Source organism: Ruegeria sp. CDSA033 (assembly GCF_059612305.1).
The window spans coordinates 111,103-168,773 of record NZ_JBXWQI010000001.1; the positions used below are offsets into that span (position 1 = coordinate 111,103).

The 57,671-nt window shown below is 56.1% G+C and carries 50 protein-coding genes and 3 pseudogenes (2 of these 53 only partly in view); 28 read left to right on the forward strand and 25 right to left on the reverse strand.

Translation table 11 applies throughout. From position 1 onward, the window contains the following. From AC2FLA_RS00605 to AC2FLA_RS00640, 8 genes are all read right to left on the reverse strand, one after another. Positions 1 to 718 carry the 5' portion of an FAD-binding and (Fe-S)-binding domain-containing protein gene (locus tag AC2FLA_RS00605; RefSeq protein WP_496719704.1) on the reverse strand. The gene continues 2,183 nt to the left of window position 1, outside the view, so 718 of the gene's 2,901 nt are visible here — the first part of the coding sequence; the start codon lies at positions 716 to 718; the stop codon falls past the left edge of the window. Positions 719 to 775: 57 nt separating this feature from the next. Then, on the reverse strand, positions 776 to 2,287 hold the full coding sequence (locus AC2FLA_RS00610) for a tripartite tricarboxylate transporter permease (protein ID WP_496719706.1): 1,512 nt from the start codon (positions 2,285 to 2,287) through the stop codon (positions 776 to 778). A 10-nt stretch (positions 2,288 to 2,297) separates the two neighbouring features. Beyond that, the gene (locus AC2FLA_RS00615; RefSeq protein WP_496719708.1) at positions 2,298 to 2,819 is read right to left on the reverse strand and encodes a tripartite tricarboxylate transporter TctB family protein; all 522 of its coding nucleotides are present in this window, start codon (positions 2,817 to 2,819) and stop codon (positions 2,298 to 2,300) included. Further along, positions 2,816 to 3,772 (reverse strand): tripartite tricarboxylate transporter substrate binding protein, encoded by a 957-nt coding sequence (locus AC2FLA_RS00620; RefSeq protein WP_496719710.1) that lies wholly within the window; start codon positions 3,770 to 3,772, stop codon positions 2,816 to 2,818. The genes AC2FLA_RS00615 and AC2FLA_RS00620 overlap by 4 nt, the downstream gene beginning before the upstream one ends. 134 nt (positions 3,773 to 3,906) lie before the next feature. Then, a complete protein-coding gene (gene pcaF, locus AC2FLA_RS00625) occupies positions 3,907 to 5,112 on the reverse strand; it encodes a 3-oxoadipyl-CoA thiolase (protein WP_496719711.1) in 1,206 nt (401 codons plus the stop codon). Beyond that, complete coding sequence (locus AC2FLA_RS00630; protein WP_496719713.1) at positions 5,112 to 6,284, reverse strand: CaiB/BaiF CoA transferase family protein; 1,173 nt, start codon at positions 6,282 to 6,284, stop codon at positions 5,112 to 5,114. The genes pcaF and AC2FLA_RS00630 overlap by 1 nt, the downstream gene beginning before the upstream one ends. Then, positions 6,281 to 7,498 (reverse strand): acyl-CoA dehydrogenase family protein, encoded by a 1,218-nt coding sequence (locus AC2FLA_RS00635; protein WP_496719715.1) that lies wholly within the window; start codon positions 7,496 to 7,498, stop codon positions 6,281 to 6,283. The genes AC2FLA_RS00630 and AC2FLA_RS00635 overlap by 4 nt, the downstream gene beginning before the upstream one ends. A gap of 2 nt (positions 7,499 to 7,500) precedes the next feature. Next, entirely contained in the window at positions 7,501 to 9,039 is a 1,539-nt protein-coding gene (locus AC2FLA_RS00640) for a class I adenylate-forming enzyme family protein (protein ID WP_496719717.1), read from the reverse strand. 276 nt (positions 9,040 to 9,315) lie between these two features. Here AC2FLA_RS00640 and AC2FLA_RS00645 point away from each other — a divergent pair, with 276 nt between their 5' ends. The 3 genes and pseudogenes from AC2FLA_RS00645 to AC2FLA_RS00655 all read left to right on the forward strand — a co-directional run. Continuing rightward, positions 9,316 to 11,286 carry a 3-hydroxyacyl-CoA dehydrogenase NAD-binding domain-containing protein gene (locus tag AC2FLA_RS00645; RefSeq protein ID WP_496719718.1) on the forward strand — a complete coding sequence of 657 codons (1,971 nt, stop codon included), beginning with the start codon at positions 9,316 to 9,318 and terminating at the stop codon, positions 11,284 to 11,286. 243 nt (positions 11,287 to 11,529) lie between these two features. Beyond that, positions 11,530 to 11,643 (forward strand): annotated as a pseudogene (locus AC2FLA_RS00650) (IS6 family transposase); the annotation flags it as partial. A 47-nt stretch (positions 11,644 to 11,690) separates the two neighbouring features. Beyond that, a pseudogene (locus tag AC2FLA_RS00655) lies at positions 11,691 to 11,789 on the forward strand (IS5/IS1182 family transposase); the annotation flags it as partial. Between the two features lie 73 nt (positions 11,790 to 11,862). Here AC2FLA_RS00655 and AC2FLA_RS00660 read toward each other — a convergent pair. The 9 genes from AC2FLA_RS00660 to AC2FLA_RS00700 all read right to left on the reverse strand — a co-directional run bounded on the left by AC2FLA_RS00660 (position 11,863) and on the right by AC2FLA_RS00700 (position 21,466). After that, positions 11,863 to 12,978 carry a Gfo/Idh/MocA family protein gene (locus AC2FLA_RS00660; protein ID WP_496719720.1) on the reverse strand — a complete coding sequence of 372 codons (1,116 nt, stop codon included), beginning with the start codon at positions 12,976 to 12,978 and terminating at the stop codon, positions 11,863 to 11,865. Further along, entirely contained in the window at positions 12,975 to 14,051 is a 1,077-nt protein-coding gene (locus AC2FLA_RS00665; protein WP_496719721.1) for a Gfo/Idh/MocA family protein, read from the reverse strand. The genes AC2FLA_RS00660 and AC2FLA_RS00665 overlap by 4 nt, the downstream gene beginning before the upstream one ends. 12 nt (positions 14,052 to 14,063) lie before the next feature. Further along, entirely contained in the window at positions 14,064 to 15,071 is a 1,008-nt protein-coding gene (locus AC2FLA_RS00670; RefSeq protein ID WP_199528455.1) for an ABC transporter permease, read from the reverse strand. Continuing rightward, positions 15,068 to 15,955: an ABC transporter permease gene (locus AC2FLA_RS00675; protein WP_496719722.1), complete on the reverse strand. Its 888-nt coding sequence runs from the start codon at positions 15,953 to 15,955 to the stop codon at positions 15,068 to 15,070. The genes AC2FLA_RS00670 and AC2FLA_RS00675 overlap by 4 nt, the downstream gene beginning before the upstream one ends. A gap of 50 nt (positions 15,956 to 16,005) precedes the next feature. Then, entirely contained in the window at positions 16,006 to 17,490 is a 1,485-nt protein-coding gene (locus AC2FLA_RS00680; RefSeq protein ID WP_496719724.1) for a sugar ABC transporter ATP-binding protein, read from the reverse strand. Positions 17,491 to 17,563: 73 nt separating this feature from the next. Further along, the gene (locus AC2FLA_RS00685; protein ID WP_496719726.1) at positions 17,564 to 18,601 is read right to left on the reverse strand and encodes an ABC transporter substrate-binding protein; all 1,038 of its coding nucleotides are present in this window, start codon (positions 18,599 to 18,601) and stop codon (positions 17,564 to 17,566) included. A 44-nt stretch (positions 18,602 to 18,645) separates the two neighbouring features. Then, positions 18,646 to 19,560: a sugar phosphate isomerase/epimerase family protein gene (locus AC2FLA_RS00690; RefSeq protein WP_496719728.1), complete on the reverse strand. Its 915-nt coding sequence runs from the start codon at positions 19,558 to 19,560 to the stop codon at positions 18,646 to 18,648. A gap of 10 nt (positions 19,561 to 19,570) precedes the next feature. Continuing rightward, entirely contained in the window at positions 19,571 to 20,725 is a 1,155-nt protein-coding gene (locus AC2FLA_RS00695; RefSeq protein ID WP_496719730.1) for a Gfo/Idh/MocA family protein, read from the reverse strand. Positions 20,726 to 20,737: 12 nt separating this feature from the next. Then, entirely contained in the window at positions 20,738 to 21,466 is a 729-nt protein-coding gene (locus tag AC2FLA_RS00700) for an SDR family NAD(P)-dependent oxidoreductase (protein ID WP_496719732.1), read from the reverse strand. A gap of 177 nt (positions 21,467 to 21,643) precedes the next feature. Between AC2FLA_RS00700 and AC2FLA_RS00705 the strand changes: the two genes are divergently transcribed. The 20 genes and pseudogenes from AC2FLA_RS00705 to AC2FLA_RS00800 all read left to right on the forward strand — a co-directional run bounded on the left by AC2FLA_RS00705 (position 21,644) and on the right by AC2FLA_RS00800 (position 43,315). Beyond that, positions 21,644 to 22,672 carry a LacI family DNA-binding transcriptional regulator gene (locus AC2FLA_RS00705; protein WP_496719733.1) on the forward strand — a complete coding sequence of 343 codons (1,029 nt, stop codon included), beginning with the start codon at positions 21,644 to 21,646 and terminating at the stop codon, positions 22,670 to 22,672. A gap of 76 nt (positions 22,673 to 22,748) precedes the next feature. Next, positions 22,749 to 23,909, forward strand: coding sequence for a fatty acid desaturase family protein (locus AC2FLA_RS00710; RefSeq protein WP_496719735.1), 1,161 nt, complete (start codon positions 22,749 to 22,751; stop codon positions 23,907 to 23,909). After that, entirely contained in the window at positions 23,909 to 24,220 is a 312-nt protein-coding gene (locus AC2FLA_RS00715) for a MocE family 2Fe-2S type ferredoxin (protein ID WP_496719737.1), read from the forward strand. Before AC2FLA_RS00710 ends, AC2FLA_RS00715 begins: the two co-directional genes overlap by 1 nt. A gap of 22 nt (positions 24,221 to 24,242) precedes the next feature. After that, on the forward strand, positions 24,243 to 25,292 hold the full coding sequence (locus AC2FLA_RS00720; protein ID WP_496719739.1) for a hypothetical protein: 1,050 nt from the start codon (positions 24,243 to 24,245) through the stop codon (positions 25,290 to 25,292). 109 nt (positions 25,293 to 25,401) lie between these two features. Then, positions 25,402 to 25,943: pseudogene (locus AC2FLA_RS00725) on the forward strand (DDE-type integrase/transposase/recombinase). Between the two features lie 615 nt (positions 25,944 to 26,558). Further along, the gene (locus tag AC2FLA_RS00730) at positions 26,559 to 27,905 is read left to right on the forward strand and encodes a substrate-binding protein (protein WP_058274871.1); all 1,347 of its coding nucleotides are present in this window, start codon (positions 26,559 to 26,561) and stop codon (positions 27,903 to 27,905) included. A gap of 113 nt (positions 27,906 to 28,018) precedes the next feature. Beyond that, on the forward strand, positions 28,019 to 29,050 hold the full coding sequence (locus tag AC2FLA_RS00735; protein WP_496719741.1) for a branched-chain amino acid ABC transporter permease: 1,032 nt from the start codon (positions 28,019 to 28,021) through the stop codon (positions 29,048 to 29,050). Positions 29,051 to 29,053: 3 nt separating this feature from the next. Continuing rightward, positions 29,054 to 30,259: a branched-chain amino acid ABC transporter permease gene (locus AC2FLA_RS00740; RefSeq protein WP_496694899.1), complete on the forward strand. Its 1,206-nt coding sequence runs from the start codon at positions 29,054 to 29,056 to the stop codon at positions 30,257 to 30,259. A 10-nt stretch (positions 30,260 to 30,269) separates the two neighbouring features. Then, positions 30,270 to 31,025, forward strand: coding sequence for an ABC transporter ATP-binding protein (locus AC2FLA_RS00745; RefSeq protein ID WP_058277369.1), 756 nt, complete (start codon positions 30,270 to 30,272; stop codon positions 31,023 to 31,025). 9 nt (positions 31,026 to 31,034) lie between these two features. Then, positions 31,035 to 31,790, forward strand: coding sequence for an ABC transporter ATP-binding protein (locus AC2FLA_RS00750; RefSeq protein ID WP_496719743.1), 756 nt, complete (start codon positions 31,035 to 31,037; stop codon positions 31,788 to 31,790). Positions 31,791 to 31,899: 109 nt separating this feature from the next. After that, complete coding sequence (locus tag AC2FLA_RS00755; RefSeq protein WP_496719745.1) at positions 31,900 to 32,208, forward strand: Dabb family protein; 309 nt, start codon at positions 31,900 to 31,902, stop codon at positions 32,206 to 32,208. A 413-nt stretch (positions 32,209 to 32,621) separates the two neighbouring features. Next, on the forward strand, positions 32,622 to 34,631 hold the full coding sequence (locus tag AC2FLA_RS00760) for a hypothetical protein (RefSeq protein ID WP_496719747.1): 2,010 nt from the start codon (positions 32,622 to 32,624) through the stop codon (positions 34,629 to 34,631). Positions 34,632 to 34,707: 76 nt separating this feature from the next. Continuing rightward, a complete protein-coding gene (locus AC2FLA_RS00765) occupies positions 34,708 to 35,028 on the forward strand; it encodes a hypothetical protein (protein ID WP_496719748.1) in 321 nt (106 codons plus the stop codon). Between the two features lie 5 nt (positions 35,029 to 35,033). Beyond that, positions 35,034 to 36,116: a glycosyltransferase gene (locus tag AC2FLA_RS00770; RefSeq protein ID WP_496719750.1), complete on the forward strand. Its 1,083-nt coding sequence runs from the start codon at positions 35,034 to 35,036 to the stop codon at positions 36,114 to 36,116. Then, positions 36,113 to 38,179, forward strand: coding sequence for a glycosyltransferase (locus AC2FLA_RS00775; protein WP_496719752.1), 2,067 nt, complete (start codon positions 36,113 to 36,115; stop codon positions 38,177 to 38,179). The genes AC2FLA_RS00770 and AC2FLA_RS00775 overlap by 4 nt, the downstream gene beginning before the upstream one ends. Beyond that, a complete protein-coding gene (locus AC2FLA_RS00780) occupies positions 38,176 to 38,610 on the forward strand; it encodes a hypothetical protein (protein ID WP_058277356.1) in 435 nt (144 codons plus the stop codon). Before AC2FLA_RS00775 ends, AC2FLA_RS00780 begins: the two co-directional genes overlap by 4 nt. Positions 38,611 to 38,641: 31 nt before the next feature. Next, a complete protein-coding gene (locus tag AC2FLA_RS00785; protein WP_496719754.1) occupies positions 38,642 to 39,112 on the forward strand; it encodes a putative molybdenum carrier protein in 471 nt (156 codons plus the stop codon). A gap of 96 nt (positions 39,113 to 39,208) precedes the next feature. Continuing rightward, complete coding sequence (locus AC2FLA_RS00790; protein ID WP_496719756.1) at positions 39,209 to 39,886, forward strand: response regulator; 678 nt, start codon at positions 39,209 to 39,211, stop codon at positions 39,884 to 39,886. Between the two features lie 51 nt (positions 39,887 to 39,937). After that, entirely contained in the window at positions 39,938 to 41,107 is a 1,170-nt protein-coding gene (locus tag AC2FLA_RS00795; RefSeq protein ID WP_496719758.1) for an FIST N-terminal domain-containing protein, read from the forward strand. 3 nt (positions 41,108 to 41,110) lie between these two features. Continuing rightward, positions 41,111 to 43,315: a PAS-domain containing protein gene (locus AC2FLA_RS00800; RefSeq protein ID WP_496719759.1), complete on the forward strand. Its 2,205-nt coding sequence runs from the start codon at positions 41,111 to 41,113 to the stop codon at positions 43,313 to 43,315. Between the two features lie 4 nt (positions 43,316 to 43,319). On the opposite strand, the gene AC2FLA_RS00805 is transcribed toward AC2FLA_RS00800, so the two are convergent. Genes AC2FLA_RS00805 through AC2FLA_RS00820 form a run of 4 tightly spaced genes read right to left on the reverse strand, consistent with a single transcriptional unit; the run spans position 43,320 to position 47,285 of the window. Further along, positions 43,320 to 44,099, reverse strand: a complete 780-nt coding sequence (locus AC2FLA_RS00805; protein ID WP_496719761.1) for an SDR family NAD(P)-dependent oxidoreductase — start codon at positions 44,097 to 44,099, stop codon at positions 43,320 to 43,322. Then, complete coding sequence (locus AC2FLA_RS00810) at positions 44,096 to 45,034, reverse strand: SDR family oxidoreductase (RefSeq protein WP_496719763.1); 939 nt, start codon at positions 45,032 to 45,034, stop codon at positions 44,096 to 44,098. The genes AC2FLA_RS00805 and AC2FLA_RS00810 overlap by 4 nt, the downstream gene beginning before the upstream one ends. Continuing rightward, positions 45,019 to 45,933: a bile acid:sodium symporter family protein gene (locus tag AC2FLA_RS00815; protein WP_472723438.1), complete on the reverse strand. Its 915-nt coding sequence runs from the start codon at positions 45,931 to 45,933 to the stop codon at positions 45,019 to 45,021. Before AC2FLA_RS00815 ends, AC2FLA_RS00810 begins: the two co-directional genes overlap by 16 nt. After that, on the reverse strand, positions 45,930 to 47,285 hold the full coding sequence (locus tag AC2FLA_RS00820) for a flavin-containing monooxygenase (RefSeq protein WP_496719765.1): 1,356 nt from the start codon (positions 47,283 to 47,285) through the stop codon (positions 45,930 to 45,932). The genes AC2FLA_RS00815 and AC2FLA_RS00820 overlap by 4 nt, the downstream gene beginning before the upstream one ends. 68 nt (positions 47,286 to 47,353) lie before the next feature. Here AC2FLA_RS00820 and AC2FLA_RS00825 point away from each other — a divergent pair, with 68 nt between their 5' ends. The 3 genes from AC2FLA_RS00825 to AC2FLA_RS00835 all read left to right on the forward strand — a co-directional run bounded on the left by AC2FLA_RS00825 (position 47,354) and on the right by AC2FLA_RS00835 (position 50,212). Next, positions 47,354 to 48,022, forward strand: a complete 669-nt coding sequence (locus AC2FLA_RS00825; protein WP_496719767.1) for a TetR/AcrR family transcriptional regulator — start codon at positions 47,354 to 47,356, stop codon at positions 48,020 to 48,022. Positions 48,023 to 48,152: 130 nt separating this feature from the next. Then, a complete protein-coding gene (locus AC2FLA_RS00830; RefSeq protein ID WP_058277346.1) occupies positions 48,153 to 49,433 on the forward strand; it encodes a hypothetical protein in 1,281 nt (426 codons plus the stop codon). Next, positions 49,430 to 50,212, forward strand: coding sequence for a COG3904 family protein (locus AC2FLA_RS00835; RefSeq protein WP_496719769.1), 783 nt, complete (start codon positions 49,430 to 49,432; stop codon positions 50,210 to 50,212). The genes AC2FLA_RS00830 and AC2FLA_RS00835 overlap by 4 nt, the downstream gene beginning before the upstream one ends. Before the next feature lie 31 nt (positions 50,213 to 50,243). Here AC2FLA_RS00835 and AC2FLA_RS00840 read toward each other — a convergent pair whose 3' ends face one another. Further along, complete coding sequence (locus AC2FLA_RS00840; RefSeq protein WP_496719771.1) at positions 50,244 to 51,668, reverse strand: serine hydrolase domain-containing protein; 1,425 nt, start codon at positions 51,666 to 51,668, stop codon at positions 50,244 to 50,246. A 168-nt stretch (positions 51,669 to 51,836) separates the two neighbouring features. Here AC2FLA_RS00840 and AC2FLA_RS00845 point away from each other — a divergent pair, with 168 nt between their 5' ends. Beyond that, complete coding sequence (locus AC2FLA_RS00845; RefSeq protein ID WP_496719773.1) at positions 51,837 to 52,091, forward strand: hypothetical protein; 255 nt, start codon at positions 51,837 to 51,839, stop codon at positions 52,089 to 52,091. A 12-nt stretch (positions 52,092 to 52,103) separates the two neighbouring features. Here the strand turns inward: AC2FLA_RS00845 and AC2FLA_RS00850 are convergent, their stop codons facing one another. The 3 genes from AC2FLA_RS00850 to AC2FLA_RS00860 all read right to left on the reverse strand — a co-directional run bounded on the left by AC2FLA_RS00850 (position 52,104) and on the right by AC2FLA_RS00860 (position 55,931). Further along, entirely contained in the window at positions 52,104 to 53,105 is a 1,002-nt protein-coding gene (locus AC2FLA_RS00850) for a HupE/UreJ family protein (protein WP_496719775.1), read from the reverse strand. After that, complete coding sequence (locus tag AC2FLA_RS00855) at positions 53,102 to 53,932, reverse strand: peptidyl-prolyl cis-trans isomerase (RefSeq protein WP_496719777.1); 831 nt, start codon at positions 53,930 to 53,932, stop codon at positions 53,102 to 53,104. Before AC2FLA_RS00855 ends, AC2FLA_RS00850 begins: the two co-directional genes overlap by 4 nt. 76 nt (positions 53,933 to 54,008) lie before the next feature. Then, positions 54,009 to 55,931: a DUF3604 domain-containing protein gene (locus AC2FLA_RS00860; protein ID WP_496719779.1), complete on the reverse strand. Its 1,923-nt coding sequence runs from the start codon at positions 55,929 to 55,931 to the stop codon at positions 54,009 to 54,011. A gap of 549 nt (positions 55,932 to 56,480) precedes the next feature. Here AC2FLA_RS00860 and AC2FLA_RS00865 point away from each other — a divergent pair. Next, a protein-coding gene (locus tag AC2FLA_RS00865; protein ID WP_496719781.1) for an MATE family efflux transporter crosses the window boundary here: on the forward strand, positions 56,481 to 57,671 show its 5' portion. Its footprint extends 213 nt past the window's final position; 1,191 of the gene's 1,404 nt are visible here — the first part of the coding sequence; the start codon lies at positions 56,481 to 56,483; its stop codon lies beyond the right edge, outside the window.

Here is a 57,671-nt window from a genome sequence, read left to right on the forward strand (position 1 = left end):
TGAAATCCAGACCACCCGACGCCGCCCGCGCTTGATCCAGGTTATAGCCGGTCAGGCCCCGGTTCAGGATTGGAAAACGTCGGGCAATCTCGGCGGCCTTGGTGTCCAACTCGTCGCGCAACGCCTGGCCCATCTGGCGAAGCTCTGTGTCCGAGGTGCCGTGACTGGTGACAGAGGCAGGCCGTCCGTTGGCTAAAACCAGATCCGCTGCGATGACGTGGTCCGACATGCGACCGTAGATCCGGCTGCCCTTGCCACTGGCATCGGTGGCAAACATGCCGCCCACCGTCGCTCGCGACGAAGTCGACACCGTCGGCGCAAAGAAAAGTCCATGAGGTTTGAGGTAGGTGTTGAGCTGATCCAGTACGACACCGGGTTGCACACTGACAGTTCCGGCCTGCACGTCCAATGCCAGTATGTCCCGCATATGGCGTGACATATCCACGATCACACCCACGTTCAGCGATTGCCCGTTGGTACCGGTACCGCCCCCGCGTGCAGTCAGGGTGATGCCATGGTCTTGGGCCAGATAGGCAAGCGTTGCGACGTCTTCGGTGGTTTTGGGAAACAAGACCGCGTCTGGTGCCACGTGATAAATGCTGTTGTCCGTGGCCGCGACGAGACGCGCGCCCAGATCAGTCTCAATATCACCGGCAAACCCATTTGCGCGCAATGCGTTCAAGAAGCGGGGCAAGGAAGGCGTGGGTTGATCCAGCATAGATGTAACGTCCTGCTATCGGGTCCGGGTGCAGGGCTTGCGCCCGGACCTTTGGTGTCAGGATTGTGGCGCAGGCGCCTGTTTTGGTGTTCGCATCCGCGCAATGATACGAATGCCGATGGCAACCAGCGGAACAGCAAAGAAGACCAAAGCAACTGGACGGTGCAGGAAGATGCCAAAGCCATCGTCCGTCAGCAGCACCGATTGGCGCAGCGCCTGTTCGGCACCGGGGGCCAGAACAAAGGCGATGATCGTCGCCGCAGGGCTGAAGTTCAGCGTCCGCATGAAGTAACCAATCAGACCAAAGAGGCAGGCCACCATCACGTCGAACATCGACGAGCGTGCCGTATAAGCCGAGATCAGCGCTACCGCCAGAATGGTCGGATAGATCAAGCGCTGTGGCACCTTGTCGATAATACGACCGATCAAAGGACCACCAAACCAGCCGATGAGACCATATAGCGCGATCCCGATCAGGCCGGCTGCAAACAATCCATAAACGATGTCACCCGACGTCTCAAAGATTTTGGGTCCAACTTGGATGCCGTGGATCAGGAACACGCCCATCAGCATCGCAGCGATGGTCGAGCCCGGAACACCAAGCGCCAGAAGCGGGATCATCGACGGACCAGAGACTGCGTTGTTGGCCGCCTCGGGTGCGGCGACGCCCTCGATCGCGCCTTTGCCCCATTCATCCTTGTTAGGTGCCTTTGCCTTGGACGAGCCATAGGCAACGAAACAGGCAACCGCAGAGCCGACACCGGGGATCAACCCCACCATCGAACCGATGGCCGAACCACGCCAGATGAACGGCAAGCAGCGTTTGATCTCGGCCCAGCTCAGTCGGTCGTCGTCGGGGTTCTTCGCTTTGATCTCGTCATGATATTCCTGACCTTGGCGGGCCGGGAACACTTGCGAGAACACCTCGGAGATCACGAATAGACCGATAAGCAGCGGCACCAGCGAGAAGCCGTTATACAGCTCGGCCATTCCAAAATCGAACCGAGGCTCGGATGTAATCGGGTCCAGGCCGATCATCGCCAGCGTCGCGCCAAAGAGCGTCGATGCGATGCCCTTGAGCACGGAATCCGAAATGACCGAACCGATGATCAGGAAGGCGCAGACATAGATCGCAAAGTAATCCGGCGGACCTAGTTCGCGGGTCAGCTGTGCGATGGTCAATGCGCCGAAAATGAGGATAAACTCACCCACAAAGTCACCAATGACCGACGCCACAGTTGCGGTTTTTAGCGCCTTGCCCGCCTGACCTTTCCTGGTCAGGGCGTGCCCGTCGATCACCGTTGCAGCCGCTGCAGTTGTCCCGGGCGTATTAAACAGGATCGCGGATATCGATCCTCCAAAGCGTCCGGCCTTACCGATGACATATAAGAACGCCAGTGCTGACAGCGGGTCGATGTAATACGTGATGGGCACTAGCATTGCGATCGCGGCCGAGGCCGTCAGGCCCGGAACCGCACCCACGATGACGCCCAGAACCGCACCCAATACGACGAACATCATCGTCTCGGGCGTGGTGAAGATGGTATAGAAACCGTTCAAAAGTTCCATGTCATGCGCCTCACTTCAGCCCGATCAGAGTCAGGGGGTTCAGGATGGTTGCCGAGGGTTCGAACACGGTCATCAGCTTGAAGAACAACAGATAGAGCGCGACGGTTGTACAGGCTGGTAGAAGGAACAGCGCCGGACCCCGCACGCCGAAAACCATGGCCGCAATCAGCAGCAGCACAAAGCAGGCCACGACATAGCCGAAGGCACCGAACATCCAGACAAAGAGCAGCCCCAGCAAAAAGAGCGGCACCGCATCCGCGAAGAAGCGTTTCGCCTCAAAGCTCGACTTGTCTGCAGGAGCAACTTGCTCACGCAGACCAAAGACGATCATGACCGCACCGATCAACCCCAAAACAACACAGATGGCTTGCGGAAAAAACCGGGGCCCGATGCCTTCTTCATCAACGAAATCCAGCGAGATGTTGAAGGATTTCCAGAAAAAGAAAGCGGCGAGCGCGATCAGGGCCAATCCGGCAAAGATGTTGTGGCGCGCAGTTTTGCGCGCCACGTCAGTTTGAACACCCTCGGTCATTCCAGGGTTTCCAGCAGTTTGCCCCACTCGACCTTCGAGTTTTCGATGGCCGCTGCGGTGTCAGGACCGCTCACACTCGATGTGGGCAGGCCAGCTTTGGACAGGGTATCGACATAAGACGCTTCCTGCGTGATCGCGACCATGGCGTCGGACAGTTGAGCGACGACTTCATCAGAAGTTCGTGCAGGTGCCATGACAATCATCGGGGTCGAAACCGGAATGAAGTTCACGCCCAGCTCTTTGGCTGAAGGTGCATCCGGGGCGGCGGGGTGACGATCGTTCGACAGTACAGCCAGCAGGCGCACGTCGTCTTCGAAACCACGGCCCAGGTGTGCACCCATGACACCGAAATCAACGTCGGCGCTGGTCAGCGCCGCACGCACGCCCGAGCCACCTTTGAAAGGCACGTCCTTGGCCTTGACGTCGTTGGGGTTCAGAACACCCAGACCCGCCATGTGCCAAACGTTGCCGCGACCGGTGTGACCCCAACGCAGTTTGGTGTCCGAGGATTTGGCCGCAGCAATCAATTCGTCCAGCGATTGGATCGGGGATGAGGCGGGAACAAAGATACCTGCGGTCAGTTCACCGATGGTGCCAACCATCTTGAAGTCTTTGTCGGCAACAACTTGCGGTTTGATCAGGTTTTTCAAAACCATGGAACCGGCCGAAGCCAGATACAGGGTGTAGCCGGTGGGCGGCTGGTCTGCCACGAAACGGCCACCAACCAGGCCACCACCGCCGGGCTTGTTGACGACAACAACCGGCTGACCGCCCAGATGCGCATCAGCTGCCGCTGCCAGAGCACGCGCATATGTGTCTGTGCCACCGCCAGCCTTAAACCCGACGATCAGGTCGATGGGGCGCTCGGGGAAGTCTGCGGCTTGTGCCATTGATGCGGCAACCGCCAGAACGGTGCCGGTGAGGGCTGTTTTGATTTTTGCAAGTGTGAACACGTTTGTTTCCTCCCAAACATTTCTTCCGACCTTATGAGGTCATTAGATTCTGCATTGCATTGAGCTTAGTCAGGGCTTGACGATCACTGAAATACTATAAGCGTATCTCAGTCATCACCTTTTCAGATACCCGGTTAAACACGCTCCAATAGCAGGGAAATCCCTTGACCGACGCCAATGCACATCGTGCACAACGCCAGAGAAGACCCGCTCCGACAGAGCTGATTTGTGGCCGTTAGAGCCAAACGCGCTCCCGACATGCCCAAGGGGTGACCAAGGGCGATGGCGCCGCCATTTGGATTCACATATGTCGCGTCATCGGGCAGCCCAAAGGCGCGGGTGACAGCCAGCGCCTGAGCGGCAAAGGCCTCGTTCAGCTCGATCACGTCGATCTGGTCGATGCTCATGCCAACTCGGCTCAGCAGCTTTTGCGTAGAAGGTGCAGGACCATAGCCCATGATGCGTGGCGCGACACCTGCCGCAGCACCTGCCACAATCCGTGCCCGTGGTGTCAGACCGTGCCGTTTGGCGGCGGCCTCGCTGGCGATGATCAAGGCGGCCGCCCCGTCGTTTACACCGGATGCGTTGCCGGCCGTCACCGATCCGCCTTCGCGGAACGGGGGACGCAACTTTGCCAACCCTTCTGCGGTGGTTTCGGCACGCGGGTGTTCGTCTGTGTCGATGACCTTGGGATCCCCTTTGCGCTGTGGGATAGTGACAGGTGTGATCTCTTCAGCAAAGATCCCTGCTGCTTGCGCAGCCGCTGTCCGCTGTTGCGAGCGCAAGGCGAATGCGTCCTGATCAGCGCGACTGATCCCGAAATCTTCGGCCACGTTTTCGGCAGTCTCAGGCATCGAATCGACGCCATACTGGGCCTTCATCAACTTGTTGACGAACCGCCAGCCGATGGTCGTATCATGCACCTCGCTGGAACGACTAAAGGCACCGGTGGCCTTGGGCATCACGAACGGCGCGCGGCTCATGCTTTCAACACCGCCTGCAATGATCAAATCGGCATCGCCCGATTTGATCGCGCGCGCGCCATAGGCCACAGCGTCCAGCCCCGAACCACACAAGCGGTTCAACGTGGTGCCCGAAACGTTTTCCGGCAGCCCTGCCAACAGTGACGACATACGCGCCACATTGCGGTTGTCCTCGCCTGCCTGGTTGGCGCAGCCATATAGCACATCGTCCACAGCGGCCCAATCGACGGTCGGGTTGCGCTCCATCAGCGCCTTCAATGGCACTGCACCCAAATCGTCGGCCCGAACAGAGGACAACCCGCCACCATAGCGCCCGATCGGTGTGCGGATGGCGTCGCAAATGAAAGCTTCGGTCATCAGATCACCCCCGCGTCGCGCATTGCCTGTATGGTGGCTTGGTCATGGCCTAGCCCACGCAAGATCTCATCGGTATCCTGCCCCTTCTGGGGCGGAGCTGAACGGAATTCGTTCAGACCAGCCGAGAACTTGGTTGGGTATCCAGCCTGAAATGTCTTGTCTTCGCCTTCGCCCAACTCGCCAAACATGCCGCGTTCGATCAGGTGGGGGTCCTCGAACAGACGCATATCCTCATAGACCACGGCCCATGGCAGATCAGTGGAACCAAAGAGCGCCTCCCACTCGGCCAGCGTTTTCGAGGCAAACATGTCCGACATCAACCCATGCACCGCCTGCTTTTGCAGGTTGCGCAGTTTGTTGGTCTTGTAATCCTCGCGCCGCAGATCGGAGAATTCGTCGCCCATCATGTCCGCCAGCACCAGCCAGAACTTGTTCTCAAACAGGCCAATGGCGATGTGCTTGCCATCCTTGGTTTCAAAGATGTCATTGTCGGGCATCACAAAGGACATCCGATCCGGGTCGCCGTCGCACAGATCATGCGCAATGCGCACCAGCGGCGAGGACCAGTTGACCATCGCATCTGTGATCGAGACATCCAGATACTGCCCCTTGCCGCTCATCTTGGCCGAGCCCATGGCAACAGCGAGTGACAGTGCGCCGTACATAGCGCCAGCATAATCTGACAGGCGCACCTTGGGGCGCGCGAGCTTGTCATTGACTTGAGACGGCACTGCAAAATAGCCCGACAGTGCCAGGAAATCGATGTCGTGACCTGCGCGTTGACGATAGGGACCGGTCTGACCAAAGCCCGAGAGTGAACAATAGACGATGGCCGGGTTCTGCACTTTTACCGCGTCATACCCGAAGCCCAGTCGGTCCAATACGCCGGGGCGAAAGCTTTCGATGACGGCATCTGCGCTTTCCAAGAGCTTGGTCAGTATCGCCTTGCCCTCGTCTGATTTCAGATCCAGCGTGAGCGACTTCTTGTTGCGGTTCAAGCGGGCAAACATGTCTTTGCCTAGGAAGCGTCCGGGGTCGCCGTGTTTGGGTTCCTCGATCTTGATGACCTCGGCGCCCAGATCGGCAAGCGTCTGAGTTGCAAAAGGTCCGGGCAGCAAACGCGATAAGTCTATGATGCGCATGCCATTTAGAAACGACCACTCATTCGTCATTGTGCGGCCTCCGGGTTGGCGGTTTTCCATTCTTTCTGGATGCCTTTTCCGATCGTGTTGCGTTGAATCTCCGAACTGCCGGTGAGCACACGGAACATACGCAGGCGGCGGAACACCCATTCGACTGGATGGTTCTTTGTCATGCCGGTTGCCCCATGGATCTGGATCGCTTTGTCAGCAACCTGAAAGGCATTTTCGGCCACGAAAACTTTGCACATCGACGCCTCGGTCCGGATGTTTTCCCCCCGGTCGGCCTTGGCGGCGGCTGCGTGGATCATCGAATGAGCAGCAAAGTTGGCGGTCTTCATGTCGGCCATCATGTGCTGGATCGCCTGAAAATTGGCGATAGGCTGTTTGAACTGCACCCGACGATTGGCATAATCCACTGCCTGTTCCAACGCGAATTGGGCGTGGCCCAGCATGGTCGGGCATTGCAGCAGGCGGTTGATGTTGATCCTCTCCATCCCCAATTTGAAACCACCGCCCAGATGCCCCAGAATATTGCGTGCAGGCACGCGGACGTTCTCTAAGATGATGTCGTTGTCGATGTGTTGACCCGACATGGGTAGGTAATGTCCTTCGATCCGGTATCCGGGCGACTTTGCATCTACCAGGAATGCCGTCACGCCGTTGGTTCCAGCCTCTGGATCCGTCACGCACATGACGATGGCAAAATCCGCCGTGCGCGAGGCGGTGATGAATCGTTTGTGGCCGTTGATGATGTAGTCATCTCCGTCCTTGACCGCGCAGGTCTGAATACGCGCAGCATCGGATCCGGCATTCGGTTCGCTCAGCGCAAAACACCCTGCTCGTTCGCCGCGGGCTGCCGGGTAAAAGAACTCTTCGTTCTGCCTTTCTGTCGCTTGTGTGATGATATACCCGATCCTCATCGGGCCACCGTTTTCACCCAATACGCAGCCATAAAGCGCCGCATTCGACCGGGTGGCGTCCTCTTTCAGAGTACACAGCTGATCGATGGACAGGCCTAAGCCGCCAAACTCTTCGGGCAGGTTGCAACCATAGATGCCCAATTCGCGCGAGCGTTTCCACCATTCTTCGAGCTGAGCACGTTCGAACCGAGTTTCATGGGTCAGCCCGTTCTCTTTTTCGAACGGGAGCATTTCATTGTAGAGCAAGTCGTTGACCTTTGTGCGAAGCTCGGCAAATTTGCCCGCTTCCAGGCCAGCTGTTGCGCGGTTCAATCCCTGATTCATGATTACACCTTCCGATCCGAACCGGTCCAGTATCCATCACGCACTTGACGGCGCAGGATCTTTCCGGCGTCATTTTTAGGGAGCTCGACAACAACATCGACCGAATGCGGTTTCTTGAACTTGCCCAGCTTGTCCACGCAATGCGTTATCAGGGCATCGGCATCGATCTCGACACCATCGCGTGCCACAACAACGGCCTTGACTGCCTCGCCGAGGTCAGCGTCAGGAACGCCAACAACGCAAACTTCGTAAACCTCGGGGTGTTCGAACAGGGCATTTTCAACTTCGTTGGGGTATACATTGAACCCGCCGGTGACGATCATGTCCTTCTTGCGGTCGATGATAAAGATGTAGCCGGTGTCGTCGATATAGGCGATGTCGCCAGTGTGATAGCGCCCGTCCTTCAGAACCGGTGCAGTCAGCTCGGGCGCGTTGTAGTAGCCTTGCATGACATCCTCGCCCTTAACCACCAACTCACCGGCTTCGCCCACGGGCAATTCGTTGCCTTCGTCATCGATCACCGCGACCTCAGTCTCAAAGAGGGCACGACCGCAGGAGCTAAACAGTTCGGGCCGCCCGTTCAGGGCCAACTCGTGGTCAGCTTCGGTCAGCAGCGTAACCGAAGAGCACACCTCACCCGCGCCGTAACCTTGGTTTAGGATCGGGCCAAAGAACTCGACCGCTTCTTGCAAACGCGCCGGGGAAATGGGGGCCGCACCGTACCGAAGCAACTTAAGTGAGGAGAGGTCATAGTCGCCTCGGTTTGGTGCGGCCAGAATGCGGTTGATCATAGTCGGGACCAGATAGGTCTGCGTAACCTTTTCGGCCTGAAGCGTCGAAAGATACGTGTCTACGTCGAACCGCGACAGGATGACGTTGGTGTGGCCCTGTGACAGCAAGGGCATGATCGCCATTCCGGATACATGGGTAATGGGTCCCACGTGCAAATACGTTTCATGTTGATCAGGATACAGCCGAGAACGGAAAGTGATCTTGCGCAGGATTGCTCGGCGATTGCGCAGGGAATGCATCGCAGCCTTTAGCACACCTGAAGATCCGGAGGTATAATGGTGCACCATGATGTCATCTGGCGAGACATCCGCGCAAACGGTCTCGGTCTTAGCCTGAGCTAGAGCATCCTCATAACTACCGCCGTCGCCCATCACCAACAGCTGCAAGTTTTCGTTTTCATTGAATGCCTGCCGCGCCGCTGCCAAATGCGCCTCGTCTGTCAGCAGAATTTTGACTTCACTGTCCTTGCAGACGTGAACAACTTCGTCTGCTGACAGGCGTGCATTGATAGGCACGCGGGTAAAGCCACCTTTGAGCAGAGCCACCTCGGCCTCGACGATTTCGGACCGGTTCCAAGCCAGAACCGCAACACGGTCACCCTTGGTCAATCCCGCATCCGACAACGCGTTCGCAAGCCGGTTGGTACGCTCCTCCAGTGTCGCATAGGACAGTGATACGCGTTCGTCCTTTACGGCAATCCGGTCGGCCCAGAACAGGGCGGCGCGTGTTACAAGATTTCCCAGGTTCATGTTCAATTCCTCGAATTATCCGATCCAGGCCTCGAAATGTGGAGGCACAGCAAGATTGAAAGGAAAGGTAGAGGGCTAGCTGTAGACAAGAAAATACTATTTATAGCTGTCTGAGATAATAAAAACCTATTGCATGATGGTGCCGAGACAATGATTATGGCTCTGCAATATTATAGCATTTTATTATGGCGGTGATCACACCATAATATTTTCCACGATATCGGCGCTTCAGCTAAACATACAAGGCAAACCAAAGGCTGATCGAAGGGGAAAGTCATGAATGCGGTTACTTTGACGCGCAAAGATCAGGTTGGCATCGTCCGGGTCGACGCCCCCCCGGTGAACGCCATTTCCCAGACAGTGCGGCAGGGTTTGTGGGAGGCATTTGGCGAGATCGCAAACGACCCGCAGATTGCTGTTGCGGTGCTAATATGTTCCGGCCGAACCTTCATGGCAGGGGCAGACGTAAGGGAGTTCGGCAAACCGCCGATGCCGCCCCATCTTAACGATCTGGTGTCCTTCATCGAAAGCTGCCCTAAGCCTGTTGTTGCTGCAATTCACGGTCAGGCGCTTGGTGGTGGACTGGAACTTGCGTTGGCCTGTTCCCACCGGATCGCGACCGCGAATGCGCGCTTTGGGTTGCCCGAAGTAACGCTTGGAATCGTGCCCGGTGCGGGTGGCACGCAGCGGTTACCGCGATTGGTAGGCGTGGAACAAGCGCTTAATCTGGCGGTGGAAGGTCGGCCTGTCTCTGCCAAAGTAGCCGTTGAAATTGGCCTGATTGACAAGATGGCAGACGATCTTGAACCGGCAGCGATCACCTATGCAACTGCGCTTATCGGGGTCGATACAGCCCCTCTCAAGCTCAACTTGCCGATTTCGGCTGACAGCTTTGATCCTGCCCTGTTCGATCAATGGCGGGCCATGTGTGCCAAACGCAAGCGTGGCTTCAATGCGCCCTTGGCGGTTATCGACGCACTTGAGGCTGCCACCGGGCCGGATTTTCAGGCTGGTCTCGACAAAGAGCGCAACTTGTTTCTAACCCTGCGCCAAAGCACGCAATCAGGTGCATTGCGACATATCTTTTTCGCCGAACGCGAAACCTACAAAGTGGAGGGGCTGGATCTGTCGCAAGCAGGCGAGATTGGCAGCGTTGCGGTAATCGGGGCGGGAACCATGGGCGCAGGGATTGCGCAGGTCTTTGCCACCCAAGGCATTGCCGTCACTCTGATCGAAATCTCGGACGAGGCGGCACAGGCCGGGGTCGATCGAATCCGGAGCAATCTGGAACAAGGGGTCACGCGCGGCAAAATGAGCGCAGCCCGCGCCGAAACCATTTTGACGCTGATTTCACCCACAACCGATTATGACGATATGGCTTTGACCGATCTTGTGATTGAAGCGGCAGTTGAAGACATTGTCATAAAAAAGAAAATCTTTAAACGGCTGGATAAGATCTGTCGCCCAGGTGCTATTTTGGCGACGAATACTTCGTATCTTGATATCGACGAGATCGCACAAGCGACCAATCGCCCCGAGCGCGTTGCTGGCCTTCATTTCTTCAGCCCTGCCCATATCATGAAGCTGGTCGAGATCATTCGCACCGATCAGACTCACCCGGCGGTAACGGCGACTCTGGCAGCTACAATGAAAAAGCTGGGAAAAACGGGTGTGATTGCCGGAGTCTGCCACGGGTTCATTGGTAACCGGATGTACCAAGCCTATCAGCGCGAGGCTGGGTTGTTGATGCTGGAATGTGGATCACCTGAACCGGTTGACGCCGCGCTGCGCCAGTACGGAATGGCGATGGGGCCGTTTCAAGTGCTGGATTTGTCGGGCATCGATATTGGCTATTTGATGCGCAAATCGCTGCCTGTCGGAGCAGTACATCCTCGCGCATTTCAGGTCCATGACCGGCTTGTCGAAATGGGGCGCAAAGGTCGCAAAGCCAAGGCTGGCTTTTACGAATACAACGAGGGGGATCCTTCAATTGACGGGGTTGTTCTGGATTTGATCCGAGAGGTGGCCGAGGATGCAGGAATAACTTCGCGCGACCTAAACGCTGACGAAATCGCGCATCGATGTATCAAGGCGCTACAGCAAGAGGGTGACGAAATCTTGAAAGAAGGCATCGCGGCTAAGCCCGGTGACATCGACGTGGTTTTCGTCAACGGCTATGGGTTCCCGCGACACCAGGGTGGTCCGATGTATCACAAGAACTCAGCCACCGACCAAATTCTGGTCTAAATTCGGCGGTTGTTGGGACGGGATGCGTCCCAAACGGGACTGTTGCGTTAACAGGCGTGTTTCGAAATTGTGGGATGCGATTTGAACCTTAGGTGGGCACCAAGAAAAGTTGTTTCATGAATTCGATTTCACCTCTGACGCCGGTCTTGTCAGATTAAATTTGCTTGAGCGGGGCAGGGCGGTTCCGTAGCGTTTGGGAATGACCAAACCTGCCTCCTTCTAGTACATCAAAACCAGTCCGAGATCAGCCGCTTGGCAGTGGTGCTGTACGTTCGGTTCCCACCATCGCTTCGAAACGTGGAAGATCTGTTGCATGAGCGAGGCATCGAAATGGGCCATGATACAGTCAGTTATTGGTAGAACCGTTTGGGCCCGGTGTTTGCGTCCGAGATCAGGCGGTAAGCCGGCATCGGGTCGAGAACTTGTTTGCCCGGCTGAAGGACTGGTGTCGTATCGCAACCCACTATGACCGATGTGATGAACTGTTCCTTTCGGCAACCTGAATCGCCGCGACCGTCATCTTTTGGTTAGGAATCGTAATGCTAGACAGTATCGCCTATGTTAATGAAGGCCGATTTAGATGTCGGCAGCCCTAATGCTTCCTATCTCGATCTCCCTTTTGCGTTTAGACGAAGCAACCGCGGCGAAAGCAATGGCCAAAGATTTTAGGTTGGTTCTTGCAGATGTTGAGGGCTCTCTGTCGTCTTCAATTGAACAAAGAAGCTCCCCCATGGCGCCACGAAACCCGTCGTTGAACCATTGTCCTTCGAGTGCAGGCCGCGCAATGCCATGCGCAGTCTCAAGTGTCACAGATTGCGTCGACAGATCGGGCCCAACTGAAGTCAGGCTGCCGGTCGTACCTGCAACGTATGTTGTGTCGCGAGGGCCATGTGGAGCTCCACCGTCAAAAATCAGGCTTGCTTGGCCTTGGTCCAAACGAACCAGCGCCTGCGACATCAGAGGCACTTTGTTGGCCTGGCCGCGTGCAGATGTAGCGGTTGCAAAAACGCTTTCCGCCCTATCTCCGACAAGAGATGCAAGAAAGTCGAACCAATGCACGCCGAAATCGTAAAGTATCAGATGTTCGACCTCGTCAAACGGGGTACCTGCAGTCCAGCTGTGATCCCAGTGAATTGAGATATGGGCCGACAGAACATCACCGATCAATCCGGCTGAAACCGCCTCACGCATCCAGGACAGGTGCGGGGCCCAACGACCGTTCTGGTTTACCGCTAGTTTAACGCCTTGATCATCTGCCAGCTTCACAAGGTCATTACCCAGATCGAGGTCGGTAACAAAAGGCTTCTGGCTGAGCACGTGTTTGCCCGCTTGCAAGGCAGCTTTGATAATTGGCACACGATGTTCGGGGTGCAGCGTGACATCGACAACGTCGATCTCGCTATCGGCAAGAAGCGTCTCCCAGTCATCTTCGATGCGGGCAGACGGGCAGTATACAGAAGCTTTTTCTTCAGCCTTCGCGCGTGTACGGTTCCAGATTGCGGCGACGTCCCAGCCTGCTGTTCGGTAGGCATCAAGATGGCTTGCAGAAATCCCACCCGTACCAATAACCCCTATCCGGGGTCTATAGCGTCGAGGCATTGGTGGAAGATACTGCAGATCCGGCGCATCGATTTCGTGCAGATGCGCAGATTTTAGTGCGTATTGGTCCGTATTGGCACTGTCTGCGGTCATGCGAGTAACCGAAGTGTTCGTTTTTCATATGCCGAGCGGAGCGCCGTATCGACGATCCGTTGCGCTGTCAGGCAAAGTGCTGGATCCAGTGGCCCTTTGACCGGGATTCCTTTGGATATGCAGTCAAGGACGTACTCAATCGCATTTCGTTCACCAATCGGTAGTGGGGTCACTGGTATCTCGTGCCGTTCGGGTTTTGCGCGTGTCTGAACCGTTATGTGATCGGCGTAATCGGGCGATGAAATGGTGCCATCTGTGCCCACAAAGACAAATCCGCAAGTTGGTTGAGGCTGCGTTGTCCACGGGTCGGTGAAGGTGCCCCAACGAGTTTCCATTTTTGAGAGCCCGGTTTCATAACGGCATACGGCAATGGCATGTTGGTCGACTTCGATTCCCGGTGTTTCATCGACTGTGCATGTTACCTCGATCGGCTCCTGGCCCTCCATATACCAGGTTCCAAGCGTCGCGCCGTAGCCAAGGTAATCTAACAGTGACCCACCGCCCGATGCCCGCTTATACCACCATGAGTTCGGTTTCTGACGCTCAACTTCGTTCGGGGTGACTTCGACCTTGTCGGCCAGATGGTACAGGGGCCCGCGATTCCCGTCATAGAAATGCACTTCGCGCAGGTCGCCGATCATCCCGTCATCAATCAATCGTTTGGCCGTCACATGGCTTTCGACCCATCGTAATGGCCAGTTGATGATCAACTGCTTGTCGGTCCTATCCATCGCAGCCATCATGCGGCGCGCATCTTCTGAAGATGCGGCAAAGGGCTTTTCGACAAAAACATGCAGGTCGTAATAGGCCAGACGTTCGGTATATTCCGCATGCTGAGCCGTTGCCACGCAAAGTAGTGCCATGTCGTAGGGCCCCGCAGCCATGCACACGTCGAAATCGGTAAAGATCCGATCTTCGGGAATGCCGAATGCCGTTGCAGCTGCTTGCATCTTGTCCCGATCCGGATCGAATATCCCAGCGATTTCGGCGTCGGGATGATCGTGAACCATCCTAAGCAAATCACCCATATGCATGTGATCGAAACTGATGCCGACGATCCGGAATTTTGCCATTGGAAACCTCCCTTAGCGCGTGCCGGTAATCCTGACGTAGAGCGCGGTAACTGCGAGGATGATCAGCCCAAACAGGGCCGTACGTGCACCTTCCGGCATCTGCATCAAGGTTAGCATAGTATCCAGCACACGCAGAATAAGCGCGCCCACAATCGCACCTGCGAAACTGCCACGACCTCCGAAGATTGATGTGCCGCCAATCACCGCTGCGGCGACTGAGGGTAACAACAATGGGTTGGCAAGGCTCAACGAGGTCTGGCGGATCATGCCGAGATAGAGCAAGCCAGCCAGCGCGGCGATCAAACTTGAAAGAACGTAGAGCCCCAGATAGACCTGCCAGGCTCGGACCCCGGACAGCTTAGCGGCCTGCTCGTTGGAACCTAGGGCGAACAGCAGCCGACCAAATCCTGTATAGCGCATGAGCCACAGGATAAAGAGAGCAAACGGGATGAATACAAAAAGGCCGTTCGGCATTCCAGCGGTGCGGCCGGTTCCGAGCCAGGCAAGGAAGGCGGGAATTTCGGTGCCAGCATTGATAACGAGCCGTTGATAGACCTGCAGACATCCGGTGGCGATTAACCCTGTTCCTAGCGTCATGATCAATGGATGGACCCGGACCAATCCCACGCCGATGCCATTTACAACGCCCACAACTAGGCCAGCTGACAGTGCGATCAATACTGCAGGTGTCACGCCCCAAATAGCACTAAGTGTTGCGCAAACGAAGGCTGACACGGTGGCAACTACCCCGACCGAGAGATCTATTCCTGCGGTTAGCATTGTTAGAACCTGACAAGCCGCAAGCATCGCCAACGGAATTGCAAACTTGATCAGGTTGCCAACCCAGAAAGTAGAGATCAGTCCATCCCGACCCGCTCGGACCGGGGTTACGATACCTGGCCGCAATATTTCGAGCACAGCGATCATCAGGACAAGGAAGACCAATAGCGGGATGATCGGGTTGTCTCGCAGATAACGGCCAAAGCGGACCATCGGCAGATCTGTGGTGTCCATGCTCATCGGCGGGCTCCCTTCAATGAAGCCGCCGTGCCCAGCATAACGACGAGAACCATAATTGTGCCTTCGATAATCGTGGTCACGTTTGGATCGACGGCAAGCAATGTCAGGATCGTTCGAATGATCCGCAAAATGAACACCGCGATGATCGGCCCAAGCAGACCGCCCTTGCCACCGCCCAGCACGACACCGCCCAGAACCACGGCCGCGACCGAGGCCATAAGATATGGCCCCGGAACCGGCTCTCCAATCCCGGTTAGCGCAGCGAGGCTTAACCCGCCCATGGCACAAAACAGCCCGCATAGTGCATAGGCCGCTATCTTTGTTCTTCCCACTGAAACGCCAGAGCGGAAGGCGGCAAGCTCGTCTGATCCGGTGGCGTAAATCGAGAGCCCGAGTTTGGAGCGCCGGATTGGCAACCAGACAACAGCGATGCCAAAGGCAATAATGAGCAGTGCTTTGGGCAGTCCGTTGAACAGAAAGTGACCGCGTATTGCCTGTTCCAGCCAATCTGCAGTCGCGCCGCCCGGAGTCTCAAGGATCAACAGCGCGACGCCTTCCCAGACAAACAACATGGCGAGTGTCACAACGATGTCGGGTACGCGCGTTACAACGATCAAAAGACCATTGATCAACCCCATCAAAAACCCGACCCCCAACACGATAAACAAGGCCGGTACACCGGCCATGCGCTCCATCAGAACGGCTGCAGTCACAGCACAGACCGCCATCATAGACGCAACAGACAGGTCGATACCGCCGACGATTACGACGATGGCCATACCGGCGGTTGCGAAAGCAAAGGGCAGGGCAGCGCGGGCAATACTCTCCAGTCCTGACGCACCGAAAGTTGGCTGTATCAATTTTGTGATAGTCAAAAGGACCATGAGAAGAACCGCTAACCCCATGACCCATGCGTGTTTTCGGATGGCCACGCTCACGCCGCACCGTCCGTTTCGGTCAGGCCATAGGCCGCGCGCATCAGTGTTTGTTCATCCGCGTCAGCGGCATCAATCACGTCAACCACGCGACCGTTGAAGATGACGACCGCGCGGTCACAGGCAAGTGGGATTTCTTCCAACTCGGACGTGTAGAACAGAACCGCCGCTCCTTGATCTGCCAACTCACTGACAAGTGGGTAAATCTGGCGTTTTGTACGCACGTCGATGCCACGGGTCGGATCGAATAGAAGCAGGGTTTCGACACCTGTCGCCAGCCAGCGACCAATGGTGACTTTCTGTTGGTTGCCACCTGAAAGCCTTTGCACCTCGCCCTGCGCGCGTGTGTCGATCTGCAGCTTCTCGACCGCATAAGCGACCCGATCGCGCTCATGCCGCAATTTTATTGGCCCCCAGTTCTTGAGCCGGGTTGAAAATGGCAGAGCGATGTTTTCTTTAACTGACCTTTGCGCCAGCAGAGCGTCTGAACGATCGCCCGGAACGAAGGTTATCCCGACTGCAATGGCGTCGGCGGGGTGGGCGAAGTTTACGGGCTTTCCATCAACTTGCATCGATCCTGAAGATGGGCGATCAAAGCCCGCCAGAACCTCAAACAGTTCATCTTGCCCCTGACCCTCAAGTGCGACCACGCCTAGGACCTCGCCGGGGAATAAGTCGAACGAAACATCCGAAAAACTGGGCTCAAAAGCCAGTGACTTAATGCTCAGGCGCGGTGTCTTAGCCTGTGGTTGATTTGCTCGAAGGATCTGACGTGTTCCAATGTCAATCTTCTGACCCAGCATCAATTCGACCACGCGTTCTTCTACGCCGGGTTCAATGTCGAGATCTCCGACAGACATGCCATCCCGCAACACAGTGGCCCGATCGCACAGTTCCGAAATCTCGGTGAAACGGTGAGAAACATAGATCACACCCATCCCGTCATTTGCTTTGCGCCTTACGGTCTTCAATACGCGTTCAACCAGATCCGTCGGCAGCGCTGCGGTCATTTCGTCCAGCAACAGGACATCAGGTTCAACGGCCAAAGCGCGTGCCAGATCGAGGATGCGCAGCGTAGCAAGTGGCAGGTCGCCAATCATTGCCGATAGTTTCAGGCCTTCGATGCCAAGTTCTGTAACCCAGTTTTGAAACTGATCGACAGGTGTGTCTGTCAGCCGAAGATTGTCGGATACGTCGAGATCAGGAATGAGTGAGGGTTCTTGATAAACCGGCACCAAACCGGAACGGCGCGCCTCGGCGGGGCTTCCGACAAACGCTTGTTTGCCTCTGATCAATACCTGTCCAGCGTCGGGTTTAAGGGCACCGGTAATGATCTTGACGAAAGTGGACTTGCCAGCACCATTTGCGCCCATCAAGGCGACGATCTCGCCTTCGGCAACCGTGAGGTGCGCATTGGTCAACGCCCGTACGGCGCCAAAACTTTTGGCCACGTCAGACGCGTCGAGAAGTGGTATGCTGCTCATGGAAGTCCTTGAATGCCGAGTAGGTTGGATTTGCCTTCCGCCCAGCTATAGGCGGAAGGCCAGTCAATTCGGATCAACCTTCGCCGGGTCCCTTACAGTCGATGATTTGTTCCATCGTGTAGTCGGTCCAGCCGGGAACGGTCACTGATACTGGCCACTCTGGGTCAAGGTTAGGATTCTGAGCCGCTGTGATCGTTTCACGGCCTGCGTCAGTTGCATTCTCCCAAAGCACAGGGTCGACAAGAACGGTTTTGTTCTCAGGTGCGTTGCCGTTCAGAATGTCAACAGCCAGAGCAATGCCTGCGCCGCCAACTGAGCCAGGATTTGTCACTGCCGCGCCGTTCAATCCCTCAACTTCGGTCAGATATTGAACAAATCCCGCGTTGTCTGCGCCGACGATCGGAACCAGGGGAGCGCCGGATTCAGTGAACGCGTCGACGATTACATTGTCGATACCGCTGGTCCAGACACCGTCAAACGGGATTCCGGTGGCCAGGTAATCGAAGATCTGTTGCTTGCCCTGATCCTGCTGCCAGCCGGTGAAAACCTCGTGCACCACATTGATATCGGGGTGTTCAGCTAATGCTCGTTTGAAGCCGTTGTCTCGATCTGTATCGGCTGAGACGCCAGCAATGCCTCGCATGTAGACAACGTCACCTTTGCCACCGAGCTGTTCAAATAACCATTTGGCACCGAGGTAGGCGTATTCTTCTTGATTGTTCGAAAGAATGTAGGCGCCTTCAGCCGAAACGCCGGCATCCACGGCAACAACGACGATATCTTGCGCCATTGCTTTTTCCAGTGCCGAATTCAAAGCATCCGGGTTGGCGGGGTTCAGGACAATTGCGTCAACGCCCGCTTCGATGAGGTTGTTGATGTCTTCCAGTTGCCCGGCTGAATCCGTATTACGGTGTGCAACGATCAGGTTTGTGACATCGCCTTCAACTAGGGCCTGCGCTCGCATGGCGCAGATCATCTGCTCGCGCCAGCCGTTACCTTGAACGGTATTGGACACTCCGATTGTGTATTGCTTGTGCCCGTCAGCCATCGCCACAGTTGAAAGAGACGCTGAAACTGCAAGAGCAGCAACACCATAAAGTAGGTTTTTCATTTTATTTTCCTCCCAGATTTAGTCATTTCAATTTAATAATTTCTTCACTTGATGAATGGTGACAGGACATCCCGGGCCAGCAGAAAACCCCGCTTGACCTTTTCGTCAGTCCCTTCAAACAACCTGTCTTCATGTTCGATAATGATCGGACCGTCGTAACCGGCGCGGTACAGGCCGGAAAAGAAACCGGACCAATCCACATCGCCCAGCCCGCAAAGTCGCGGGATTTGCCATCCCATACCGGTTGACATCACCCCGTTCTCATAAAGCCCGTCCTGGTCAACCATCACGTCCTTGGCATGGACATGGGCCATGTATAGGCCAAATTCTTTGATGAACCGTTTTTGATCGATGAACTGCCAGATCAGATGTGAAGGATCGAAGTTCATGCCAACCGCATCGCCCCATTCCTCGAATATCCGCCGCCAGATTCTTGGCGAGTAAGCAATGTTGTGACCTCCGGGCCATTCGTCATAGCTGAAGATCATCGGGCAGTTCTCAAAGCACAGACGTACTCCGGAGTTTTGAGCATGCTTCACGATCGGGTCGAAAATTTCGATGGCACGCTCCCAGTTCGCGTCGAGATGCAAAGTGCGATCTCCGCCGACGAATGTGTTGACAACTTTGATGCCCATTACGCCAGCGGCTGTGACTACCTTGTTAAGATGCCCAATGACTTCAGCCCGGTGCTCTGCATCGGCGTGGAGCGGGTTGGGATAGTACCCCAGACCCGAAATCTCGATACCCTGATCGCCGAGCTGCCCGACAATTTCAGTGCCCTGGTCCGCAGAAAGGCCATCTACGTTGATGTGGCTGGTTCCCGCATAGCGCCGTTGTTCGCCACCTGACGATGGCCAGCAGGCGACCTCCATCGCCGAAAACCCATTGGAACCGGCCCAGGCCGCCACCTCAGTCAATTGAGAGTTTTCGAATGGTGCAGTCAGTAAGCCCAGTTTCATGTCATCGCCCTCAAATCTCGCTCAAATCGACCCAGCGGCTCTCACTCGCCGATTTCACGACGGCATCGCAGAACTGCATCTCGTAATGGCCGTCCTCAAATGTGGCCCATGTGCTGCCTTGTTGCCGCCCGCCTGCGATGACGTCGGCATAGACCGCCCGGAAAAAGTTGAAGAATGAATCTGCGAACCCTTCAACATGCCCGGGCGGCAAGGTGGCGGCTGCGATCCCCGGACCGTTCATCAAGGTGAAGTCACGCATCAGGGTCTGGTTGGGCGCGTCACGATGCCCAATGAACAGATGATCAGGAGTTTCACTGTCCCAAGCCGCACTGGCATTTGCTCCGGCGATGTCCCATTGCAACGAGTTCTTTCGACCCATGTTCACCTGCGATGTGCTCATCACGGCCCGCGCTCCGTTCTCATATCGGATAAGGATCATGGCAGCATCGTCGGTATCGATGTGCACAGTCTTGGTTTCGCCGGTTCCGCTGGTAAATGTCTCAACCGGGCCAAGAGGTTTCTGGCGTTCCGGAAGGAAGGTTGTCAGCTCTGCAAAGACGGAGGTCGCCTTCAACCCTGTGACGAAGCTGGTCAGATCAACCCAGTGCGTTCCGATGTCACCAACCGATCGCAGCGCGCCGCCCATTTCGCTTTCCAACCGCCAATTCCAGTCTGTGGATTTGGCCAGCCAGTCCTGATGGTAGTGCCCGGTAACAAAACGGATATCACCCAGATCCCCGGCCATGACCATGCCATGGGCTTGTTGGTTCAGCGGATAAAAGCGAATGTTGTAACAAACCGCTGCAATCTTGCCAGAAGCCTTGGCAAGGTCGACCATCTCGGCGCTTTCGACGGACGTCATGGCAAGTGGTTTCTCGCAGATGACGTGTTTGCCCGCAGCCAGGATTGATTTCACTTGCGGATAGTGTGCGTGGTTAGGGGTCGTTACGTGCACTACATCGATGTTTTCATCCGTCAACAGATCCTCCAGAGAGTCATAGGCGCGGGCCACGCTCATTGCCCGCGCCCGTTCCCGTCCGCGCTCTGGCGATGACCCAAGAACACCTCTTACGTCCACGCCCAGACGCCGAAGCGCCTGAACGTGCACTGTTCCTATGAAGCCGGTCCCGATCACTGCGGCGCGAATTTCCGCGAAGTCACTCATTGTGTGCTCCTGTCAAACAACCGAATACCCTCCGTCCACGACCAGGCATGTGCCAGTCACAAAAGCCGCGGCATCGGATGCGAGAAACATGGCTGTTCCGGCAATATCTTCTGGGTGACCCCAGCGAGCCAAGGGTGTGCGTGCTTCAACAGCTGTTGTGAAGCTGGCGTCTTTTCGGGCTTTCGCGGATTGCTCGGTCACGATGAACCCCGGCGCGATCGCGTTCACCCGAATACCGTCTTTGGCCCACGCAATCGCCAGTGATTTTGTAAGTTGTTCCACGCCAGCTTTTGACGCGCCATAGGCTGGGTTGAGTGGTGAACCAAAGCGCGCATACATGGACGCCACATTTATGACGCGCCCTTTCGCGACAGAAAGGGCAGGGTGCAGCGCTTCGGCGCAGCGAAAAGACCCTGTTAGATTTACGTCCAACACGTGGGAGAAGAATTCGGGCGCCATTTCCTTGCCACGCTGTGTGACCGCAGCGCAATTGACTAAAACGTCAATATGGTCGCGTGTGCTTGCGAAATTGTAGACTTCGTCGGTGTCGGTTACATCCAGTTGAATGTAGTCAAACCGGGCGGCGTCCTCTTCGGCGCATTGCGGTTCCACACCGGTAATCTCCACTGTGGCACCCGAGTCCTGGAATTCTCTTGCAATAGCGGCACCAATTCCGGCTCGGCTGGCACCGATCACCAGAACCTTTGCTCCGGCAAAGTCGAATGTGACCTTCGAAACCATCAAAGAACCCGGCTTTTGTTGCGTTTGAATTCGGATGCCATCAGTTTCCCTCGTTTGGCGAAATCGCTACTGTAATCGATTACATTTTGGGAAAAACCCACTTTCCAAATGGTGTAATCGATTACATAATCGGCATCACATGAGATTCGAGTCAAGCCAGAAATCGACTGCCAAGCAATGAGCAAGATACCCAAGCCCGCCACGATACAGGACGTCGCACGCGCCGCGCTGGTGTCGACAGCCACCGTCAGTCGTGTTCTGTCCAATCCCGATCTGGTGTCAAAATCGACGCGGGTCGCTGTCTTGGAAGCCATTCGCGAGACGGGATATCGTGTTAATCAAGCTGCCCGAAACCTGCGGATGAAAAGGGCGGGGGCGGTACTGATCCTGGTTCCCAACCTCGGCAAACCTTTCTATTCGGGCATACTTGCCGGTATTAGCGAAGGGTTTGCGGGTTCGGACTATGCAGTTCTGATCGCCGATACCGAAAGTAATCCGCTCCAGGAAGAAACTCTTGCTGGGTACTTTCGAGACGGCCGGATAGATGGCGCAATCTCTTTGGATGGTGGCATTCCTTCGTCCGCGCTTCAGCAATGCGTCACATACGGCGCGGGCGACCGCATAGTATTTTTGTGTGAGTGGGTGGAAGGCGAGGCCTTTCCGGTGATTTCCAGCGACAACGCCGAAGGTGCGCGGTTGGCGATCAGGCACCTGCATGGTTTGGGCCACAAGAAAATCGCGCATGTTACCGGTCCTGACGGGAATGTTCTGACGACCGCTCGGCGTGAGGGTGTGGTCGAAGAACGGACACGCTTGGGGCTTCCAGCGCGGCCCGAGTGGATTATCAGGGGAGACTTCTCGCTGGAATCCGGACATGAGGCCGCCAGAAGAATACTTGCGATGGATGAGCGCCCAACGGCAGTTTTCTGCGCTGCGGATATGGTTGCTTTTGGATTGATTTCCGGGCTGGTCGCGGGCGGGTTGAAGGTACCCGGTGACATTTCGGTTGTTGGTTTCGACGACATCGAAATGTCGGGGTCGTACGTTCCCGCGCTGACAACAATCCGACAGGACCGGCACCAACTGGGGCGCCGTGCGGCAGAGGTATTGCTGGGCCAGTTGGCGAACACTGGCAAATCACTCCCAATGAAATCAGCGCTTCCCGTAGAGCTTGTAACACGGGCGAGCTCTGCGCCGCCCAATTAGCGCAGTCAAAATCTAGGCGCCTTTGCTATAGTCTAGCCAGAAGCGGGACGCGCTGTGAGCGATGGAGAAAGGGGAAATGAGTAAGTCAACCACACCCATTGGCTCTGAACTCACTGTTCGGGATTATTCCCTGACTGGTGTGAATACGCGTCAAGCGATAGAAAACGGTCTGTCGGCCGCAGAGTGGTACCACAGCGAGGTTCCTCGTAAGGAACTGAAATCGCTTATGAAACGCAGGGATGCGCCGGCCATTCGTGACACAGTAATTTGGATCGCTCTGCACTTTGTTTTTGCGGCTGGTGGGCTGTACTTTTGGGGCAGCTGGCTTTGCGTGCCTTTCTGGTTTGCATACGGCGTCGTGTATGGTTCTGCCTGCGACAGCCGTTGGCACGAATGCGGACACGGAACGGCGTTTCGAACCCGCTGGATGAACGACGTCGTGTACCACATCGCGTCCTTCCAGATCATGCGAAACCCGGTCAACTGGCGCTGGAGCCACGCGCGGCATCACACCGATACACTCATTGTTGGCCGCGATCCGGAAATAGCGTGGATGCACCCGATCAGCCTCGTACTGAAGGCGCTTGCGTTTGTGGGGATTGTTGAAACGTGGACTTCGCTCAAAGTTCTGATGCGAAATGCGATGGGAAACTTGTCGCAAGAAGAGTGGGATTACATTCCGGAAAGCCAATGGCCCAAGGCGGTCTTTTGGGCGCGGGTTCACATTGCAATCTACGCCGCTGTTTTGGTGGTTTCACTTGTATTGCTTGTCTCTGGGGCCGGATGGAAATCTCTGATCCCAATACTCTTGATCGGAGGTCCTCGGGTCTATGGGTGCTGGCATTTTGTAATGACGGGGTTGCTGCAGCATGGAGGGCTTGCGGAGAACGTTCTTGATCACCGGTTGAATTCCCGCACACTTTACATGAACCCGATAAGCCGTTGGGTTTACTGGAACATGAACTACCATATTGAGCATCATATGTTCCCGATGGTTCCGTATTACTCTCTTCCAGCGCTTCATGATCTGATCAAGGATGATCTGCCGCCGCCGAACACTTCGATTTGGGATGGCTACAGGGAAATGATGGGCTCCGTCATGAAGCAGCGTGTTGACCCGAGTTACGCCATACGAAAGTCTCTCCCGCCGACGGCCCGCCCATATCGGGAACATTTTCACTTGGCAGTTCCGGAGAGAAACACGGGGTTAGAAATCGGTGATCGAGGAGGAACGTAATGCCTTGGGTTGACGCATGCGCCGTAGACGATGTTGAGGAAGAAGATCTCATTCGTTGGGACCACGACGGTAGAGCCTACGTGATTGTTCGTAGTTTGGACAATGAGTTCTATTGCACTGATGGTCTCTGTACACACGAACAAGTGCACTTGTCGGACGGGCTGGTGATGGGCAGCGAGATAGAGTGCCCCAAGCATAATGGGCTATTCGACTATCGCACGGGCAAAGCTTTGAGGGCGCCCGTATGTGAAGATCTCCGCACCTACGAAACCAGAGTAGGAAATGGTCGCATCATGGTATTGGTAGGATGATTTATTGGGTTAGGAGTGGTTTGTGATCGAACTGTCCGCAAGGGGCATCCGGCTTTCATTCGATTTGCAGTTTGGGTTGATTGAGAGTTTCAGTGTGTACGACGGTGACGCAGAGATTTCACCACTGCATCGCGCCCCTTGGGTCGGCACAGACGAAGTTATGCCCGAAGGTATAGCACCTCATTTGGAAAAACTCGGCGGTGATTTCTTCTGCGCCCCATTCGGGTCAACTGAGGGGAAATCGCCGCTGCACGGGTGGCCAGCTAACTCTCGTTGGAGATTAGAAAAAAAGACCGACAGCTATTTGCGCGCTGAGCTCGACAGAACGGTCTATGGAGCTAGGCTGCAAAAAGAGATTACACTGCATCCTGAACATCCATTTGTCTATCAGCGCCACACTTTCATTGGTGGCGACGGCGTGGTGCCAGTTGCAAATCACGCAAATGTATCCTTGCCCAATGGCGGGATCATTCAAACCTCTCGAAAGCAGTGTTGGAGAACGCCTAAGGTCGCGCAGGAAGTTGATCCGGCATTGGGCTATTCAGCGCTTAATTATCCGGCTGAAAGCCAAACGTTGGCATCTTTTCCCGGGAAAGACGGCGATGTGAATCTGTCAAACTACCCATGGTCTCCGCAGAGTGAAGACTTTGTTGTTGGATTGGAATCGCCTGAAGAGAAATTGGGTTGGACCGCGGTAACTCGCCCCGTGGAAGGTGACATGTTCCTGTCGCTTAAATCGGCTCAGGCTTTGCCGATGACGATGTTGTGGCATTCGAACGGTGGTCGATATTATGCTCCTTGGTCGAGCCGCCACTTCGCCTGCCTTGGGGTTGAGGAAGGGGCCGCGTCGCCCATCCTGGGAAATGTCGAAAACAGTTTCCCGAACGATCACGGCGTCATTCATCTAAACCCCGATCGCCAAGTTGAGGTTACACATGTAATCGGGGCGTTTCGTTGGCGTAGTGGAGCCAGGGTGATTGCAGTTGAGACTCTGGGAAACCAGCTCTTGATCCGAAGTACAGAAAATCAGGAGTTTCTTGTGCCATTCGATCCGCAAGCCCTGAACATTTGAACGTGTGGTGCCAGGGGAAATTGGCTTGAGACAGGCAGGGCAGTTTCGTAGCTTCGCTTAATGACAAAAACGCTCACTTCTTCGCTGCTTCAAAACCAACCCTGAGGTCATTCGTCCAGCAGTGATGGTGTAGTTTCAATTCTGGTTGAATAGGTTTGGCCCAATCTGTGCCGCAGAAATTAGCCGAAAGCACATAAATCGGATGCGATGTTCCGCGAACTGGTAGCGGCATCTAAATAAGGTTATTGTTGAAGATCAACGGCAAGCAATATTACCTGTGGCGGGCAGCCGACCATGAAGGCGAGGTGCTGAAAAGTTATTTCACGAAGCGCCGTGATCGTGTTGCGGCCCTTATACACCCGAAAAAAGCGATGAATCGATACGGCCAGCCAGGTTTCGTCGTAACTGACAAATTGCTCTCTTACGACGCGGCGATGAAAGTCATAGGGAATGCCTCAAAGCAAGAAACTGGCCGTTGGAAGAACAATCTTGCTGAGTATTCACATCTTCCGTCGGCGAAAAGAACGTGCGATGCTCTGCATCCGGCAAATGTGATTTTTGCAAAAGTTTGCCGCAGACGACTCTATCGTCCATAGTCACTTCAATCATGAACGGCAGCTTTACTCACGCGACATGTTCAAACACAGTTAAACCGCCGCTCTTTCCGCGTGGAGCCAACTTAGTTCCGCCTAGTTTCCGGTTTTCTGAAGTAGACTGAGACTGGTACGAATTTGTCTGACAGCCCCGCCACTCATACCTGCCTCAATTCAAATGTGTTTTCTGCCGCAACGCCTTACCCAAATATCGGGGCGCTCGAACTGCCGCGTTTCGGGCGGCGGCAAAATCCGCTGCGGTCCGGTGCAATCCAGTCCAGCCCCGTTTGCCGTTTGGCCTGAGCGCCCGGTTTACATCAGGATCAATCGAAATAGACAGCGAGCCGCGTTGTATTGATACAGTACCGCAGGTGGCCAATTCCTGGTCTCATGCTCAGCTTGCACCCAACTGCCCATGCGCTATGGCTACCATGCTGGAGGCACAAGATAAGTCCCCCACGATGACTGGCGCGACACTGCCGGGGCAGGGCTGGCTGTCACTTTCTTTACAAAAATTCTTAAATTTCGTGAACAAATTTACAAAATTTTGTTTCAATACTAGTAATTTATTGAGAAATTTTCAGTCCGATTTCCATTATTGGAATGCACAAAAGTGCGCTTTCGTCTGCTGGAAGAGGAGCCAAAGGACGAAAAATGGAAATGGGAGGAATAAATGACTAAGAAAAATGTCACGCGCCGCGGCGTGCTGAAGTCTGGTGCCGTTGCAGGTACCGGTCTGGCCCTGCCTACGATCTTTACGGCTTCGTCCGCCGCTGCCTTTACGAATGAGCCGACAGGGTCATCCGTCACTCTGGGCTTCAATGTTCCGCAAACCGGACCTTATGCCGACGAAGGCAATGACGAATTGCTGGCGCAACAGCTGGCGGTCGAACATCTGAACGGCGAAGGTGACGGTGGTTGCTTGAACACATTCTCGTCGAAGGCGCTTCAGGGGAACGGTATCCTCGGCAAGAAGGTCGGGTTCGTCACCGGCGACACCCAGACCAAATCGGATGCAGCCCGCGCATCGGCCAAATCGATGATCGAAAAAGACGGCGCAATCATGATCAATGGTGGTTCGTCCTCGGGCGTGGCCGTTGCGGTTCAGGGCCTGTGCCAAGAGGCGGGCGTCATTTTCATGGCTGGCCTGACACATGCAAACGACACCACGGGCAAGGACAAGAAGGCCAACGGTTTCCGTCACTTCTTCAATGCCTACATGTCGGGTGCCGCTCTGGCGCCGGTGCTGGCGGCTGAGATGGGTAAAGAGCGTCGCGCCTATCACCTGACGGCCGACTACAACTGGGGCTGGACCCAGGAAGAGTCGATCGTTGCCTCGACCGAAGCCCTGGGCTGGGAGACGGTCAACACAGTTAAGACGCCACTGGCGTCGACCGACTTCTCGTCCTACATCGCACCGGTTCTGAACTCTGGCGCGGACGTGCTGGTTCTGAACCACTATGGCGGGAACATGGTGAACTCGCTGACCAACGCGATCCAGTTCGGTCTGCTCGACAAGGTTGCAAACGGCAAGGACTTCAAGATCGTCGTGCCACTGTATTCCGAGCTGATGGCCGCTGGTGCGGGCGAGAACATCAAGGGCGTGCTCGGGTCGATGAACTGGAACTGGCAGCTGCAGGATGAGGGCACCAAGGCCTTCGTGAAGTCCTTTGGTGAGAAATACGGCAAGCCGCCGTCCAACTCTGCTCAGACCTGTTATGCGCAGGTGCTTCTCTATGCGGATGCGTGTGAGCGTGCGGGCACCTTCAACCCCTGTGGTGTTGCCGAAGCTCTGGAAGACTTTGAGTTCGACGGGCTTGGCAATGGTCCCACCTGGTATCGCGGTGCCGATCACCAGTGCTTCAAGGACGTATTGGTTGTGCGTGGCAACGAGAACCCGACCAACGCCTATGACACGCTTGAAATCGTCGAGATCACGCCGCGTTCGCAGGTCGAGTACGATCCCGAGCACCCGATGTTCGCCGGTGGCGAACTGGGCAAGTGCAATCCGGGCGCGTAAGCCTTTTGGCGAAAGTCTGACCGTCGTTCTCGGCGGTCAGACGTCTTACGGCCAGGCCTGTGGGCCTGGTCCCAACCACTCAATCCACACTGACCAACCCTGAGGTGGGCCCAATGGACGCCATCCTACTGCAAATACTCAACGGTCTGGACAAGGGCTCGGCTTATGCGCTGATCGCGCTGGGTCTGACTCTGATCTTCGGGACGCTCGGCGTCGTGAACTTTGCCCACGGGGCTTTGTTCATGATTGGCGCGTTCTGCGCCGTTACTTTGCAAAAGCTGCTGAACCTGAGTTTCGTGACCCTGGATGAAACCCAAAAAGACTTTCTGGGTAATCCGCTGAAGGTCGAAACCCCTTTTATCGAGGCCTGGTTCGGCCCCGAAGTCGGCGCAACGATTATTGACTGGTCCGTTCCGCTGTCCATCCTGTTTGCGATCCCGATCATGCTGCTGGTTGGCTATGTGATGGAACGCGGGCTGATCAAACATTTCTACAAGCGCCCGCATGCAGACCAGATCCTGGTGACCTTTGGCCTTGCGATCGTTCTGCAGGAAATCGTCAAGTATTTCTTCGGCGCCAACCCGATCCAGACCCCTCCGCCTGATGTGCTGAGCGGATCTGTCGATCTGGGCACCATGGTTGGTTTTGATCCCAATGCAATCATCTACCCGATCTGGCGATTGGTTTATTTTGGCTTTGCCGTAGGCATCATCGGGGCAGTGTTTTCGTTCCTGCAGTTCACCACCTTCGGGATGGTTGTCCGCGCCGGAATGGCTGATCGGGAAACGGTGGGCCTGCTGGGCATCAATATTGACCGCCGGTTTACCATTATGTTTGGCATTGCTGCCGGTGTCGCTGGACTGGCCGGAGTGATGTACGGGCCGATCAACCCGCCGAACTACCACATGGGGATGGACTTTCTGGTCCTTAGCTTCGTCGTGGTTGTTGTCGGCGGAATGGGGTCATTGCCAGGCGCCGTTCTGGCAGGCTTTTTGCTGGGCATTCTGGAAAGCTTTGCCTCGACCACCTGGGCCACCACAACGATCCCGGGCATCAATCAGATCATCATCTACCTTGTCGCCATCATCGTGCTGCTGACGCGTCCGCGCGGGCTGATGGGGCGCAAGGGCGTGATGGAGGAATAATCAATGTTGGGACTGAATAAAAAAGACACCAGCCTGCTGATCGTCGTCGCACTCCTGACCTTGCTGGCACCTTTCATCCTGAACCCGTTTCCAGAGGGCAGCGCCATGGCGCAGTTCAACGCGGGTTACCCGGATTTGATGCAGAGGTTCGTGATTTTCGGGATATTCGCCATCGGGTTCAATATTCTGTTTGGCCTGACCGGGTACTTGTCCTTCGGTCACGCGGCCTTTCTGGGCGTGGGTTCATACTCGGCCGTTTGGATGTTCAAACTGCTCAGCTACAACGTCATTCCAGCCATCGCGCTGAGTGTCGTCGTCGCGGGCCTGTTCTCACTACTTATTGGGTTCATCAGCCTACGGCGGTCGGGGATCTATTTCTCGATCCTGACGCTGGCCTTCGCACAAATGAGCTTTGCGCTGGCCTACTCGGTACTGTCAAATCCCAAGTTTAACCTGACGAACGGGGAAACCGGCCTGCAGGTTTATGCGGACGATCCGCAGATCCTGCAGGGCGCCAACGCGCCGGATTTACCGCATCTGTTTGGATTGCCAATGCGCGCGACGTACACGATGGATGTGGGCGCGTGGAGCTTTGACTTCAACGCGGGTTACTACTTGTGCGCAATCATAATGATGGTCGTGTTCTACCTGTCTATCCGTATCTTCCGGTCGCCTTTTGGCATGATGCTGCGGGCGGTAAAATCGAACCAGCAGCGGATGAACTATACGGGTCTGAACTCCAAGCCATATACGCTCGCGGCCTTTGTGATCTCGGGCATGTATGCCGGTTTGGCCGGCGGCTTGATGGCCGCCATGGACCCGCTGGCCGGTGCCGAACGCATGCAGTGGACCGCCTCGGGCGAGGTGGTTCTGATGACGATCCTCGGTGGTACGGGCACGTTGATCGGCCCGGTTCTGGGCGCAGGTTTCATCAAGTATTTCGAGAACATTTTCTCGAAGATCAACGACAACGTCCTGCATAGCTGGTTCGCGTTCCTGCCTGACGGGTTGGAGGACGCCGTGGTGTTCGTGATTCATCCGTTCATCGGCAAAGGCTGGCACCTTACGCTGGGCATCCTGTTCATGCTGGTTGTCATCTATCTGCCGGGTGGTCTTGTCGAAGGTGGGCAACGTTTGCTCAAGCGCTTCAAGCGTAAGAAAAAAGATACCGACGATGCGCCGTCGGGCAAAACAGAACCGGCGGAATAAGGGGCGAGAAATGGCAATTCTAAGAGTCAAAGACGTCAGCAAACGCTTCGGTGGCCTCAAGGCGCTGACAGATGTGAACCTCAATATCGAAGAGAACTCGGTTCACGCGATCATCGGCCCCAATGGCGCGGGAAAATCGACGCTGCTGAACTGTCTGGTGGGCAAGCTGATGCCGGACACCGGGTCGGTGTTGTTCAACAACAATTCGGTTCTGGGACTCGAGCCGTTCCAGATCAACCAGATGGGCATCAGCCGCGTGTTTCAAACGCCTGAGATCTTTGGCGAGCTGACGGTGATGGAGAATATGCTGATCCCGATCTTCGCGATGCGGGATGGGGCATTCCGTATGCATGCCTATGAGACCATCGCTCGCGAACGTGAGGTCGTCGAACAGGCCGAAGTCATGCTGGAAGAGATGAACATGGCCGACAAACGCGAAATGCACGCGGCGTCGCTGTCTCGGGGCGACAAGCGGCGACTTGAGATTGGCATGTGCCTCAGTCAAAATCCGCGGCTGTTGTTGCTGGACGAACCTACGGCTGGCATGGCGCGGGCGGACACCAACAACACCATCGATTTGCTAAAACAGATCAAGGATGAGCGCGACATAACCATCGCCATCATCGAGCATGACATGCATGTGGTCTTCAGCCTTGCGGAACGCATCACAGTTCTGGCGCAAGGGACGCCGCTGGTCGAAGATACTCCAGAAAAAATCCGTGGACATCCCAAGGTTCGTGAAGCCTATCTGGGCGAGGCGGCGTAAGGAAAAGCTATGAACGAGAAACCCGACTTTTCGAAAAACGCCAATATGGCCAGCACCGCGCCTGCGTTCCTGTCTGTATGGGACATGCATTCGTATTACGGAGAAAGCTATATCGTGCAGGGCGTCAGCTTTAATGTGCACGAAGGCGAGATTCTGGCGCTGCTTGGACGGAACGGAGCTGGCAAAACCTCGACACTCCGGTCGATTGCGCGGGTAGGCGATCCCGAAGTAAGGCACGGTGAAATCTGGCTGGATCATCAGCCGCTACACAATATGACAAGCTACGAAGCGGCGTCTGTTGGCCTTGGCCTTGTACCGGAAGACAGACGAATTATCCCAGGGCTGACCGTTGAGGAAAACCTGCAGCTTGCCCAGATTGCACCGCCGGTCGGATGGTCCCTGGAGCGGTTGTATGAACTGTTCCCGCGTTTGGGCGAACGCAGGAAACAAGAGGGGATTACGTTATCGGGTGGCGAACAACAAATGCTATCAATCGCCAGAGCCCTTGCCCGGGATATCAAGGTCCTGCTTCTGGATGAGCCTTACGAAGGTCTGGCCCCGGTCATTGTCGACGAGATTGAAAAAACACTGGCCCATGTCAAGCAACAGGGCATGACCACGATCATCGTCGAACAGAACGCCGTCCGAGCATTGGAGTTAGCCGATCGCGCGATCATTCTGGACACCGGCACTATCGTATTTGATGGGACGGCGAACGAGGTGCTTCAAGACACCGGCCTCCGCGAGGAGTATTTGGCCATCTAGGGCAGGCTCGAAGTCTTAGGAACATTCTGGTTGCAAACGCCTTAGTTATGGTGACGCTCGAATTCTTCGGACGCTTGCGCTCCTACACTCTTGATCAAGGCAACTAACTATGATCCGCCATATAGTCCTGACAAAATTCCGGTCCGACGTGACAGAAGAGACCATCGGGAAGATTTACAGGGGCCTGTCGGACTTGACCGATGCCCTGCCGGGTGCAGGCGGGTTTACCGGTGGCCGCAGTGAAAGCCCTGAACAGATCGAACGCGGTTACAAGCATGGGTTTGTGATTGATTTCGACGATTGGGCCGCATTGGGCAGCTATCAAAACAACGAGAGGCACAAAGCGCTGGGCGCGCAGTTGGTCGAAAACACCGTGGGCGGCATCGACGGAATTCTGGTCCTGGATTTAGAGGTCTGAGACAGTGAAACTGTTTCAGCCAAATTCCGAAGGGCTGATTGAAACGGTGTGCTGAACGGTGCAGCGTGGTGCCGCGCGCCCGTGTCCCTGTAAGCGTTCGGCGTCAAGTTTGCGATCTGCGGAAACGACCCTGATCAGCTTGATCATCAATGATTTGACGAACCCCAATTTACTGAATTCGCGGTGCCGACGCAGACGGCGCCAAGGCGCAGAAGGGGCGAACGACGGCGCATTCTACCCTTGCGAAAACGGCAATAGTTGCACGACGAACATCGGATTACTTGTCTTCCAGCGGTCAATTTTTTATACTGCTTCGTACATTTTTTTGAATTTTTTAATGTTCACGAGTGCATTTGGTTTGCCCGAGTTGCGACAGCGAAGAGCGTGTTCCGGCGACCAGTTCGGGGGTATTGATGACAAAGGCCAGCGATCCAAAAGCTCGCCCTGAAGTTGCCAAAAAAGACGCTAACAAAGTGTCGGGTGTCTATGACTTTGTGCAATCTCCTGAATGGCAGGAGATGCTTGAAAAAGCTCGGAAACAAAGGGCAGTTAACCTCGCGGCCCGAAAGGCAGAGGGTGCTACTTCGCAATCGTCTGATACTGGCCCCAATAAAAGCATGCGGTCAACCGATGGTGATCGATTGAGAGACGCTTTAAACAAAGCGGCGGGGCGGCCTGAAACCGCTAGTAAGCCACCTCAGGCACCGAATTCTCGCCAATCTGATGAGTCGGTTCAAAAAGCGACTGCGGGGCGGGCTGACAGCCAAACCGTCAATTATGACAATTGCGCGACAGGAAACGTCACACGCGATAAACAAGCTGAAGCAAGCGCTGTGCCACCCAATGGCGGGTCAGTGCAGGGCATCCATCCTGGCAACATACCGGGGGGTATAGTCGATCCGATACCAGTCCCAAAGTTACCCGAGGATGGGTTTACGGATCGTTTGCGCAGCACCTTACTGGAAAAGACAGACGACCAGACTCGTAAGCGCCTCAAGATGCGGTTGGGACTGGTCGCGGCAGGATGCGGCATCGGTGTTGTTGCGTCGTCTTCGGTTTTCTGGATTTTGTCTGGGTTGAACGCCCCCGGTCCAACCGAAAATGCAGGTTTGGTGAGCCAAGAGACCGCGGCAACTGGCGCGATCATGCAACAAGACGCGGAACTCGCCGAACGCTCGGTGCCGCCGTCCGACGTTACAAGTGGTGCGGCGGACCTGGCTGTAACTTCTGCAACCGTGTCCGATATATCATCTGAATCAATTTTGCCTGACGGGGACACAGCCGCGTCACAGGATTTGGCGTCGTTGTCGCTACCCTTAACAGATTCGTCCGAGCAATCGGGCAGTACCAAACCAGAATTGTCGCGCTTGGCACCAAGTGTTCGGTCTTTCGTTCCGACCCTTGTCCAGCCACCACTGCCGATAACTCTGCTAAGCTATCGACCTCGGGAAGAGTTGAATCTTGGTTTTGTCCGGCTTCAATCCACGCCCGAAATTTTCAGCACTTCTGTCGCTTTGCTTGAAACAACTGTGACTGTGGCAAAACCCGAAGAGTTTTTAAAAGGCGTAAACGTAGCTGCAACCCCAACAACAATGCGTCCGCCTGTAGTTCCGATCCAGCCCGGTGTACTGGACTATACCGTAACGCAAGTATCTTTGGATGTCCTCTTGACCGAGCCCAAGAGTGGTTATCAGCCGGAACAGGGTCTCCTGACAAGCGAAGCAACTGGTTCGGACATTGCCGTGCGGCCAGAGGGGACAAGCCTTGCTGCCGAGATTGCGCAACCGTTGCCATACGAACCCCAGCCCGAGCCTGTCGAATTGGCAGCACTGCCAATCGCGCCAAAGCCACTCGACGCGCCGGCCCCATTGATGACACCGGCCGCTTACGAGACATCATTAGCTTTACGTGCACCAGTCCTTTCGGCGACACCAAGCCCGTTGGAATCGCCGGTCTTGCCTCTGACACCGGCTCTGCTGAATGATGCAATCACGTCTCCGGAACCAGAGCCCGCCCCGGCAAATATGTCCGTGGCCTTCCGGATCTATGCGCCGACCAACGTTCCGCAGAGCGTTGTGGATTCTGTAGTTACCAACCTGACTTCGACCGGACATGCGCTTAACGGGCAAGCGCGCGTGGGGTTTAAGATTACCCAGTCAAACGTTCGCTTCTATCACAAGCAGGACGAGGAAAGAGCAGCCGCCCTTGCCAGAGACTCCGGTGCATTGCTGCGGGATTTCACAGGGTCCAACGCCAAAACTCCTAGTGGAATCGTAGAGTTATGGTTGGCAGGAAAAGGCTCTGGCGTCGCCAGGGTCAAGCGAACCAACACACGCAGCACGACCAGAACCCAGGCCCCTAACCGCGTCAACCAACTGAAAAGCCAGGTCCTGAGCAAACTTAAGAAAGCGACGACCCAATGACTGTATTTTTAAGCTATACTGAAAAGGACTGATTCAAGTTTTTGTACTGTTAATTGTTTCCGACGAGGTATCCAAAATGACGGATAGACGACTTATCGGCATCGTAACTGCTCTGCTATTTTTATCGACGACCCAAAACGCGCGTGCCGAAATTACGCTTGAGCATCTTCTGGCCATCGACCAAATGCTGTCCACCAATGACATTCAGGCACTGTATTCCTACCTCGACAAAAACCCTGAGCTATTGAGCGGCGATGATGAACTGTCGCTGGAGCTACGGAGCTTTCACGAGGTCGCATCTGTTGGCAATCTGGATTTCAGCTATGCCACCAGTGCACCGGCCAGCAGCGAGAACCGTGCGGCTAACGAGGCATTCGATGCCTCGCGGCAACACTGAGTCGGATGTCAGAAATGCTTGCCTTCGGGCGATCAAACACACCAACGATCGCCTATGTCATCGAGCCGCGGTTCTCTGGCGGGACTTCTGCGGCTGTGGCGGCCGAATTACCGGTGGCCGCCGAATGCGGGCAGGTGGTCGTGCACGCGATCACGTCCAGGACGTTTGGCACCAACCAACACGTTTCACCGGTTTTGCGGCAGGTACTGGACGATTTGAACATTCCGATCATTTGGGATGCACCCCGGATCAGCGCGGACTTCGTATTTTTACACAACCCGTCTTTTTTGAAATTTCAGGACACGCTTGGCACAAGGATCATTGCGCGCGAGCTGTACGTGATCACGCATGAGAATTTTCTGCGTCCGGGCGGGGCAGAGGGGTTTGATGTTTCAAGCTGTCTAAGTCAGATCGAGGCCTCGACAATTTCGCTCAGGAAAACACTTGCGCCGATATCGCCGTTTAATCGAAGCGGCGTAGTCGACTGGTTGGCAACCTCTCGCGTGGCGCGGCAGTGGGACGTCTTGGGCTCTGACTGGTTCAACATTTGCGAGACCGAGATGAGCGCCCCGTGTGAAACACCACAGGACCGCCGCGGGCGTCATTCACGGCCCGGATTCGAGAAGTTCCCCGTTATTGCTGATTTGAACAGCTGTTTTCCAAGCCATTCGCAGTGCAATGTAATTCTTGGGGCGGATGCTTTGTTGAATGCCCGTGTTCTTCGCGCGCATTGGACCTTGCTTCCCTTTGATGCCATAACTGTGCAAGAGTTCTTTGGAATGATTGACTTTTTTGTATATTTTACGGCACCGACATGGCAGGAAAGTTTTGGTCGCGTTGTGGCCGAGGCGGTTGCCGCGGGTAAGGTTGTTCTTACCAACCCCGATACTGGTGCCACGTTCGGAAATGCCGTCTTGACTTGCCAGCCATCTCAGGTGGACACAATCATTGCCGACCTGATCGCCCAACCGCAGATATATCATGATCAGGTGGCCAGATCGCAATCGGCGCTGCAGAACTACTCTGCAGAGAAATTCAAGGCGATGCTGTCGGGGGTTTTGTCCGCCGACAGCGGGGTGAGCAAATGATCTATGTCGAAGTGGGCACACGCTCATTGCGGTCGTTTGACACGCAGTTGATCTTTGCCGAGCAGCTTGCCGCACGTGGCTTCAATGTGTGCATTGATGCCGATTATCTGCCCGAGGATGCAGGGCGTGGCAGGATTTACGAGGCAGCCAAGTTCCTTGTCGACCCGGGCGAGAACAAGGCGCAGACCGTATTCGTACTGGGTGCCGAAGAGATCGACGATTTTCTTCTTGCGTCGTTGCGTAACAAACAGCTCGACCCGAGTGTCCCGGTTGTTGCGACGGGTCGCTTTATGACCCAGCAAAGCTATATCGCGGCCAAGGCCCGGTTGGCCTATGCGCTTGGGCGAGAAGCCCAGGTGATCGACCTGACAGATTTTCAACCGCGCCCGGTTTTGCCATCGACCTCAAGTCCTTTGGTGGCGGATGTTCGGCCCGTTTCGCGGCGGTCCAAACGGGTGGTGCCGAACGTGACCCTTGTGTTGGGTTCGATGGAGCTGGACAACCCCGAGGCGCTGTCTTGTTTCTCCCGGATGAGCAGCCAGAGTGGCTATAACCTGAAACTAATTGTCAGCGGCGCACAGAATGAAGCGATCAAGGCGTCGCCGTTTCACGATTTGCCGACCTACCTGTATACCGGACTATCGCCGCTGACTTTGGCGATTTCGACGGATATTCTGGCGATGTTCGGCAATGGAATTGCCGGAGTTCGTATGGCCGCTTTTGCGGTTGAGCTGATTGCAACTGGCGGCGTCGCCATTGATTGTACCGACGATGAGGTTCTGATGTCCTCGGGCGCACCTGCATTGCTGGGCCCCAAGACTCCTTTCGCATTGGATGGCTATCTGATCGGCAATGTGATCGGGAACGTGCCGCAAATTGTCGAACAGGCCTCGAAATCGCAATGGTTGCACACAGTTGATATTTCTCGTCTGGAAACGGCTGCAGGTCTGAAGCCGAAACAGCGTCAGGCAGAACAGGAAAAGCCTAAAACCCTGTTTTTTCCGACAAACGGGGTGGGGTTGGGCCACGCGCAGCGGTGTAGCATCATTGCCCGGGAAATGCCGGACTCCATGACAAAAATGTTCGCGGCCTTTCCCAGCTGCGTCCCGCTTGTTCGCCGTGAGGGTATCGACTGTATCCCTCTGGTTCAGCGCACCGATACAAAGACCAATTCAGATGGCAATGACGTGCTGACGTATCGGCGTCTTGGTGCGGTGCTACAAGAAAACGACACGCTGGTTTTTGACGGCGGCTACGTGTTTGACTCGGTCTACCGGGTGATCCGTGAACGCAAGTTGTCGGCGGCTTGGATCCGGCGCGGGTTGTGGCCCGAAGGCCGGTCAAGGCAGACCATGCTGCGCCGCGAAAGCGTGTTTGACCGTGTCATCGTGCCTTCCGAGGCATTTGACGAGCTGAACGACGCCTACAGCTATGGTGACCATGTCCATTATGTCGGGCCAATCGTGCGTCAGGTGGAACAATCCGCCGCGGAAAAAGAACAGCTCAAGGCCCGGCTGGCGGAGCGGTTCGGGCGCGACTTCAAGCAACTGGTTGTCAGCATGCTGGGCGGCGGCGTTGCCTCGGACAGGTCTGCGCAATTGCAGGCGATCTCGGGCATGCTTGAGGCGCGCGATGATTGCCTGCACCTGGTTGTAACGTGGCCCGGAAGCACGGTTCAGCCTGCCACATTCGGTTGGAAAAACACCCACGTGGTTCAGACACTGGAAGCGACCAAGCTTAGCCTTGCCGCGGACGTGGTCATATCTGCAGCCGGGTACAACTCGGTCCTTGAGATGCTGTACCATCGCATCCCGGCGATATTTATTCCGCAGTCAGCACCCTATCTGGACGATCAGGAACGGCGCGCCACAGCTATGGCCGACCGTGACTTGTGCGCCGCCATCACCGAACGCGAATTCATGACGCTCGAGCGCACAGTGGCAGATTGGCTGGATCACGACGGAGCCGAATTTTACCGATCCGCATTGAATGGTTTTGAGCTGCCCAAGACGGGGGCAGTCAAGGCCGCCGAATTGCTAACCGAATTGGGGGCGCGGATATGACCAGTGATCTATGGTTCGAAATCCTCAGCAGAGCGTCGCCAAATCGACCCGAGCCGCTGGACGATCTGATCAATGAGGATCGTGACACCAAGCCGCTTGGCAAGGTTATCTTTCCGAATATGCGGCTGGCCCCCTCGCTCATGCTGTGGGACCGGGAGCCCGGCGGCCCGGTGCATATCGGCGTGCGGGTGCATGAACCACCAGAAACGCCATATCGTATCGCAAGGCTGTTGGCCGCCGCCGCGATGGAGCGGGAGGTTTTTCCCGTCATTCTCAGCCGAGTGGACTATTGCGGGCTTGAACGGTTCGGGTTTCGGGTCGAACGCGTTCCCGAAGAGGCTGCTGCAGCCCAGGCCGCCGAGGAAGAAATCAGAAAATACTGGGATCTGGCGATTATCATTGACGGGCATGAAATCGGTCTGTTGGGCTAGCAAGACTCCGATTTAGGGAAAGGAGCGTCTGGTGAAAGTCATAACCGGCGGACAAACGGGCGTTGATCTGGCGGCTTTTCAGTTCGCTTTGGAAAACGGCATTCCCTATGGCGGGTGGGTTCCGAAAGGCCGCTTGAACGAGGCGGGCCGCATTTCGGATCGCTTCTCTGGTCTGAATGAAACACAGTCCGCGGATGTCGCCGAACGCACAAAGCTGAACGTTTTGTCCTGCGACGCTTTGCTGGTTTTTGTGGATGGATCGACCAGTCCGGGAACGCAGTTGACCATCGATTTCGCGCAAGAGATCGGAAAACCTTACCTGATCGTTGACCTAGGGCAGGGGCTTGAGGTGTGCGCGCGCCAAGTAAAGCAATGGGTCATGGCGAGACCCAATGCGGTTTTGAACATCGCTGGCCCCAGAGAAAGTGAAGCTCCCCAGATCGGAGCCAGAGTGACAGCGATCTTACGTCAATCGATTTTGCCCCAAAGCCCCGAGGCATAGCCAAACATGGGTTCCGGCTATACGACGTTTCGCCAGTAGGCGCGGCACCCGCCGGTTGCTAGGGTTGGGACAACCAGATTGCGAAGGCCAAGTTTCATGTTTGCAAAAACCGCCGGACAGATTGATTTTGACAAGGTCCTGATCGTCGATGACCATCCATTGTTTTGTGATGCTTTGTCGATGACGCTGCAAAGTGTCACTCGTATCGGTGAAATCCACACCGCAGATCGATTGGAAAACGCGATTGCTCTGATTGCCGGTGGGTTGCGACCAGATGCAGTTATACTGGACCTCAATCTGCCGGATGTGGACGGGCTTGAAGGTTTGGTGCGCGTCAAAGCAGCCACCGATGCACCGGTCATCGTGGTGTCGTCGATTTCAGAGAACCGTGTGATCAGTCAGGTGATCCGTGCGGGTGCCTCAGGCTATATCCCCAAACACAGCCAGCGTGACGTGTTTCGTACAGCTTTCGAGACAGTTCATTCCGGGGACGTCTTCGTGCCAGACGGTTTTGCACTGATTGACGACGATGCGGATTCCGAACACAGCGACGCCGCCAATCGGCTTGCCACATTGACCAATCAGCAATCGCGCATTCTGCAGCTTATCTGTGAGGGTAAACTGAACAAGCAGATTGCGTTTGATCTGTCCATTGCCGAGACCACAGTCAAGGCGCATGTAACTGCAATCATGCGTAAACTCGGCGTGCAAAGTCGTACGCAGGCCGTGCTGCTTGCCAAGAAGGCTTCTCTTTCCAGCGTCTTGCAAGAATAAGCCCTCGCGCCATATCATATGAAAACGTTGCGCTTCAGGGAGGAGGGCAGGATGAACCAAGCAGTCGGGTGGGCGACAGCTGCTGCCCGTGCGCCAGGTATCGTCAAAACGGGCTTTGTACATCGCGACACGGATCAGGCGATTGAAAAGCTCGCCGGATCCTTGGGCGATGATCTTTTGTCCTTGGTTATTCTGTTCGTGAGCTCCGGCGCGGATGCGGCGGCGGTTATTTCCGAGGCAGTCGATGCTTTTGCGCCGACGCCTGTGATCGGATGCACCACAGCGGGCGAGCTTGCTGATTGCGGCTATGGCGAAGATCAGATTGTCGCCATCGGGTTACCGTCTTCGCATTTCGAGGTGCGCACCCTGTTGGTGCCCGACCTTGGGAATTTCTCGGCGCAGGACATCATCGACCAGATGATCCGCAACCGTAACGAAATGGCAGCGTCCGCACCGGATTGGAAACACGAGTTTTCCTTTTTGATGATCGACGGGCTGTCGACGAAAGAGGATGCGCTGACGTCGGAACTCGCCGTTGGACTGGGGCCGGTGCCCTTGTTCGGCGGGTCCGCAGGGGACGGAACCCGTTTCGGCGCGACCTATGTGTTGATGGACGGTCAGGCTATGCAGAACGCGGCGATCCTGACGCAGGTTCGCACGCGCTGCCCGATCAAAGTGTTCAAGACGGATCACCTGGTGCCAACGGCGCGGCGTATGGTTGTCACCAAGGCCGATCCGGCAAACCGCATCGTGCAGGAAATCAACGCCGAGCCAGCCGCGCGCGAATATGCCCGTCTACTTGGAAAAGACCCTGAACAGCTGACGACCTTTACCTTTGCAGCCCACCCGCTGGTTGTGCAGATCGGCGGCCAGCATCATGTACGGGCCATCCAGCGCGTCGCGGGCAATGGTGACCTTGTGTTCTTTTCCGCGATTGATGAGGGGCTGGTGCTGACGCTGGCCGAACCTCGGGACATGGTTTCGCATCTCGAGGAAGAAATCGCTGCGCTGACACAGACCACCCGTCCGGACACGATCCTGGGCTGCGATTGCATCCTGCGCCGGCTGGAAGCACAGGAAAAGCAAAAGACCGGCGAGATTTCGCGCCTGCTTGCTGAGAACCATGTCGTAGGGTTTTCGACCTATGGCGAGCAATTCAACTCGATCCATGTGAACCAGACGCTGACCGGCGTCGCAATTTACCCTCCGGAAGACGGGTAGGCGATGATTGAATCCCTGACCGACCCCAATGATCCGCTTGATCGGCAAAATGAAAAGCTGCTGAAAATTGTAGCGGCCCTGATGCGGCGGGTCGAGGAATCCACAAACGCTTCGGGCGCGGCTTACGCTCAGTTTCAGCGGGCTGCCATGTTGGAGCAAGAAGTGCGCGCGCGGACGGATGACCTTGAACGGGCGTTGGACTTGCTCAACGACTCGAACGCGCGCCTGGCGCAGGCCAATCAGGAAACCGAAGCCGCCCGCGCAAACCTCGCCAATGCGATCGAGGCGGTGCAGGAAGGGTTTGCGCTGTTCAACCGGGATGAAGAAATGGTCCTGTGCAATAGCCGCTTTGGCCTGCATATGCCTGACATCCAAACCAAGCTGACACCGGGGCTGCGGTTCACCGATTATGTCGGGTTGGTCAGCCAGTCCAGGTTCCTGTCCCTGCCTGGAGTAGTTTCCCCAAAAGACTGGGTGCAGCGGCGCATGGCGCGCCATGCTGAAGATCACGTCGTCTTTAACATCCGCCTTAGCGGCAACCGCTGGATGCAGGTGTCGGAACATCGGACACCGGATGGCGGCACCGTTATCTTACAAACGGATGTAACAGACATTATGCGGGTCGAGCGGCAGGAAAGGGACCGCATCCTCGATGACAAAGCACGCCTGATCCGCGCGACACTGGAACATATCGATCAGGGGGTCTGTATCTTTGACAGCAAGCTGCGTCTGGTCGGATGGAACAACCGCGCCAGCGAGTTGCTGGCCATTCCCAATGCGCAATTTCAGATGGGGGCACCGTTCCAGACGTTGTTTCACCGGTTAAGCGCGACCATCAGTTTTGAGGGCGGCGTGAGCGACGCTGACCTGCTAGCCTGGGTCAATCGCTCGACCGAGCGACCGCCGTTGCAATTCCAGATGCACAGCGGTCGTGCCAAGATATTGTCAGTTTTCGCGCAGGAAATGCCGGATCGGGGTTTCGTGATTTCCTTCACCGATGTGACGGCAGAAAGAAAATCCGCGCAAGCCCTGGTCGAGGCCAAGGAGCTGTTGGAACAGCGCGTTGCATCGCGGACAATGGAGCTTGCGGACGCGCTGAACGAAGCAGAACGCGCGAACGCATCAAAATCGCGCTTTGTCGCGGCGGCCAGCCATGATCTGCTGCAACCTCTGTCGGCTGCAAAACTCTACGTCTCGACATTGGGCAGTGGATTGGAAAAGGCCGATGCCCGCGCGGTCGCGGTGAAAGCAGAGAGTGCTCTTAACAGTGTCGAACACATTCTTGAGGCGCTGCTGGATATTTCGAAACTGGATTCCGGGCGGGCATCGGTTCACTTATCCTCAGTCCCGGTCGGAGAGCTTTTTTCCCAGATGGAGGACGCCTTTAGGCCTATGGCGCAAGCAAAAGGGCTTGGATTGCGATTTGTGGGTACCGATGCGGTTGTCAGAAGTGATGCCAGTTACCTGCGGCGCATTCTGCAAAACCTGCTGTCAAATGCGATCCGGTACACGGAAACGGGCAGGGTTCTGGTTGGTGTAAGACGACTGGGGAAGACCGTTTCGATCCAGGTTTGGGATACAGGAATTGGGATCGCGCCTGACCAGAGAGATGTTGTTTTTCAAGAGTTTAAACGTATTCATTCAGACGCCAGTGCAGCCGAAGGGATGGGTTTGGGCCTTGCCATTGTGGAACGCGCCTGCGGGTTGTTGAAACATCCGATACGTTTGCAGTCCGAACTGGGGCGCGGAACCGTTTTCTCAATCACGGTTCCATCAGCTGGCCAGGCACGCGATACGCTGAATAGTGGTGAGCCGTCGATACCGCCGCGCTCGGACGTGCTGCACAGGACGGTTGCCTTGCTGATTGAAAACGATGACAACCTGCGCGGCGCGCTGGGCATGACGATGGAAAACTGGGGCGTTCAGGTATTGGAAGCGGCCAGCAAAGATGAGGCGGCAAACCTGCTGCACGAGATCGGGATATTACCGGATGTCATTGTCGCCGATTTTCAACTGGACGGCGGCAAGACCGGGACCGATGCCATTGCCGAACTGGCGCGCGAATTCGGGCAACTGCCCGGTTGCATCATTTCCGCTGATCGTTCGACCGAATTGGCGACCTCTTGCAAAACGGCAGGCTACCCTTTGCTGCATAAGCCGATTGATGCACAAAAGCTAAAATCAGTGTTAGAGGCTTCGGTCAGTTGACAGGTCAGGGCATTGGTCGTTTGCCGACTGTGCGCATCATCTGCCGGACGTAGAACTTTGGCGCCAGACGGTTCACCAAATTGGCGATCCGTGCGATCCGTCCGACAGGGATGTAGTCTTTACGTCGCCGATAACCTTGCAAAATCACCTGCGCTGCTGCTTCCGGCTCCATATAGTCGATACCATCTGAGGCTGAGCCGGGGCGAACGAACCCAGCGTCAGCAGTTTCGGGTCGCCCGATATTGGTCGCAACAAAGGATGGCGCGGCGATGGAAACGCTAACCCCGTGGGCGGATTCTTCGGCGCGAAGGGACTTAAAGAACCCCTCCATCGCGTGTTTGCTGGCTGCATAGGCAGTTCGATGGATGAGGGGTGCAAAACCCGCGACGGAAGAGATTGCAAGATGCGTACCCTTGGCCTGCCTGATCGCATCCAGAAAATTCTGAGCGCAAGTAACTGCAGCGAAGTAGTTGATTTCGAACAGGTTTCTGTGCGAGGTCATACCGCTGTCAGAAAACGCAGATATCTGCGAGACGCCCGCATTGTAGATAACCAGATCTATGGAGTCTCTTGCCGCAATGATCCGGGTACAGGTGAATTTGCATTGATCAGCGTCGGTCAGATCACAGGCATAGGTGCTGACGTCATCCTGATTGGCAAGCGCGGCAAGCTCTGGACCCGGTAAATCGATCAACGCCGTGTGCCAGCCGTCGGCCCGCAGCGCTGCGGACAACGCGCGGCCCAAACCACCGGCACCTCCGGTAATGACAGCGGTTGGTTTCATTGGGCAGCCTCCCACCAGCGATTGAACGCCTCGGCACTTGTGAATTTGGGGTGATAGCCGAATTCGCCTTTCAGCGCGGCATTGTTCAACACGGGACGGTACAGAAGGAAACCAACTTGTTCTGGCCCGTAGCGCGATAGACCCAGCGGGCGGGCAATCGACAGAGCAATTTTGACCACCGCAGGGGGCAACCAACGCACCGATTTGCCCATTTTTGACGCGATCTGTGAGATGGTCAGCGCGCCGTCACCCGCAACGTTGAAAACGCCGGCAGGCCCCTCCGTGGCCGCACGAACCAGTATATCGGCCAAGTCTTCGTTCCAAATGAACACAAAAGGGCTGTCGGAGCCTTTCAAGCCCAGCAGGCGGGGTTTGTGAAACAGCGCCGTTATCTGGTTTTCGACCTTGGGCCCCAGTACTGTGCCCACGCGCAGAACAACCTGTTCGAGATCGGGTGTGGTTTGTCTGGCTTCGGCCAGCATCTCTTCGACCAGCCGCTTGTGCCAGGAATAGGCAAACTCCTGATTGCCTCGTATCGCATCCGTTTCGCGCAAAGGAACCGGGTTGTCGGCGTGATACCCATAAGCGGCCCCCGAAGAGGTAACCACCAGACGCTTGACCCCGGCGGCAATCGCCGCATTCAGCACATTTCGGGTACCTTCGACATCAACCTGATATTCATGGTCTCGGGTCGAACTCGGACCGGGGGTCACGATGGATGCCAGATGAACAATGGTGTCCGGGTCTTCAGCCAGAATGACGTTGAGAGGCGCGTTGCCGGTGACATCCATCCGTACGAACCGTGCATTTGTCGGCAAGTTGGCGGGCTCTCGAATGTCGGTTGCGGTGATCGTGATGTCGGCACGACCGCCCAACCGATGCAGCAGGGCAGTGCCCACCGCACCAGCGGCTCCGGTGATCAGGATGTGGCGCATTCGGGCACCTCTCGTCTTGCGAAGAAGGCAGCCAGAGCCAGCCCCGAGATCGCGTGCCAGATGCCCCAAAGTGCGGCGGCCACTGCCATGCCACCAAGCCCTCCGAAAAAGGCGAAAATCAGGATGAGGCCAAGGCCCGAATTTTGTATCCCCGTTTCGATTGTGACAGACCGGCGGTCGCGCTCCGACAGGTTGGCGGCAGTCGCGGTCAGATACCCGCCCATGAAAGCCAGCGCGTTATGCAGGATGACGATCCCGATGATTGCGGTCGCAAAATGCTGGAAAATCCCCCAGTTCGCGGCGAGCGCAACCATGATGAATGTGATGAAGATCGCCATCGAGAGCCACTGCATCGGGCGGCGGATTTTATCGGCGACGGCTGTGAAACGCGCATTGACCAGCATGCCAAGGATCAGCGGTAGGATCAGCATGAAGCCGACCGTAATGGCCACTGCGACCGGGTCGATTTCTGTCCTTTGCAGGATTTCTCGTGTTGGGGCGTAAAGATTCCCCCACAACGCAACATTAGCGGGCGTGATGATGATCGCGCCGACGGTCGCAAAGGCGGTCATCGACACCGAAAGCGCCACGTTTCCGCCTGCGCGATGGGTCATGAAATTCGAGATGTTCCCACCCGGGCAGGCCGCTACAAGGATCAGCCCCATTGCCACTGAGGGTAGTGGATTGACCACCAGCAGCATCAGAAAGGTGAGTGCGGGTAGAACCAAAAACTGGGATGCCAGCCCAACAAGCAACGGTTTCGGTCCGCGCAGGATCCGGCGAAAGTCATCCATCCTAAGATCCAGCGCGATTGAGAACATCACGACGGCAAGGATGACGTTCAGCAGCTTTAGGTTGCCTGCATCGAAGTTCAGCGCGACATCGTCGATCCCGTTCATGACTGGGCCGCTTTCAACGCCGCGATCTGCCGGGTCACTTCACCGCGGTAGGTCGCTTTGTCGACATAATAGGCCATCCGGGGCAGGTCGATATAGTTCATGCCGCCGGTCGCACGTTCGAATTTTTGGGATTTGGTCGAGTGAATGGCCTTTGCGGCAGAGTTTCCGGATCTTAGCCCCGCGATATAGCGCGCCACCATCTCGGCCTGTTCGTGCCGCCCTTGCCACCCTAGGCCCGACGCCTCGATCATTCCCAGAATGAACAGATCATCGCGGGTTGGATGCATGCAGTTCAGGTACAAGTGCGGGGCGTCGCCCTGCCAGTTCAAGTGCGACTTATCGATGAACGGGTAGTGTAGTTTATATCCGGTCGCGGCCAGAACCATGTCGTATTCAGCACAGGTGCCATCCCGGAAATGGACGGTCTTGCCGTCAAATCTTTCAATGTCAGGGCGCACCTTCAAATCGCCATGCCCGGCGTGGAACAGGATCAGCGAGTTGACGACGGGGTGGGATTCGTACAGGGCGTAATCCGGTTTGGGAAAGCCATATTTCTGTGGATCACCCACGAACCATTTCAGGATTGCACCGTCGACTTTTCGTTTCAGCCACATGGGCAGTTTGATCTTGCCGCCCATCGTGTCGGCCGGAACGCCGAAGACGTATTTGGGTACAAAATAGTACCCCCGGCGCATCGATATATCGCAGGATTGCCCGTGGTGAATGGCGTCAACCGCGATATCGCAGCCCGAGTTTCCGGCCCCGATGACCAGAACCCGCTTGCCTGTGAATTGCGTCGGATAACGATAGTCCGAGGCGTGGATCAGCTCGCCTGAAAACTCTCCCTCAAACTTGGGTAGGTTGGGTTCGGACAATGTGCCGTTGGCGATCAGGATACCCGCAAAGATCTGGCAGTGCTCAGTGCCTGCCTTGTCACGCCACTTCATTTCCCATCCGCCTGCGTCCAGCGGTGTGGTACTCAGGACCTCGGCACCAAAGCGATAGTGCCGGTACAGGTCAAATGCGTTTGCGAAGTCGTGGAAATACGTCTTGAGCTCGCGATGTGATGGATACTCCGCCGTTTCTTCCTGCATAGGGAAGTCGGTGAATTCGGTCATTTTCTTAGACGATATGAGGTGGGCGGTCTCGTACATCGTAGACCGAGGGGCATCGATGTTCCACAGACCACCCACATCGTCAGCCAGTTCAAATCCTTGAAATGGCACTCCCTGCTCGACAAGTGTCTTGGCCATTGCCAGACCCATGGGCCCGGCTCCGATCAGAGCAAAACACTCTTCCGGGCGAGCCTTCACCGTGACCGGCTGGCCCGCTCCGACTTGCACCTGTTCCATCCGTCTCTCCTCCTGCGACACTATTTATCTTGAACGATCGTTCGAAATAAGGCAAATTAGTTTTTGAAATGGCACAACACGCTGTAAAAGAAAGAAAAAGGGCGCCATCGCAGCGATCCATTGCGGCACGAGAACGTATTCTTGACGCTGCGGAACTGGTCTTTGCCGCGCAGGGATTCGACGGTGCCTCGATTCGCGACATCGCCGAACGGGCGCAGGTTCAGAAGGCCAACGTAAACTTTCACGGCGGTCCAAAGGATGAGCTTTTTGAACGCATCGTTGCGCGTCGCGCCAGTGAACTATCGCAAGAGCGCCGTGAAACCATCAGCCGATTGGAGGAGTGCGGCGATTGGGATGCCGCGGACCTGATGTCAGCCTTCATGAGGCCGTTGTTGACCCGCGCATTCAGTAATGATCCCCAATGGCTGGCCTATGCGCGCATTGTGGCGATAGTTTCCGCTGATGCGCGTTGGCATACGCTGGCGAAAACCCATTTTGATCCCGTCGCCTCGCTGGTCGTTCAAAAGCTGTGCACAAAATACCCCAAGGCCGACCCGGCGAACGTTGCCGGGGCGCTGGTTTTTTCGGTGTCATCCATGCTGGCGTTGTGCACGTCGGAATGGCGGATCGGGGCACTTTCCGGCCCTGACCAAAAACGCGACGCCGAGGGCGCAATCCGGAACCTGTTGCAGTTCTGTCATGCTGGGCTCGCCGGTGTTTTGAACCCGTCGGGGTAATCCCGGAACGATCAAAAAAACTTCGCCCCAACCCGCTCAACTTGAAGTTACGCATGGGACCATATCAAATGGTCCCGTGCGTTATTATCTAGTGATTAACCAAGATTAACGATTTGGAGCGTGGGCTGACATGACAGAGAAAAGGGACCGCCTGACTGCAGAGGAGGCGAGGGGGCTGCGGACGGCCAAAGAGCTTGAGGCGCATCTAGCCTGGTTGGACACGTTCACGCCCGCCGCTTTGGGTGTTTTGGCCATAGCCTCAGGTATTTACACTTACCTTGGCGTTTCATCATTGCTGGAAGACAATGGCGCGGTGACCTTCTTCGCAGCGGTCGCATACTCGATCGCGGTTTCCGTCGGCATCTTTGTGTTCTGGAGCTATATGCTGCGCTTACTGCCGTCGATGCGCACAGCTAGCGGGTTCATTGGCCTGACGATTTCGACGATCGTTGGATCTGTTGCAATCATCGCCATGTCCAGCTGGCTTAACGCCGCTGCACTGGCTGGCGCGGCTGCGGTCGAACAGCATTTGGAAAACACGGTGCGTGACTACCAGGCTGCACTTGAGCAGGCGCATGACATTGCACTCAGCGGTCAGGCACTGGGGCGCGAGGTCGAACGCGCGCGCCAAAGCTTCGAAGAACTGGCCGAGCTGGAGCAATCCGGTGATCTTTCGGGCACGGCGGGCCGTGGGGCTGTGTTTCGCGTGCTGACCCAAAAGGCCGAAGAGCTGCGCAATCTTGAAGAGCAGATCGCCAACCAGCAGCCTTTGATCGAAGACGCGTTCCAGCAGGGCAATGAGATCCTCGCCCGAATGCGTGAGCTTACCGTTGCCCCGGGGCCGGTTGATCGCCGGTCGGTTCAGTTTTCCGAAGAAAGCGTCAAGCTGGCCGGAGTGATTTCGCGTCTGAACCAATACAACGTGGCGCCGCTTGTTGCGCGCGCTGCCGGGGATTTGCCGTCGTCGGTCGTCCTGCCCGAACTTGATGGGCGCAGTTCCGAGGTGCGCGATGCCCAGTCATCGACCATCAACTCGGTCCTGAACGCACTTGATCAGCGTGGCAAAACCCTTCGGACCGCTGCTGAAGAGGTTCTGGAGATCGAGCCGCCAATTGAGACGGCCTATAATCCCATTTCCAGTGCAGATGCGGTGATCAAGTACGCGCACAACTTTGTGCCGTCCTGGGCCGGAGCCATCGCAATCGACCTGCTGCCCGCCGTTCTTGTGTTCGTGCTGGCGATCACCCAGGCCGCCATCCGAAGCGGTAAGGACGGCATGAGCATTGAGGACACGTTAACGCTGTCTGACCTGCGCGCGGCCATGAATGCGATGAAAGATGTCGAGGCAACGATGGGCGTCGCAGATGCCGCAATTCTGGATCGCGCCACGCCGAAAAAAGACGAAACATGATGGGCTTCCTGTCCCGAATTGATGTGCGCAGGGGGCTGCGATACGTGCTGGTGTTCCAACTGGTGATCGCGGGTATTCTGATCATGTCCGACGTGGCCGACGTTGTCTCCAACCCGTTCACGCCAAGGGTTGAACTGCCGACCGGCCCCATCTCACCTGGGGATCAGCGGCGCGAGTACCGCACCGACCGCACCGATCCGTCGCTGGTGCCGCAGGACCAACCGCTGGATGTTCCGGTGCCTCAGAGCTTTCCCACGCGGTTGGAATTTACTGAAAAGCAAGCCGGTGATCTGGGGCGGGTCCTTCTGGTGAGCGGTCAAATTGAAACAGGTGATGCTGATCGGTTCGATAACTATTTGTCCGAGATGCAAGAACAACCCGACCTGATCGCGCTGCACAGCCCGGGCGGCCAAGTGTCCGAAGCTTTGTTGATCGGCGGGCAGATACGCGAGGCCGGGTTGTCATCGGCCGTACTGCCCGGCGCGGTCTGCATGTCCGCCTGTCCATATATTCTGGCCGGTGGGGTCGCGCGTATCGTGTCACTGCAAGGCATTGTCGGACTTCATCAGCATTACTATGACCAACCGCGCCTGATCCCCGTGGTCTTTGCCGTTGAAAGAATCCAGAAAGGGCAGGGCGAGACGATGCAGCATCTGATCGACATGGGTGTCGATCCTGCATTGATGTTGTATTCTCTGAACACGCCGCCGGATCAGATTTATGCCCTGGTAGAAGATGAGCTGACAAGCACCAGTATTGCAACGCAAATTCTGGATTAGCAAAAAGGACCCGACCAGCGGGCGCTTCTTATCAATCCTGCAAGGCAGAGATGAGCGCCTCGGCCAGCGGCAACGAGGAATATCCGTGCCGGGAGGGTGTCAGACCCAGCCGTACAACGACCATGTCCTGGGATGGAAACACGCCGATAAACTGCCCGTCATGCCCCTGAAGCCAGACGGCATCTTCATAGGGTGGTAACCCACCCGGAGAATCCAGCCACAGATGACCCTTGGCGTACATTCCGTCAGATGCGGCAACGGGCTCAAACATCCAGTCCGTATAGCCATCGGGCAGGATTTGTTGGTCGTTCCATTCGCCTTTCTGCAATAGCAGTTGCCCAAAACGCGCCCAGTCGCGCGCAGTGGCATACATATAGCTGGACCCGACAAATGTGTCCGCCGCATCGGTCTCGAGCACGACGGATGCCATGCCCAATGGTTCGAACAGCGCCTCTTGTGGATAGGTCAGACTGCCATCGGTCAGTTTGTCCTGCCAGACGCGCGACAGGGCTGTAGTTGTCCCCGAAGAGTAGTTGAAATCCGCCCCAATCTCACTTTCCGCCGGGCGGCCCGAGACAAAACCTGCCATGTCATCATTAAGATACAACATCTTGGTCACGTCCGAGACGTCGCCATATTCCTCATTCCATTGCAGGCCACTGGACATGGCCAGCATGTCCTTAAGGGTGATGTTTTTGCGTCCGTCCTGTGCCCAGTCCGGATAACTGTCGGTCAGCGTATCCTCCAGCGACATCTGGCCGGATTTGATCAGGGTACCGATCAAGCCCGCAGTAACTGTCTTGGTCATCGACCACCCAAGCAGAGGCGTGTTTTCGTCAAACCCCTCCGCATAGGTCTCGCTAACGATACGCCCACCCCTCACGACAACCACGGCGCGGTATCCTTCGCCCAGAAGGGTGCTATCCGCCAGGATACGTGCGATTTCAGGGTCTTGTGACAGTTGAACTTCGTTACCGACGGGCCAGATTTCAGTGGGCAAAGGCTCAATCGTGGTCAGGGTCGCGTCGCTGAGCGTCGCGTCATGGACATTGGTGCAGCCAAGCCCCTCGCGATATTGCGAGGTCGCGGGGGCAAAGAACCGGAAAATCCGTGCCGTCACGGTTTGGGCTTCGGCGTCCACGTCGATCGAGATCTGCTTGAGCAGTGGATGCCCCGGGGCCTGAACATCGACGGTCAGAACTTCTTCCGCGTCGCGCCCGGCAATGAAGACGTTGGAACAGACGATCTTGGCCGAATAGTTCGTCCCAACCTTCAAGAGGTCAGGCGGGGCGATCAGCAGATAGCCCACAATTGCGACGACACCCAGAATGAGCGTGCCTGCGATGATTTTCAGCGCTTTGATGATCAATCGACTTTCTGAACCGGTCGTACCGGCCCCCTCCCGTTTGTCTCCGGATTTCGTCCGAGTTAAGAGCGTATCGTCTTTGGTTGCCACCTTTCCGTCGCGTAGGTTCCGGCCAAATGCGCGCGTCGACCCGCCTTTGTCGGCGCACTTGACCAAAGCTTTGGTGCCGTCCTTGATGGTGACAAGCCTCGTCGGTCACGCTGGTAACTGGACCAGCAATTTCGATTTTCCAGGCGCAGTTGGGCGACTGCTTATGATGTGCCGACCTTTAACAACATCAGTGCGGTACTTCAGGCGGCCGAGGCCTGGTGGGACAGTGGAGTTGGGAACTACAAACCGTTCCTTTTGACTTTGATCGCCGAGCTGAATTTGAAAGCCGGTGATCCCGAGGGCGCCCAGCAGGTATTGATCGAGGCACGCAAGCACCAGAAACTAACCAACGAAGGCTGGGCTCAGGTGGAAACGGACCGGGTTCAGGCGCGTTTGCTGCAACAGCAAGAGGCCGCGAAGTAGCGGTCGCTCCAATCAAAACCCGCTGACGCGTTCAACCAACCAGTACATCGACACGCAGCCGATGGCATATCCTGTGACGGGTACGGCGACTACGCCAGCCCTTTGGGAAATTGCGGGCAGCGTAAGGCGCCACACCAAGATCAGGGCCGACAGTACGGCAATAAACAAAAGTTGACCGGCCTCGACCCCGATGTTGAAGGCCAGCAGTGCGGCAAAGATATCCTCGGTTGGAACTCCAATATCGGCCAGCGCGCCGGCAAATCCCAGCCCGTGCAACAGCCCGAAGCAAAAGCAGACGATCCAGGGATATTGTTCGGACAGACGCAGCTCACCATCTTTTCGGTTGAGGATTTCCAGAGCGAGGAACACGATTGACAAGGCGATCACGGCTTCGACCGGTGGGCCGGGCACGTTCAACACGCCCAGCGTGGCAAGCGCCAGCGTAATGGAATGCGCGACGGTAAAGGCGGTAACCGCCCCGACCAACCGCCATGGGTCGCGCACCAGCACAAATAGTGCAAAAACAAACAGAAGGTGATCCCAACCTTCCAGAATATGCTCGAACCCAAGGCGGAAGTAGCTGCTCAGAACCGACCAGGTCGTTGGCTGTTCTGGTATGATCAAAGCAGGCGTCTCGGGTGTGAACCGCAAAGTGGATGGTTCCGACGAGATGGGTTGGATGCGCAGCAGAACGTCGTTTCGTTGTTGCTCCAGCCCTTCAATGGTTATGGTGTATCCGGCGATATCGTCCTCGCATTCGACAACCCAGGTCGCAATCCACGCGGTGCCATCAGACTGTGGTTCTACGCCTCGGCGTTGGGCACACTGAGCGGGCAAAACGGCATCAATATCCATGGGGCGGCCATTCACATCTGGCTTGCGCCATAGCACTTGCCAGGTGTTGCTCGCCAATTGCCGCAGGTCCAAATAGCCGGGGTCAAGCGCATGTGCATGTCCCGCTTGTGCGGCGAACATCAGCCAGCCCGAGAATAACAGGCAAAAGAGCCGCTTCATTCGACCGCCTTGTCCCTGTCGGGTGTTTCGACCTGGTAATTCGACGCCAGACTTTCATATTGCGCCTGTGCCAGATCCGACCCGGCTTCGCGACGCCATTCCAGCAAAACGGTATCGCGGATATCTTCCAGCTTTGGCAATATGGGGTCTTGTTTGTCCGTAACGCGAACGACGTGGATGCCATATGCGGATCGGACTGGGCCGGACCAGTTGCCTGGCTCCAACGATCTCAGGGCCGCCGAAAAGCCAGTGCCAAAGTTTGCGTCCACCGCGCGCACTACTGTCAGAGGCATCGACTTTGGAAGCAAAGTTGTCGATCCGATGCTGCTCCAGTCCTGCTGTGTGTTTGCAGCCTCGATCGTGCTTTCGATGGCATCCAGATCAGCGTTCTCGTTCAAGTAGATCTGATCAAAAGCGATCTGTGCCGGTTTGGTGAACCGTTCCGGGTTTTCGTTCAGAAAGGTCTGCAACACTTCGGGCTCGGGTTCGATCGAAGCTGCGATTGCGTCAGTCAGAAAATCCATCTTCTGCGCCAGGCGTGCACGGATGACCTGATCACCTTGATCCAGACCCAGCTTGCGCGCTTCGCGCACAAGAACTTCTTCGCGGATCGCGCCGTCAATCAGGGCCTGTAACTCGTCTTCCGTCGGCGGGCGGTTCCAGCTGCTTTGGAAGCGTGTTTTCAGAAGGGCGACATCGTTACCATCGACTTTGATCGTGTCGGTTTCTTCAACGACGTCCTGTTGCGGGGAAACCCATGCAAACCAACCGAAAATGGCAACCCCGATCAAAATGAAGTGAAATAAAGGCTGTTTTAGAATTTGCATGCGGGTTCTCAATGTCGTGTCGCAATATTGCCGGGCGGGGTTGACCGCCCGGCAATGTCTTTAGTGTATTGTTCGGCTATTCGCTAGGTGTATACCAGATTGGCGACGAATACGCGCGCTCTTGATGAACCAGCTGCGCCTCTTCCGGCAGGTCCAAACCAAACCGCAGTTTGTCGTACAAAACCCAGCGCGGTGTCGGAATTTCCAGCACGCGAACGTAGTAGAAGGCTCGCTGGCCGGGATCAAATTCCGGGTCGGTCCAGATGGTTACCAACTCGGACGCACCGATCGTGTTGCTCCAGCTTGCGGTTTCCAGATCAACGGTATTGCCAACCTCGGGCAGATTGCCATCTGCGTCCAGTGCGCGGTCATCAGACCAGGCAACATTGAACACTTTTTCCTGCAATTCACCATCGGCATCTAACCAGCCTTTGACCACCTGAACGCGGTCCAGATTGGCCCCGACCGGGTCACGCAGCGCGCCGATCAGGAACGAAGGCGCTCCGTCCCCTTCACTGGGACGCAGGTCGCCGCCCATTGGGACGCCCTTGGTATAGCCCACATCCGCAACAAGCCGCGTCAGCAAGTCGTCATCCTGAAAATCCCAGCCGCCAAAGAATCGCAAGCCGATCCGCGGACCGGTGGTGGCATAGGTCTCACGCCGTTTGAACGCATCGAAAATGGCCGACCGGGTGTTGTCCGTGGCCCAGACCGCCGTGTAGCCGGACGCGACAAGCGTGTGCCCCTCGAATGCGCCCAGATCGCTTTCAACAAAAGGATGCAGGACGCGGGTAGGTGAGGGTTCGGCGCTCACGGATTTGCCGAAATAGTTGTCCTCTTCCGCTGTGGCCAGCGATGTATGGCTGTCCGTTGCCCCGCCCATGCCGAACTTATAGGGGTTAACGCCGAATTTTTCCTCCAACGCCAGACCGCGTTTCAGTGCCTCGCGCGCGTACTCACCGGCCAGCATGTTATCGGTTTTAAGCTCTGTGATATCGAGGTTTCCGACATCCCAGTTCTCATAATCCGCGAACGGGTCATTGGGGCTGAGGAATGGGTGCGCTTCGCCGTCGCCTTTGATCTGGGTGACTTCGTAGTGGGGCTCCCACTTGGCGCGGTTCTGCACGTACTCTTCGTCGACCTTGCCGCCGTGATAGGTGTCCTCGGTCGGGAACATCCAGCCGTTGGAGAGGTTTCCGTTATGGGCAAACGCAACAGCGCGGCCACCGGTATTGGCTTCGTATTCTTCAAGCCACGTGTACAGCGCCTTGGGGTCCGTGTCGCCATAAGGGGGTTGGGTCACAGGTGGCACGACCTGCAGTGCACGAATTGGACCGTCGCGCAGCATGACGTTGCGGTGCAGGTTGAACCCCTTTGGGACCGAGGTCCATTCGAACCCGATGAATGCGGTAAAGTTGCCGGGGTCGTTATGACGCTCGGCAGCCAGAACGATCTGCTCCCATGTGAACGCAAAAGCATCCGCGCCGGGGCTGTAGGATTCCAGCAAAACCTCGGGCAGGGTCATCTGCGAAAAGTTGGTGATGATGTCAAAAGCCGCCTTGGCCGCATCTTCACCGCCTGCTTTGTATCCCTCGTACCATTCCAGACCCTTCGGGTCCGCCAACACACCGGGTTTTCCTGCCTGCAGGTCAGGCGCAAACCCCATGAGATCCGTGTGATCCGTTAATACCATCCAGTCCAAGGGTCGTGCCAGTCTGACAGGTTGGCCGGTCGACGAAATAACCTGTTCCCCCTTTGCAAACCGCCATGCTTCGTCGGGCAGCAAAGTGTTCCCGAATGCGCCCGCATCCAGCGACAAACCGGTGTGCAGGTGTGTATCACCCCAAAGCGGCCGTTCGGGGAACGATCGGTTGGCGTAGGGCGAATATGGGCGGTCGGCAAAGGTGCCCTCAGCAGCCTCTTTGCTGGGGACCGCGTCTGCCCAAACAAGCGCTGGTAGTGTCAGAAAAGAGATCAAACAGGTTGTAAGTCGAAGCATTGAATCCTCCCCAGGTCTTCGCGCAAATCGAATATAGTAAATTTAGCATATTCATTTCTTATAATGTATTGGGTGGGTTTTGGTACTGATTTTTCTACCTTGGGACCTGCCTCCAGTGCAGGCTGGTGCCGCGCCTGGCGGTACCCGCGCTCAGAGTACCTCACTGCCATCGACTGTTTCGCACGGCCGCCACTTGCGTGCCCTCCCTCAATATACACAGCGCGCACGTTGGCGCCGAAAAGGTTGTGCACGCTGGGATGGGTGAGTTTGCCCAGTTCGTTGAGAACGGTGACCGTTGCGTCGATCAGTCAATTCCGGCAAAATCCGTTGACTTAGAATGCCGGCTGCGAGCCGCCAGTGGACGCAGCGCTGGAAACCGATATCCAAAGCGGCAAGGATTTTCGTACTGCAACATCATCGCAGCGGTGCAAAATGCGGAATGCCAAAAATGGTAGGGCTGTATTCGTCGCGACCAGCACCAGTTTGAGGTTGCTGACCGGTGCCCATCAGGGGCAGATTGAATTCCAGAACAAAGGGACGGACCAGCCAATGACACAACAATCCATGGGCATGGCTGTCTTTTTAACTGGCAGTCTGATGCGGCATGTGACCCGAATGTCGCTGACCACCAGCATTGGTCTTATGGCAATCTTTGCCGTGGATTTCGTGGACATGGTGTTCATCTCGATGCTGGGCAACGACGCGTTGGCCGCAGCGGTCGGCTATGCGGGCACGCTTTTGTTTTTCACCAACTCGATCAATGTAGGGCTGTCGATTGCCGCCGGCGCCCTTGTCGCCCGCGAGCTGGGGGCGGGGCGGCCCGAAAAAGCCCGCCAATTCGGAACCAGCGTTGGCCTTCTTGGTATTCTGATGGGATTGATTGTGTCTGCCATAGTCATGATTAACATCAAGTTTCTGCTGTCTTTGCTGGGCGCACAGGGTGAGGTTCTGCAACTGGCCGCACGGTATGTCAGCATCATTCTGCCGACCATGTGGATGATGGCTGCGGCAATGACGGGTATGGCTGTGTTGCGCGCGTATGGTGATGCGCGCCGGTCTATGCAGGCTACGATTTACGGTGGGCTGGCCAACGCGATATTGGATCCGATTCTGATCTTTGCCGTTGGTCTTGGCCTGGACGGGGCGGCGATTGCCTCGGTGATTGCGCGTATCTGTATGCTGATAGCAGCGGTCCGGCCCGCCGTGCGCGTGCACCGTGGATTTGCGCGACCGTCGCTGAAGCAAGTGGTGGAAGACCTCCAACCGGTGCGGGCGATTGCAATACCGGCGGTTCTGACCAATGTCGCCACGCCTGTCGGCAACGCCATCGTGATCCGTGAGGTGGCGCAGTTTGGCACAGATGCCGTGGCAGGCATGGCAGTAATAGGGCGGCTGATGCCCGTCGCCTTTTCCGTCGTGTTTGCACTGTCCGGGGCCATAGGCCCGATCGTGGGGCAGAACTTTGGGGCAGGGCAGTATGACAGGGTGAAGGGCGCATTCCTGGCAGGCGTAAAATTCACCGCCGTCTATGTGGTTCTGATGGCGGCGGTGCTGTTCGTCCTGCGTGCCCCCATCGCCGACTTGTTTCAGGCCCAAGGCGAGACGCGGGCGCTGATCTATCTGTTCTGCGGACCGCTGGCCTTGGCGTCCTTCTTCAACGGGGTGATCTTTGTTGCGAATGCAAGCTTCAACAACCTTGGCTATCCCATTTATTCCACGTGGATTAACTGGGGGCGTCAT

Bases quoted from the DNA above. Each gene is read 5' to 3' on its own strand.
- AC2FLA_RS00610 (WP_496719706.1), bottom strand. From the start codon at position 2,287: ATGGAACTTTTGAACGGTTTCTATACCATCTTCACCACGCCCGAGACG.
- AC2FLA_RS00615 (WP_496719708.1), bottom strand. From the start codon at position 2,819: ATGACCGAGGGTGTTCAAACTGACGTGGCGCGCAAAACTGCGCGCCAC.
- pcaF (WP_496719711.1), bottom strand. From the start codon at position 5,112: ATGACCGAAGCTTTCATTTGCGACGCCATCCGCACACCGATCGGGCGC.
- AC2FLA_RS00630 (WP_496719713.1), bottom strand. From the start codon at position 6,284: ATGACGAATGAGTGGTCGTTTCTAAATGGCATGCGCATCATAGACTTA.
- AC2FLA_RS00635 (WP_496719715.1), bottom strand. From the start codon at position 7,498: ATGAATCAGGGATTGAACCGCGCAACAGCTGGCCTGGAAGCGGGCAAA.
- AC2FLA_RS00640 (WP_496719717.1), bottom strand. From the start codon at position 9,039: ATGAACCTGGGAAATCTTGTAACACGCGCCGCCCTGTTCTGGGCCGAC.
- AC2FLA_RS00645 (WP_496719718.1), top strand. From the start codon at position 9,316: ATGAATGCGGTTACTTTGACGCGCAAAGATCAGGTTGGCATCGTCCGG.
- AC2FLA_RS00660 (WP_496719720.1), bottom strand. From the start codon at position 12,978: ATGACCGCAGACAGTGCCAATACGGACCAATACGCACTAAAATCTGCG.
- AC2FLA_RS00665 (WP_496719721.1), bottom strand. From the start codon at position 14,051: ATGGCAAAATTCCGGATCGTCGGCATCAGTTTCGATCACATGCATATG.
- AC2FLA_RS00670 (WP_199528455.1), bottom strand. From the start codon at position 15,071: ATGAGCATGGACACCACAGATCTGCCGATGGTCCGCTTTGGCCGTTAT.
- AC2FLA_RS00675 (WP_496719722.1), bottom strand. From the start codon at position 15,955: ATGGTCCTTTTGACTATCACAAAATTGATACAGCCAACTTTCGGTGCG.
- AC2FLA_RS00680 (WP_496719724.1), bottom strand. From the start codon at position 17,490: ATGAGCAGCATACCACTTCTCGACGCGTCTGACGTGGCCAAAAGTTTT.
- AC2FLA_RS00685 (WP_496719726.1), bottom strand. From the start codon at position 18,601: ATGAAAAACCTACTTTATGGTGTTGCTGCTCTTGCAGTTTCAGCGTCT.
- AC2FLA_RS00690 (WP_496719728.1), bottom strand. From the start codon at position 19,560: ATGAAACTGGGCTTACTGACTGCACCATTCGAAAACTCTCAATTGACT.
- AC2FLA_RS00695 (WP_496719730.1), bottom strand. From the start codon at position 20,725: ATGAGTGACTTCGCGGAAATTCGCGCCGCAGTGATCGGGACCGGCTTC.
- AC2FLA_RS00700 (WP_496719732.1), bottom strand. From the start codon at position 21,466: ATGGTTTCGAAGGTCACATTCGACTTTGCCGGAGCAAAGGTTCTGGTG.
- AC2FLA_RS00705 (WP_496719733.1), top strand. From the start codon at position 21,644: ATGAGCAAGATACCCAAGCCCGCCACGATACAGGACGTCGCACGCGCC.
- AC2FLA_RS00710 (WP_496719735.1), top strand. From the start codon at position 22,749: ATGAGTAAGTCAACCACACCCATTGGCTCTGAACTCACTGTTCGGGAT.
- AC2FLA_RS00715 (WP_496719737.1), top strand. From the start codon at position 23,909: ATGCCTTGGGTTGACGCATGCGCCGTAGACGATGTTGAGGAAGAAGAT.
- AC2FLA_RS00730 (WP_058274871.1), top strand. From the start codon at position 26,559: ATGACTAAGAAAAATGTCACGCGCCGCGGCGTGCTGAAGTCTGGTGCC.
- AC2FLA_RS00735 (WP_496719741.1), top strand. From the start codon at position 28,019: ATGGACGCCATCCTACTGCAAATACTCAACGGTCTGGACAAGGGCTCG.
- AC2FLA_RS00740 (WP_496694899.1), top strand. From the start codon at position 29,054: ATGTTGGGACTGAATAAAAAAGACACCAGCCTGCTGATCGTCGTCGCA.
- AC2FLA_RS00745 (WP_058277369.1), top strand. From the start codon at position 30,270: ATGGCAATTCTAAGAGTCAAAGACGTCAGCAAACGCTTCGGTGGCCTC.
- AC2FLA_RS00750 (WP_496719743.1), top strand. From the start codon at position 31,035: ATGAACGAGAAACCCGACTTTTCGAAAAACGCCAATATGGCCAGCACC.
- AC2FLA_RS00755 (WP_496719745.1), top strand. From the start codon at position 31,900: ATGATCCGCCATATAGTCCTGACAAAATTCCGGTCCGACGTGACAGAA.
- AC2FLA_RS00760 (WP_496719747.1), top strand. From the start codon at position 32,622: ATGACAAAGGCCAGCGATCCAAAAGCTCGCCCTGAAGTTGCCAAAAAA.
- AC2FLA_RS00765 (WP_496719748.1), top strand. From the start codon at position 34,708: ATGACGGATAGACGACTTATCGGCATCGTAACTGCTCTGCTATTTTTA.
- AC2FLA_RS00770 (WP_496719750.1), top strand. From the start codon at position 35,034: ATGTCAGAAATGCTTGCCTTCGGGCGATCAAACACACCAACGATCGCC.
- AC2FLA_RS00775 (WP_496719752.1), top strand. From the start codon at position 36,113: ATGATCTATGTCGAAGTGGGCACACGCTCATTGCGGTCGTTTGACACG.
- AC2FLA_RS00780 (WP_058277356.1), top strand. From the start codon at position 38,176: ATGACCAGTGATCTATGGTTCGAAATCCTCAGCAGAGCGTCGCCAAAT.
- AC2FLA_RS00790 (WP_496719756.1), top strand. From the start codon at position 39,209: ATGTTTGCAAAAACCGCCGGACAGATTGATTTTGACAAGGTCCTGATC.
- AC2FLA_RS00795 (WP_496719758.1), top strand. From the start codon at position 39,938: ATGAACCAAGCAGTCGGGTGGGCGACAGCTGCTGCCCGTGCGCCAGGT.
- AC2FLA_RS00800 (WP_496719759.1), top strand. From the start codon at position 41,111: ATGATTGAATCCCTGACCGACCCCAATGATCCGCTTGATCGGCAAAAT.
- AC2FLA_RS00805 (WP_496719761.1), bottom strand. From the start codon at position 44,099: ATGAAACCAACCGCTGTCATTACCGGAGGTGCCGGTGGTTTGGGCCGC.
- AC2FLA_RS00810 (WP_496719763.1), bottom strand. From the start codon at position 45,034: ATGCGCCACATCCTGATCACCGGAGCCGCTGGTGCGGTGGGCACTGCC.
- AC2FLA_RS00815 (WP_472723438.1), bottom strand. From the start codon at position 45,933: ATGAACGGGATCGACGATGTCGCGCTGAACTTCGATGCAGGCAACCTA.
- AC2FLA_RS00820 (WP_496719765.1), bottom strand. From the start codon at position 47,285: ATGGAACAGGTGCAAGTCGGAGCGGGCCAGCCGGTCACGGTGAAGGCT.
- AC2FLA_RS00825 (WP_496719767.1), top strand. From the start codon at position 47,354: ATGGCACAACACGCTGTAAAAGAAAGAAAAAGGGCGCCATCGCAGCGA.
- AC2FLA_RS00830 (WP_058277346.1), top strand. From the start codon at position 48,153: ATGACAGAGAAAAGGGACCGCCTGACTGCAGAGGAGGCGAGGGGGCTG.
- AC2FLA_RS00835 (WP_496719769.1), top strand. From the start codon at position 49,430: ATGATGGGCTTCCTGTCCCGAATTGATGTGCGCAGGGGGCTGCGATAC.
- AC2FLA_RS00850 (WP_496719775.1), bottom strand. From the start codon at position 53,105: ATGAAGCGGCTCTTTTGCCTGTTATTCTCGGGCTGGCTGATGTTCGCC.
- AC2FLA_RS00855 (WP_496719777.1), bottom strand. From the start codon at position 53,932: ATGCAAATTCTAAAACAGCCTTTATTTCACTTCATTTTGATCGGGGTT.
- AC2FLA_RS00860 (WP_496719779.1), bottom strand. From the start codon at position 55,931: ATGCTTCGACTTACAACCTGTTTGATCTCTTTTCTGACACTACCAGCG.